This is a genomic window from Achromobacter sp. 1L-A-4-B-C2 (assembly GCF_057291955.1).
Window position 1 is genome coordinate 222,173 of record NZ_JBXAWP010000001.1, and the last position, 56,553, is coordinate 278,725.

Consider the following 56,553-nt stretch of genomic DNA (forward strand, 5'->3'; position numbering starts at 1 on the left):
GACAGCGCCAGCCGATACAGGCTGAATTCGCCGCAAGACCCGGCCACCTTGCCGCCGACCCGGATCGTCACGCCCTGCTGGGTAATGAGGGGTTCCGTCGTGACGACCGGGGGGCCGGGACAGCGGACGTCGCTCCATTGCACGCTGCCTTCAATCTTCAGACCGGGCAAGGGCGGGTCGATCAGCGGCACCCATTTCTGGGCCACGGGGTCGGGCGTGAACAACAGGCGCAGCGCGCCAAAACCCACCATTAGCGCATCGGGGCTGGCGTTGTAGGCGCGGTCCGGGGCGCCGTCGAAAGCGCCCGGGTCCGTGGCGACCTGGCCGAAAATGCTGCGGTCGATGACCAGGTCATTGATTTGCTTGACGCCGCGCAGACGCAGTTCGCGCAGCAGCGCCCACAGGTCCTGCATCAGAAATTGAGGGTCGCCGCCGGCACGCAGGTACAGGGGGCCGGCCAGGACGCCGCGGGCGTCGGGCCGGGCGCCGGGCGCCGTCATGAATTCGGTGCGCCAGACGTAATTCGGGCCCAGCTCGGACAACGCGGCCCACGTCGTGACCAGTTTCATCACCGACGCCGGGTTGCGCGGTTCTTTCGCGTTCAGCGCGATCAGCCGCTGCCCGCCCAGCTCTTGCACCACCAGAGACAGCGAACTGTCGGGCAACTTGCTGGCCTTCCAGGCATTCACGACGTTGGGCGGCAGGCCCTGGACCTGCGCGCAGGCGCTGCCGGCCGACAGGGCCACCAGCGCGCCGGCCAGCCACCGCTTCAGCCCGCCCCACCGCTTCATCGCTTGTCCCGTCATGCCTTGTCCACCGGTTGCTATTGCTCTCAAGACCGAGAGCATACAAAACCTGGGACGGTTGCGGGCGGCGGGCAGATCCGACCCTGATAACCTTCGCCTTTACAATAGCCGGTTGCCCCGAGCTAGCCCGGCCGCCGCCATCAGCGTTTACCGGGCCGCCCCTCCTGACAGACAGATACCCGCAGATACCCGCGTGACCCAGTCCCTGACCGTTTCCGACTTCAATTACGAGCTGCCGCCAGAACTTATCGCGCAGACGCCCGCCGCCCAGCGCACGGGCAGCCGCCTGCTGCATCTGGACGCAGCCAGCCAGCTGCACGACCGCCAGTTCGCCGACCTGGTCGGCCTGTTGCGGCCGAACGACCTGCTGGTGTTCAACGACACCCGCGTCATCAAGGCGCGGCTGGCTGGCCATAAGATCACCGGCGGCAAGATCGAAGTGCTGGTCGAACGCATCACCGAGTCCGACCGCGTGCTGGCCCATGTGCGCGCCAGCAAATCGCCCGGCCCGGGCATGGTGCTGCGCCTGGCCGATGCCTTCGACGCCACCGTGCTGGGCCGCGAAGGCGAGCTTTTCGATATCCGCTTTCCCGGCCCGGTCCTGGACCTGCTGGACGCGCACGGCGCCACGCCGCTGCCGCCCTACATCACGCACGCGGCCGACGCGGGCGACGACGACCGCTATCAAACCGTCTACGCCCGCGAGCCCGGCGCGGTGGCCGCCCCCACGGCCGGCCTGCACTTTGACCAGCCCACGCTGGACCGCCTGGCCGACCTGGGCATCGCGCGCGCTTTTGTCACGCTGCACGTGGGCGCGGGCACCTTCCAGCCGGTGCGGGTCGACAACCTGGCCGACCACATCATGCACGCCGAATGGTTCACGGTGCCGCAGGCCACGGTGGACGCCATCGCCGCCACCCGCGCCAAGGGCGGCCGCGTGATCGCCGTGGGCACCACCAGCGTGCGCGCGCTGGAATCGGCGGCGGCGCAAACCGAAGGGCGCACGGCCCCCGGCCTGCCGCTGGCCGCCGCTCAGGGCGACACCCGCCTTTTCATCACCCCCGGCTACCGGTACCGCGTCGTGGACGCCCTCGTCACCAACTTTCACCTTCCCCAGTCGACCCTGCTGATGCTGGTGTCGGCGCTGGCCGGCGTCGAGCCGATCCGCCGCGCCTACGCCCATGCGGTGGCCCAGCGCTACCGCTTCTTCAGCTATGGCGACGCCATGTTTATCGAGTCCCCCGCCCCATGACCGGTCTGAACTTTGAACTGCTAGCCACCGACGGCGGCGCCCGCCGCGGCCGCATCACGCTGAACCATGGCGTGGTCGAGACGCCCATCTTCATGCCCGTGGGCACCTATGGCAGCGTCAAGGCCATGATGCCGCACGAGCTTAAAGAGATTGGCTCGCAGATCGTGCTGGGCAACACGTTTCACCTGTGGCTGCGTCCGGGCACGGACATCATGGAAAAGCACGGCGGCCTGCACGGCTTCATGCAATGGGACAAGCCCATCCTGACCGACTCGGGCGGCTTCCAGGTGTTCAGCCTGCAAGGCATGCGCAAGATCACCGAGGAAGGCGTGAAGTTTGCGTCGCCCATCGACGGCGCGCGGCTGTTCCTGACGCCCGAAGAATCGATGCGTATCCAGCGTTCGCTCAATTCCGACATCGTGATGGTGTTCGACGAATGCACGCCGTACGAAATCGACGGCCGCCCCGCCACGGTCGAGGAAGCCGCCCGGTCCATGCGCATGTCGTTGCGCTGGGCGCGCCGCTCGCGTGACGAATTCGACCGCCTTGGCAACCCCAACGCGCTGTTCGGCATCGTGCAGGGCGGCATGTACGAATCGCTGCGCGACGAATCGCTGGCCGGCCTGCAAGACATCGGTTTTCACGGCTACGCCATCGGCGGCCTGTCGGTGGGCGAGCCCAAAGAAGACATGATGCGCATCCTGGCGCACGTCACGCCCAAGCTGCCGGCCCAGGCGCCGCGTTACCTGATGGGCGTGGGCACACCGGAAGACCTGGTCGAAGGCGTCAGCCGTGGCGTGGACATGTTCGATTGCGTCATGCCCACCCGCAACGCGCGCAACGGCTGGCTGTTCACGCGCTTTGGCGACGTCAAGATCCGCAACGCCAAGTACCGCGACGACACCCGCCCGCTGGACCCCAGCTGCGGCTGCCACACCTGCGGCAACTTCTCGCGCGCCTACCTGCACCACCTGCAACGGGCCAACGAGATCACCGGCGCGCGCCTGAACACGCTGCACAACCTGCATTTCTACCTGACGATCATGCAGGAAATGCGCGAAGCCATCGGGCAAGGACGCTTTGACGCCTGGCGCGCGCAGTTCGCCGCCGACCGGGCGCGCGGCATCGAATAACCGGGCCTTTTTCCAGGGGGGGTCTTTTTTATCGGGATTCCGTCCCCATAGATTGGGATCCATCCCTAGTGAAAGGCCGGCAATAACATAGATACAATAGTCGGCTTGCCCTATCCATGGCTCGCGCGGGGATGGGCGCATAACAACACAGCTAAGGGGTTTGGCAATGACCCACGGTTACATAGAGAACCCGGGCATGGCTGGCCGTAGCAACAAACAACCCACACAGACTTAAACGCAGGAGAATTCAATGTCCGTTATCGATACCGCAAGCCTCGTCGTGGCACAAGCCGCCGCCCCTGAAGGTAATGCGTTGATGGGCATGTTGCCCATCGTCCTGATGTTCGTGATCCTCTACTTCCTGATGATCCGCCCGCAGATGAAGCGTCAGAAGGAACACCGCAACCTGATCGCCGCCCTGGCCAAGGGCGACGAAGTGGTCACGGCCGGCGGCATGCTGGGCAAGGTCACCAAGGTCAACGACAGCTACGTGACCGTTGAAGTGTCCGAACTGGCCGACAAGCCCGTTGAAGTCATCATGCAGAAGTCGTCGGTTTCGACGGTGCTTCCTAAAGGAACCATCAAGGCCCTTTAAGCGTCTAATAGGAGCCCCGTCGGGCTCTTATTACGTTTGATGGGACCCACCGCCGCCCGCCGCGTTCATCGCCCGGGCGGCCCTTTTATCACCCTGACATGAAGTAGCCGGCAATGAACCGCTATCCCCTCTGGAAGTACATTACGGTCCTGATCGCGGTCATCATTGGCCTCTTGTACACGCTTCCGAATTTCTACGGCGAGTCGCCCGCGGTCCAGGTTTCCAGCGCCAAGGCCACCATCAAGGTGGACGCGGCAATGTTGAACCGGGTCGATCAAATCCTGACCGACGCCAAGATTCCGAACGAAGGCGTCTTCTACGAACAAAACGGCACGCTCGGCACCGTGCGCGCCCGTTTCCCCTCGACCGACCTGCAACTGCAGGCGCGCGACCTGCTCGACAAAACCCTGAACACCGTTGCCGGCGACCCGCACTACACCGTGGCGCTGAACCTGCTGCCCGCCTCGCCCGCCTGGATGCGCGCGATGGGCTGGTTCGCCCCCAAGCCCATGTACCTGGGCCTGGACTTGCGCGGTGGCGTGCACTTCCTGCTGCAAGTGGACATGCAAGGCGCGCTGACCGCCCGCTACGACTCCCTGGCCGCCGATGTGCGTTCCGTGCTGCGTGACCAAAAGGTCAACGTGGCCGGCGTCGAGCGCTCGGGCATGGGCGTTGCCGCCACGTTCGCCAACACCGACGACCGTGACCGCGCCATCGCCACCCTGCGCACCCGCCTGCCCGACCTGGAATTCACGGAACGCGAAGAAGGCGGCAAGCAAGTGCTGCTGGGCGCCCTGAACCCGGCCGCCGTCCAGCGCGTGCAGGATTCCGCGCTGAAGCAGAACATCAACACCCTGCACAACCGCATCAACGAACTGGGCGTGGCCGAACCGGTCATCCAGCAACAAGGCGCGGACCGCATCGTGGTGCAACTGCCCGGCGTGCAGGACGTGGCCAAGGCCAAGGAACTGCTGGGCCGCACCGCCACGCTGGAAATCCGCATGGTCGACGACACCCCCACCGCGCAAGCCGCGCTGCTGGGCGGCACCGTGCCCTTTGGCCTGGAACGCTACAACGACCGCGACGGCCGTCCGATCCTGGTTCGCCGCCAGGTCGTGCTGACGGGTGAAAACCTGCAAGACGCGCAGCCGGGCCGTGATTCGCAAACCCAGCAAGCCGCCGTCCACCTGACGCTGGATTCCAAGGGCGCGCGCATCTTCCGCGACGTCACGCGCGACAACATCGGCAAGCGCATGGCCATCCTGCTGTTTGAAAACGGCAAGGGCGAAGTGGTCACCGCGCCGGTCATCCGCAGCGAAATCGCGGGCGGCCAGGTGCAGATCTCGGGCAGCATGAGCTCCGAAGAAGCCGCCGACACCGCCCTGCTGCTGCGCGCCGGCGCGCTGGCCGCACCGATGTCGATCATCGAAGAACGCACCATCGGCCCGAGCCTGGGCGCCGACAACATCTCGAAGGGCTTCCATTCGACGCTGTACGGTTTCCTGGCCATCGCCGTCTTCATCATCCTGTACTACCACCTGTTCGGTGTGTTCTCCACGGTGGGCCTGACGCTGAACGTGCTGCTGCTTCTGGCGCTGCTGTCCATGCTGCAAGCCACTCTGACCTTGCCGGGTATTGCCGCTATCGCGCTAACGCTGGGTATGGCCATTGACTCGAACGTGCTGATCAACGAGCGGATACGGGAAGAACTGCGCGCCGGGGCAACCCCGCAGCAGGCCATCCACCAAGGTTTCGAACGCGCCTGGGGCACGATTCTAGACTCGAACCTCACGACGCTCATCGTCGGGCTGGCGCTGCTGGCCTTCGGTTCGGGCCCGATCCGGGGTTTCGCGGTGGTGCACTGCCTGGGCATCCTGACGTCGATGTTCTCGTCGGTGGTGGGCGTGCGCGCCCTGGCCAATCTGTACTACGGCCGCAAGAAGAAGCTCTCTTCGATCTCCATCGGCGAGATCTGGAAACCGAAGGCAAACTGACAATAAGGCGGACGGCCCACAGCCGTCCGCCATAAAAAGAACCGAAGGCGAAAAATGGAATTTTTCCGTATTCACCGCACCATCCCGTTCATGCGCCATGCGTTGGTGCTGAACATCATCAGCCTCGTCACGTTCGCGCTGGCGATCTTCTTCATCGTCACGCGCGGCTTTCACCTGTCGATCGAGTTCACCGGCGGCACGGTCATGGAAGTCAACTACGCCCAGACGGCGCAGTTGGAAAACGTGCGCGGCGTGGTGTCCAAGCTGGGCTATTCCGACTTCCAGGTGCAGAACTTCGGCACCTCGCGCGACGTCATGATCCGCCTGCCGCTGCAGGAAGGCCAAACGTCGGCCACGCAAAGCGAAAGCGTGCTGGCCGCGCTGAAGACGGCCGATTCCAGCGTTGAACTGCGCCGCGTGGAATTCGTCGGGCCGCAGGTGGGCCAGGAACTGCTGCACAACGGCCTGATGGCCCTGCTTGTCGTGGTCATCGGCATCATGGTGTACCTGGGCTTTCGCTTCGAATGGAAATTCGCCGTCGCCGGCGTGATCGCCAACCTGCACGACGTGGTGATCATCCTGGGCTTCTTCGCGTTCTTCCAATGGGAGTTCTCGCTGGCGGTGCTGGCGGGGGTGCTGGCAGTGCTGGGTTACTCCGTGAACGAATCGGTCGTCATCATGGACCGTATCCGCGAGAACTTCCGCAAGTACCGCAAGGCAGACGTCACCGAAGTCATCAACAGCGCCATCACCCAGACCATTTCGCGAACCATCATCACCCACGGTTCGACGCAGATGATGGTGCTGGCCATGCTGTTCTTCGGCGGCCCCAGCCTGCACTACTTCGCCATGGCGCTGACCATCGGCATCTGGTTCGGCATCTATTCGTCGGTGTTCGTCGCTGCCGCGCTGGCCATGTGGATGGGCGTCAAGCGCGAAGACCTGATCAAGCCGGTCAAGAAGGAAGGCGAAGAAGGCGAAGTCGCCTGATTCCTGCCCGCTGACCCCCCATCCCGATCCCGGTCCCGGTCGGGCTGCAAACAAAAACCCGTCGCATGCGCGACGGGTTTTTGCTTTTGGGGCGGCGTGCAAGGCACGTCGACCATCCGCGGCCGCTACGACTAGCCGCGTTGGCCCGAAGTGCTTGCCTTCGCCGTTCTCGCCGCGGGGCGTATTGACGGTTATATCCGAACAGATATATTCATGCGGGTACGAATCCGCCGGCATTCGCTACCATAGGTCCCCATGAAACTCACCATTGATCATCTCGTCATCGCCGCGGCGGACCTTGCCAGCGGTACGGAATATGTCGCCGGGCTGCTGGGCATCGCGCCACAAGGCGGCGGCGCGCATCCGCGCATGGGCACCCACAACCGCGTGCTGGGCATGGCGGGCGGCATGTATCTGGAGGTCATCGCCATTGACCCGGACGCGCCCGCACCCGAGCGGCCGCGCTGGTTCGGGCTGGACCAGGGCGACATGCGCGCGCGCTTGCAACAGGGCCCTTTCCTGGCGCATTGGGCCGCGCGCGTTCAAGCGCCGCTGGACCTGACGCGCATGCAGGCCGAACACCCCGAACGTATCGCCCCCGTCATCCCCATGACGCGCGGCGATCTGCGCTGGCGCTTGACGGTGCCGGACGACGGCAGCCTGCCGGCGTGGCGCGAAGCGGGGCACGCGGCCGGCGACGGCTTGCTGCCTACGCTGATCCAATGGGATGTGGACGCCTACCCCGGCGTCAGCCTGCCGCCGCAACCGTTGACGCTGGTGCGCCTGACGGGATGCCACCCGCAGGCCGGCCTGCTGCGCCAGGGGCTGACCTGGATGGGTGCGGACACCCTGATCGACCTGGAACAAACCGACGGGCAGCCGCGCCTGACCGCGCTGATCGACACGCCGCAAGGGCAGAAGACCCTGGCGTAACCGCCCGCACATCGCATTCAAACCGGAGACCCCGCATGACAGCCATCGCCACAGCCACCGCCACCCGCAAACGTTTCGACGACGAACCCTATCTGGACCAATGCCAGGCCACCATCACAGCCGTCAGCCCCGAAGGCGTCGAGCTGGACGAGACCGTTTGCTATGCGCGTAGCGGCGGGCAGGCGGGGGACAGCGGCACGCTGACGCTGACGGACGGACGCGTGCTGACGTTGGCGGACACGGTCTACGCGGACGACCGCCAGCGCATCCTGCACGTGCTGAGCCTGGCCGACGGCGACACGCCCCCGCAAGTGGGCGACCGCGTCACCGTGGCCATCGACTGGCCGCGCCGCCATCGCCTGATGCGGCTGCACACCTGTCTGCACCTGCTGGGCGCGCTGGTGCCCGCCCCCGTGACCGGATGCAGCATCTCGGCCGACTCTGCCCGCATCGATTTCGACCTGCCGGAATCCACCCTGGAAAAGGCCGAGCTGACCGAGCGCCTGAATGCGCTGATCAACCGTGGCCTGGACGTCACCGTCACCGGCATCACCCCGGAAGAACTGGCCGCGCAGCCCGACCTGGTGCGCACGGTGGGCGCGGCGCCCCCGACGGGCACGGCCAAGATCCGAATTGTGGATATCCCCGGGGTGGATCGCCAGCCCTGTGGCGGCACCCACGTGCGCAACACCGGCGAAATCGGCGCGGTGGCCATCGCCAAGATCGAAAAGAAAAGCCGCACGAATCGACGCGTGGTCGTCAACTTTGCATAAGCGATGCGCGATAAAACAAGGGCCGCGATGTTGTCGCGGCCCTTGTTTGACGGGCGCCCGGGTTCAAGCTTTCTTCCACCAACGCCAAGGCGCGCGCAGCGGCCATTGATACTGGCTGCCCAACACGCGGGGCGCCAGCAGATGTCCTACCAGCACCGCGATGCCGGCCGCAGTCATCACGTCGGAAAGGTAGTGGTCCAGGTTGACCAGCCGGCTCATCGCCACCAGCGCGGCCAGCAGCAGAAACACCACGCGCCAGCGCGGCGCCAGGATGCTCAGCACCACGGCCACTGCAAAAGCCGCATAGGTGTGGCTGGACGGAAACGAATTGAACTGCTGCGCGCGTGAAAACGATTCGCCCAGCCCGTAGATGCCCTTTTCGAAGAACAACTCGGGACGCGCGCGCGCCACCGACCGCTTGAGCAACAACACGACCACCCCGCCCACGGCCATGGTCGACAGCATCAGCAAGCTGCCGCGCGCCATGCTGGAATAGCTCATGCGCAGCGGGTTGCGCCAGCCACGCGCCAGGCCGATCAAGCCGACCACGTAGAAAGCCAGCGCCACGCCGATGTACGGGCCGCTTTCGCCCAATTCGCCCACCCATTCAAAAGATTCGTTCACGCCGGCGGACACCGACTGCTTGATCCAGATGGCCAGGGGCAGGTCCACCCAGCGCGCACTCGCGCCGGCCAGCAACGCCAGGGCCGCGGCCAGCAACAGCCAGGTCGTCCAGGAAAATGGGTTGCGGATCTGGTTTTGCACGGCGGGGCCGGGCGCGGCAGGGGGCACGGAGGCGGCGGCCTGGGGCGTCAGGGGGTTCGGTGTCATCGGTGCCGCTTACGGGAAAAGAGGAACGCTTAAGGGGAAACGGGAATATTACTTGCGGCGGGAATCGAGCCGGCTCGCTATCGTAACGGCGACCTACCCGCGGGGCCAAGAAACAATTTTCCGGCAAAGGTTAAAATTCCGCCTTTCCACCCCTTTCAGCCCCCGGGATCTACACCCGTCACGGCGACACTCATGCAAGCTACCTCCCTCAAGCGCGCCAACGCGCCCAGCGCCGGCGATTCCGCCGCCGCCGCCCTTCCGGACACTGCCGCCGCCGACGCGGGCACCGGTTCCCCCCGCAAGCTGTACATCCGCACCTTTGGCTGCCAGATGAACGAGTACGACTCGGACAAGATGGCCGACGTGCTGCGCGGCGACCAGGGCCTGGAGCTGACCGACAACCCGGAAGAAGCCGACGTCATCCTGTTCAACACCTGTTCGGTGCGCGAAAAGGCGCAGGAAAAAGTGTTCTCGGACCTGGGCCGGGTGCAGCACCTGAAAAAGACCAATCCCAACCTGGTGATCGGCGTGGGCGGTTGCGTGGCCAGCCAGGAAGGCGCGGCCATCGTCAAGCGCGCGCCCTATGTCGACGTGGTGTTCGGCCCGCAGACGCTGCACCGCCTGCCCGACCTGATCGCGCGCCGCCGCGCCGAGGGCCGGTCGCAAGTGGACATCAGCTTTCCGGAAATCGAAAAGTTCGACAACATGCCGCCCCCGCGCGTGGACGGCGCCACGGCGTTCGTGTCCATCATGGAAGGCTGTAGCAAATACTGTAGCTTCTGCGTCGTGCCGTACACGCGCGGCGAGGAAGTGTCGCGCCCCTTCGAGGACGTGCTGATCGAAGTGGCCGACCTGGCCGATCAGGGCGTGAAGGAAGTGACCCTGCTGGGCCAGAACGTGAACGCGTACCGCGGCAAGATGGAAGGCTCGGACGAGATCGCCGACTTTGCCATGCTGCTGGAATACGTGCACGAAATCCCGGGCATCGAACGCATCCGCTACACCACGTCGCACCCCAAGGAAATGACCCAGCGCATGGTGGACGCCTACGCCCGCCTGCCCAAGCTGGTGTCGTTCCTGCACCTGCCCGTGCAAGCCGGCAGCGACCGCGTGCTGGCCGGCATGAAGCGCGGCTACACCACGCTGGAATTCAAGTCGGTGGTGCGGCGCCTGCGCGCGGCCCGCCCCGACCTGACGCTGTCGTCCGACTTCATCGTGGGCTTTCCCGGCGAAACGGAAGAAGACTTCGAAAAAACCATGAAGCTGATCGAAGACGTCGGCTTCGACACCTCGTTCTCGTTCGTGTATTCGCGCCGGCCGGGCACGCCCGCCGCCGACCTCACGGACGACACGCCGCAAGACGTCAAGCTGCGCCGCTTGCAGCGCCTGCAAGCGCTGATCAACGAGCAGGCGGCCACCATCGCCCGCAACATGGTCGGCACCCGCCAGCGGCTGCTGGTGGAAGGCCCCTCGCGCCGCGACCCCAACGAACTGATGGGCCGCACCGAGAACAACCGCATTGTGAACTTCGCCGCGCCCGCGCGGCTCATCGGACAAATGGTCGACGTCATCATCACCGAAGCGCACACCAATTCGTTGCGCGCCCGGGTGGCCGATGTAGACCGCGTTCCCCAAGAGGCCGAATGACCACTCCCCGTTCCCGCGCCCGTCGCAGCATGCCCGCCGTCGTCAACCTGGACGGCGACAACACCCACCTGGCCAATCTGTGCGGCCCCCTGGACGAGAACCTGCGCCAGCTGGCCGACGGCATGGGCGTGAACCTGTCGCGTCGCGGCAGCCGCGTCACCATCGAAGGCGAACGCGCCGAATTGGCCGGCCGGGTCTTGCGACGCTTTCACGAACAAGCCGTGCACCGCGCCCTGTCGATCGATGACATCCAGCTGGGCCTGGTGGAAATAGGCGTTGGCCGCCAGGAAGACAAGCCGCAGGAAGCCCAGGTGCGCGAGGCCGATGCCTTGCCGGCCCTGGACGACGACAGCGACAGCATCGCGCTGCGCACCAAGCGCAGTGACCTGCGCCCGCGCACGCCGCGCCAGCGCGACTACCTGAACAACATCCTGAAGCACGACATCACGTTCGGCGTCGGGCCGGCCGGCACGGGCAAGACCTGGCTGGCGGTGGCTTGCGCCATCGACGCCATGGAACGCGATACGGTGCAGCGGCTGGTGCTGACGCGCCCGGCCGTCGAAGCCGGCGAGCGCCTGGGCTTTCTGCCCGGTGATCTGGCCCAGAAAGTAGACCCGTATCTGCGCCCGCTGTACGACGCGCTGTACGACCTGATGGGCTTTGAAAAGGTGCAGCGCCTGTTCGAAAAGCAGACCATCGAAATCGCGCCGCTGGCCTATATGCGCGGCCGCACGCTGAACCACGCGTTCGTTATCCTGGACGAAGCGCAGAACACCACGCCGGAACAGATGAAGATGTTCCTGACACGGATCGGTTTCGGCAGCAAGGCCGTCATCACCGGTGACCCGTCGCAGGTGGACCTGCCGCGCGGTCAGGACAGCGGCCTGGCCCATGCGGTCAAGGTGCTGGAAGACGTTCAGGGCATCGCCACCACCCGCTTCACCAGCCGCGATGTCGTGCGCCACCCGCTGGTGGCCCGCATCGTCGACGCCTACGATCGCGCCTCTGAAAATGAAGCCTGATCTGTCCCTGTCCGTGCAGTACGGGGTCGAGGAAGCCCGCCTGCCCCGCTGGCGCCTGCGCCGGTGGGCCGAGCGTGCGCTGGCGGCGGCGGCCGAAGACGGGCTGGTGGATTTTTCGGCTGCGGAACTCAGCCTGCGCCTGGTCGGCGCGGCCGAGGGCCGGCGCCTGAACCGCGATTTCCGCGAACGCGACTACGCCACCAACGTCCTCACCTTCGAGTACGGCGTGGACCCGTTGGGTGTGGCGCGCGGCGATATCGTGATGTGTGTGCCGGTGCTGGTGCGCGAGGCGCGCGAACAGCGCAAACCGCTGCTGGAGCACGCCGCGCACCTGACCATTCACGGCGTGCTGCATGCGCTGGGCTACGACCACATCAAGGCGCGCGACGCCAAGCGCATGGAAGCCCTGGAAACGGCCACGCTGGCGCAGATGGGCATTGCCGATCCGTACGTGGCGGCCGACTAGGCAAGGTCCGGCAGGCCGTGGCCACCCGAGCGTCGAACGCCGCCGTGCGTTCGGGCATGCCGCTTGCGGCCCCTCGGGTCAACCCCTAGCTTCTGGCGAAAAATGGCGTCAAGCAACGCGCAGATGTCGTCGTTTGCCCGCATTTTCAGGGCCGTCGTTACAAAACCCACGCCAGTTTCGGTTATGCTGGCCCCTCCATAACTTGTCCTCCCGGACGATGTCTGACCCTTACCCTGCTCCTGAAGCGACCTCTGCTCGCTCATCCAAACCCGCCACCAAATCCCTTCTAGACCGCCTGCTTTCCCTTGTGCGCCGAGAGCCCGAGGACCGCGAAGGCATCAAGGCCATTCTGGAAGCTGCCCACGACCGCAACCTGCTGGATGCGGAGTCCTACAAGATGATCAAGGGCGCGCTGGCCGTGTCCGAAGGCACCGTCGGCGACATCATGGTTCCGCGCTCGCGCATGGACCTGCTGGACGTCACGCAGCCCATCCCGTACCTGGTGGCCTCCGTCATTGAAACCGCGCACTCGCGGTTCCCGGTGTACGAGGGTGATCGCGACAACATCATCGGCATCCTGCTGGCCAAAGACTTGCTGCGCTGCATGCTGGAACCCGGCATCGAACTGCGCACCCTGGTCCGCCCCGCCGTGTTCATCCCCGAGTCCAAGCGCTTGAATGTGCTGCTGCACGAATTTCGCGCCAGCCGGAACCACCAGGCCATCGTCATTGACGAGCATGGCGGCATTTCCGGGCTGGTCACGATGGAAGACGTGCTGGAACAGATCGTCGGCGACATCGAAGACGAATTCGACGAAACCGAAGAAGACGAGATCTTCCCCGAAGGCGAAAACCAGTGGCGCGTCATGGCGGCCACCGACATCTCGCACTTCAACGAGGTCTTCGGCTGCCAGTTGCCTGACGACGAATACGACAGCGTGGGCGGCTGGATGGGGGGCCAGCTGGGCCGCATTCCGCGCCGTGGCGACGTAGCCGAATTCGACGGCCTGCGCCTGGAAGTGGCTCGCGGTGACGCCCGCCGCGCCATCTGGTTGCGCGTCAAGCGCAACGTGCCTGCCCAATCCTCCCGCCCCAGCGACGACGCATGAGCCGTACCCCGCGCAGCATCCTCCTGCGCGGCGCCGCCGGCTTGACGCTGGCGGGCGCCGTGCACGCCCTGACCTTCGCACCCGGCCCGCTGCCGGATTGGGCGCTGGCCATCACGCAGATACTGATGCTGGCCATCGCGGCGCGCGTCACGCTGACCGCGCCGTCGGCCACGCAAGCCTGGCTGCGCGCTTGGCTATTCGGCTTTGCCACCTACGCGGTGGGCCTGTATTGGCTGTTCATCAGCATGCATCGCTACGGCGATCTGGCCGCGCCGCTGGCCGTGGCCGGCGTGCTGGCCCTGTCCGCCTTCCTGGCGCTGTTCCCCGCCACCGCCAGTGCGCTGACGCGCCGCTACGTTCCGCTGACGGCGGGCGCCACGCCGCTAGGCAGGCTGTCATCCACGCTGGCCTGGGCCGCCCTGTGGGCCGCCTTCGAATGGCTGCGCGCGGTTTTGCTGACCGGCTTCCCGTGGCTGAACATCGGCTACGCGCAGGTGGACAGCCCGATTGCGGGATGGGCGCCCATCCTTGGCGTGCACGGCATGGCCTTTGTGGCTGCGTTCGCTGCCGCCGCCATCGCCAGCCTGTGGCAGCCGTCCCGCAAAAAGGCCATGGACTCGCGCCAGGCCCTGGCGGCGGGCGTCGCGGTGGCACTGGCCGCCGTGGGTTGGCCGCTGTCGCGCATCGATTGGTCTTCGCCCACCGGCGACCCGCTTAACGTCAGGCTGATCCAGGGCAACATCGAGCAATCGCAAAAGTTCGACCCCGCGCTGCTGGAGCAAAGCCTGGTGCGCCATCTGGAAATGACCGCGTTGCCGCCCGCGCCCGGCGTGCCGGCGCCGCAGCTTGTGATTCTTCCCGAAACCGTGATGCCGGTTTTCCAGGACCAGCTGGATCCGCGCATTTGGGACGCCTGGCGTGGCGTGGCCGCGCGCGGCAACATGACCATTGCGATGGGCGTGCCGCTGCATGATCGCGTCAATGGTCGCGACCGCTACACCAACAGCGTGGTGGGATTCGACGGCAACACGCCGGTCCAGCAACTGCTGACCGGCAGCACGGCCATGCGTTACGACAAGCGCCATCTGGTGCCATGGGGCGAATACGTGCCGCCCGGCTTTCACTGGTTTGTCGACATGCTGAACATCCCGCTGGGCGATTTCGATCGCGGCGCGCCGCGTCAGACGCCCTTCCCGGTGGGCGGCCAGCACATCGCGTTCAACATCTGCTACGAAGACCTGTTCGGCCCCGACCTCTTGCCCGCGCTACAGCCGGGCGCCAATGGCGAGCCGGGCGCAACCATCCTGGTCAACGTCAGCAACCTGGGCTGGTTCGGCAATTCGTGGGCGTTGCGCCAGCACTTGCAGATCGGCCGCCTGCGCACGATGGAAACCGCTCGGCCCATGCTGACGGCCACCAATACCGGCATTACCGCCGCGATCGACGCCAAGGGCCACGTGGCGGCGCAGCTTGCGCCGTTGCAGCCCGGCGTGCTGCCGGTATCGGTGCAAGGCATGACAGGGCTGACCCCGTATGCGCGCTTTGGCGACAAACTGGCTTTGGCCTTGATGGGCCTGATTCTTATCGCGGCCATTGGCGGCCACCGCAAGGCGCGGCCCGCCAACTGACCGCTGGTTTTCCTAGGCGAACAGGTTTTCGGGCAACCTGCCGCTGTCTTGCGGAGGGCGCACAGGCCCCTCGCCCGCCCCCGTCAGCTCAATGGCCTCGGCGATGGCGTCCAAGTCGCCGCTATCCAATTCCAGTTCGGCCGCGCCCAGCAGACCATTGACCTGCGCGGCACTGCGCGCGCCGACGATGGCGCCGGTAACGCCCGGCCATGCCAACGTCCACGCCGCGGCGACCGCGGCCACCGTCGTGCCGTGGTGTTCCGCGATGGGTTTCATCGCATCCGCCAGTGCCAGGTTGCGGGAAAGGTTCGGCGGCGCGAATTCGGCATTGCGCGCGCGCCAATCGTCCGGCGGCAACGCCCTGGCACGTTCCGCAGTAAACGCGCCGGTCAGCAGCCCAGACTGCATGGGGCTGTAGACGATCACGCCCACGTCATGCTGCGCGCACCAGGGAATAAGGTCGGCCGCCGCGCCACGCTGGATCGCCGAAAAAGGCGGTTGCAGGCAATCCACATGGCCCAGCGCCTGGGCATCTTGCAACTGCGCCAGATTGTGGTTCGACAGGCCAATGGCACCAACCTTGCCTTCCTGCTTGAGGTTCAGCAGTTCCTGCCAATAGGTTTCGAGCGGCGTGCCGTCGCCGGCCGGCCAGTGCATTTGATAAAGGTCGATGCGCTCGACGCCAAGCCGGCGCAGCGACCCTTCGATTTCGCGGCGAATGCTGGCCGGTGCGCCGGTACGGCGCGGCATCGCTTGCGGATTATCGGTCGACCACGTCAGCCCGCATTTGGTGAACACATAGGGCCGATCGCCGGGCGCCATCTGCGCCAGCGCGCGACGCACGACGTCTTCGGAGTGACCCAGCCCGTACACCGCCGCCGTATCGATCCAGTTGATGCCCCGGTCCACGGCCAGGCGAATCGCGGCGATGGAATCGGCGTCGTCTTGCGGCCCCCACCCCACCGCCCAGCCGTTGCCGCCGATAGCCCAGGCGCCCAATCCGATACGCGTGATGTGCATGCCGCTGCGGCCCAGGGGCCCGGTGGGAAACGAAGTCTTTGTGCTCATGCCGGAATTCTCAGGTTGTCGCGCGGCTTTTTTTACGCGCAAGCCACAGGATGTCGAAAATTTTTTATCGCCCACGATAGCATCCGCACAAGCCTTTGATTTTTCTGGAATCCACGCGCTGGCACCCGGCCTTGGATGGTCTGATTTCGCTCACAAAATAAGCAGAAAAAGGCATCCCACCCCTATTTTTTTTGTCGTTTTATGGTTTTTGCCCGCGATCGACTTGCACACCCGATTTTGTTCGTGCATAATCTCGTTTCTTCGCCAACGGCACTAAACAAAACCGGCAACGAACTACGAAAAAGCGCACAATAAAACGTGTGTTTTTACCGTAAAACGTAGCAGGAATTGATTAGAGAAACGGGGGTATAGCTCAGCTGGGAGAGCGCTTGCATGGCATGCAAGAGGTCAGCGGTTCGATCCCGCTTACCTCCACCAGTCAACAGCGAAGAATGTAGTTGCAGTACCAGTTATGCAGTACAGCAAGTCCAAGTCCCCTTCGTCTAGAGGCCTAGGACATCACCCTTTCACGGTGAGTACAGGGGTTCGAATCCCCTAGGGGACGCCAGTTCACTGGCAGCAGTAAAGAAGTAGATAAGTGCAGTTGAAGTGACAAAGTAGTTGAGTAAGCCGCTGCGGAGCGGTAGTTCAGTTGGTTAGAATACCGGCCTGTCACGCCGGGGGTCGCGGGTTCGAGCCCCGTCCGCTCCGCCAAAAGCTCTCGCTCTGAGTCTTTCAAGAGCTCCGTCTTCGGGGCTTTTTGCTTTTATAGAGTGTGAGACCTTGTTGTTTGAAGTTTGGAACATCAGGGCGCCCTGGGGGGTATAGCTCAGCTGGGAGAGCGCTTGCATGGCATGCAAGAGGTCAGCGGTTCGATCCCGCTTACCTCCACCAGCACGCAGTACCGCAGTACCGCAGTACCGCAGTACCGCAGTACCGCAGTACCGTAGTAAAGTTGTTTGCAGTTCTGTTAGTTCAGGTCCCCTTCGTCTAGAGGCCTAGGACATCACCCTTTCACGGTGAGTACAGGGGTTCGAATCCCCTAGGGGACGCCAGATTTCTGGCACGTAGTACAAGCTGCCTTGACACCGCAGTGTAGTGATGAAGTTTGAAGTTGTTGAGTAAGCCGCTGCGGAGCGGTAGTTCAGTTGGTTAGAATACCGGCCTGTCACGCCGGGGGTCGCGGGTTCGAGCCCCGTCCGCTCCGCCAAGCACTTTGGTGTTTGCCAGCATGCAGCTTGAAAGATCGCACGACAGATCCTCGCAATACCCACTATCGCAATACGCATCGTCGCAGTACACATTGAAGCTCCGGATTCCGGGGCTTTTTGCATTTCAGCGCCCGCATTGTCCGCGCGTTATTTTGTGCGTTCTCCCCTCCTTTTACCCCGCCGCTAAGACTCGTCCGTTTTGCTGTCTGGACAGCTTTGCCGCGCCCCTGCATCCTGTGGGCTCACGCCACGCGAACCGAAGAGGCCTACGTGACCGCAAACGCCGCCGCGCCACACGCGCATCGCCAACACCTGCAAGCCATCATCGCGGGTTTGAATGAAGGCATCATCCTGCTTGAACCCGACGGCTCAATTGCATGGGCCAATAACAGCGCACTTGAATTACACGGCGTCGACAATCTTGAAGCGTTGGGCGGCACGCCCGCCGGCTACCGCAAGCGCTACACGCTGACCTACCGCAACCATCACCGCGTACCCGCGCGCCAATATCCGCTGGACCGCCTGGCCGCTGAAGAAACGTTTGACGATCTGCTGCTGGACCTGAGCCGCAAGGATGACGAAGAGTTCCTGCGCAACGTGCGCGCACGCGGCTTGAACCTGGAAGGCGACAAAGGCGCTGACTATCGCGTGCTGATCCTGCACGACCAGACCGAGCAGATCAACGCCGAAGAACGCTTCGAACGCACCTTCGGCGCGAATCCGGCGCCCGCCCTCATTTGCCGGCTTTCCGACCTGCGCTACGTCAAGGTCAACCAGGGCTTTCTGGAAATGACGGGCTACACGCGTGAGACCGTGCTGGGCAAGTCCGCGTACGAGTTGGATGTGCTGGACGGCGGCGACGACAAAGAACAGGCCGTGGCCAATCTGAACGAAGGCAAGACCATTACACAGCGCGAAGGCGTCGTGAAGCTGGCGGACGGCGGCGCCAAATTCGTGATGGTCGCCGGCCAACCGATCGACATGCAGGACGAACCCTGCATGCTGTTCACCTTCATCGACCTGGAAGCGCGCAAACGCACCGAGATGGCGCTGCGCGAAAGCGAAGAGCGCTTTTCCAAGGCGTTCAAGCTGGCGCCCGTGCCGATGGCCGTATGCGAAGGCGATACGCTGCGCGTGCTGGATATCAACGACGCCTTTGCAGCGGTAACCGGCGCGTCGCCCGAAGACAGCGTGGGCGCGGCCTTGACCGACGTAGGCCTGCAACCCTACGAAGGCATGGCCGCCAGCCTGAAGCGCGGCGAAAGCGCGCGCAACCGCGAAGCCACGTTGGCCACGCAGGATGGCGGCGCGCTTGATTGCCTGGTGTCGGCAGAGCCCGTGATGATCGGTGGGCAGCGCCGACTGCTGATCGTGATGCAGGACATCACTGAACGCAAACGCTCCGAGATCGAGCTGCTGGCCGCCATCGAAGCGGTGATGCAGGACACGTCGTGGTTCAGCCGGGGCATCATCGAAAAGCTGGCGCAGTTGCGCCAGCCCGCGCCGGCCTCGCGCGATGTGGCGGAACTGGCGCAACTGACCACGCGCGAACGCGAAGTGCTGGGCCTGCTCTGCCAGGGCCACGACGACGACGGCATCGCCAAGGCGTTGAAGCTGTCGCGCAATACGGTGCGCAATCATGTGGCCACGATCTACAGCAAGATCGGCGTGCACCGTCGTAGCGCGGCGATTGTCTGGGCGCGCGATCGAGGGATCACGGGCCACGAGTCCGCGCGGGTGCGTGACAAGCCGGCTAAGGAGTGATCGCGACGGGGTGATCGCGCGACGGGACGATCGCAACGGGTTGATCGCAACGGGGTCATCGCAACGGGGTGATCCGACAAAGTGACCGCCGTGCAATGGTGCCGTCCCGGCGCCGCCGGCCACGCCCCGAACTTACAATTAGAATCAAAATATTGAGGGGGTCGGCGTCGACGAAGATGCCATCGCGTTAGACCGCGCTGCACGGTTAAATCTTCTATTCACGGCGAACATGCATCGAAGTGGCCCGCATTTTCGTGCAGTGGGCCTGCATTGCGCAAACCCTGCGCAGGTTCTTACGATCCGCCGATCCCGCCCTTGCCTCGCCAGGCAAGCGGCGTGGTTTTCGATAGATCGATTGGAGCCCGCCCTTGCAGACCGCCTACATCCCCGTCCCGCAAACGACCCGCAACCGAGCCGCCCCGGCCTGGACCCCCGACGACATCCTGGCGCTGTACGCGATGCCGTTCATCGACTTGATGCACCGCGCCCAGCAGGTCCATCGTGCGCACTTCGACCCGAATGCCGTGCAGCTGTCCAGCCTGCTGTCGATCAAAACCGGTGGCTGTCCGGAGGATTGCGCGTACTGCCCGCAGTCGTCGCACTACGACACCGGGCTTGATGCCGACAAGCTGATGCCGCTGGATGAAGTGGTGGCCGCCGCGAAGGCCGCGCAGGCAGGCGGGGCGCAACGGTTTTGCATGGGCGCGGCCTGGCGCAGCCCGAAGCCGCACCATCTGGAAGCCGTGGCGCGGATGGTCAGCGCGGTGAAGTCCTTGGGGCTGGAAACCTGCGTCACGCTGGGCATGCTGCGCGACGGCCAGGCCGAGCAGCTCAAGGACGCCGGCCTGGACTACTACAACCACAACCTGGACACGTCGCCGGAGTTCTACGGCAAGATCATTTCCACCCGTACCTACCAGGACCGCCTGGATACGCTGGCGCGCGTGCGCGAGGCCGGCATCAGCGTGTGCTGCGGCGGTATTGTGGGCATGGGGGAATCGCGGCGGGAACGCGCCGGTTTGATCGCGCAACTGGCCAACATGGAGCCCTATCCGGAGTCGGTGCCAATCAACAACCTGGTCCAGGTGGAAGGCACGCCGCTGGCCAAGGTCGAGCCGCTGGACCCGTTCGAGTTCGTGCGCACGATTGCCGTGGCGCGCATCACGATGCCGCGCGCGGCCGTACGCTTGTCGGCCGGACGCGAAACCATGGACGACGCCATGCACGCGCTGTGCTTCATGGCGGGCGCCAATTCGATGTTCTATGGCGACGCGCTGCTGACCACCGCCAACCCGCAGATGCAGGCCGACCAGCGCCTGCTGCAACGGCTGGGCATGCACGTGGAGCCGGCGCCGCACCATGCCGCGCCGGAGTTCTCGGGCGCGGGGCATTCCGCCCAACCTCAAGCCGGTTCCGGCCAACCCTGCGCAGAAGGCGGCACGACATGCCGTTGACCCCTGGCGTTCTTTACCTGTTGGCAAGCGTGACGTGCAGCGTCACGGTAGCCGTGCTGCTTAAGCTGGCGCGCCGCTACGACGTGGACGTGCGGCAGGCGATTGCCATGAACTACGCCGTGGCCGCCCTGCTTTGCTGGGCCGTGCTGAAACCGGACCCTGCCGCGCTGTACACGCCGAGCACGCCGTGGGCCGTTCTGGCCGCGCTTGGGGTGCTGTTGCCCAGCGTGTTCCTGGCAATGGCGGCGGCGGTGCGCCACGCCGGCATCGTGCGCAGCGACGCGGCGCAGCGCCTGTCGCTGTTCATCCCGCTGCTGGCCGCGTTCCTGTTGTTTGGCGAACCCGTCAATGGCCGCAAGCTGGCGGCGGTCCTGCTGGCGTTTGCCGCGCTGGCATGCTTGCTTCTGCGGCCGGCGCGCTGGGCGTCGGCAGGCGGCGCTGCGCGCACCGCCGCGACCGCCGCGACTGCCGCCACGACTGCCGCTACGAACGCCGCCACAACCGCCGCCGCCGCCGCCGCCGCCACCACGACCGCCACCACGATCGCCGCCACAACCAACGCCACCGACGCCGCCGCCTCTAACCGTGGCATCTGGCTGTGGCCGCTGGCGGTGTGGGCGGGATACGGGGTGATCGATATCCTGTTCAAGCAGGTGGCGCGCGCCGGCACCGCGTTTGCCGGCGGGCTGCTGTTGGCCTTCGTGCTGGCGGGCGTGTTGATGTTGGCGTATCTGCTGGCGCGCCGGGTGCGTTGGCAGCCACGCCATCTGCTGGCGGGCGTGGCGCTTGGCGTGGCCAATTTTGGCAACATCCTGACCTACATCCGCGCGCACCAGTCCTTGCCTGAACATCCGGCGCTGGTGTTTGCGTCGATGAACATGGGCGTGATCACGCTGGGGACGCTGGTGGGCGCGTTAGTGTTTCGTGAGCTGCTGACCCGGATCAACGCGCTGGGTATCGCGCTGGCGCTGGGCGCGATCGTCGTGATGGCGCCCTGGTAATCCCCGCCGCGCGATCGTCAGGTGCCCGTGCGGCGGCGGCGCTGGGTGTCGGATTCGGTTTCCGAGGGCGAGGCATCCTTCTCGCCTGCCCCGGATTCAACATCAGCAGCACGAGCGCCAGCTGGCGCGCCGGTACCGGCTGCCGTGGCATCGGATGCCGCGGGATCGCCCGCCGCGGGATCGCCTGCCGCAGGATCGCCTGCCGCAGGATCGCCTGCCGCAACATCGCCTGCCGCACGATCGCCTGCCGCATCGTCAACTGCCGCAGCATCGCCCGCCGCAGCATCGCCCGCCGCAGCATCGCCCGCCGCAGCATCGCCTGCCGCAACATCGCCCGCCGCAGCATCGGCTGCCGCAGCATCGGCTGCCGCAGCGTCCGCCGGCCATTCCTGCTTGAGTGCCGGCTCTTCGACGACCGGGTCCTCGGTGGCGGCGACCGGCGCGGCGGCGGGGTCCGGCTGCACCATTTCCATCGCGATGTCGTTTTCCGGATCCACGCGCGGGTCCAGCACTGCCGCCGCCGGCGAGCTTTGCAGCGTGTCGGGCATCGGCACGAAGTGCGTCGGCGCTTCGTCCACCTGGTGCGCGCCGGTGACGCGCGTGGGGCGCACCTGCCATACCAGGATCAAGGCGCAAGCCGAGATGAAGACGTAGTACATGCTGGGCCCGCCCAGCGACATCATCAGCCCCGCCACCATCGGGCCGATACACGCGCCCACGCCATAGGTCATCAGCAAGACGGCCGACAGGCTGACCCGGCGTTCGGATTCCACGTGGTCGTTGGCGAATGCCGCACCCAGCGGGTACAGCGTGAATTGCAAAATGCCGAACACGCACGACAAAGCCACCAGCGCCCAATATGGCAAGGTCAGCCAGCCCCACATCACGGTGGGCAGCAGCACCAGCAGCAAGGCGTTGAAACGGATCAGGCCCGCGCGGTTGATGCGGTCGGACAGCCAGCCCATCGGCCATTGCGACAGCAGCCCCGCCGTGACGGCGGCGGCCACAAAGACGGCGGCCTGCGACGTCGTCAGCCCGTGCTTGGCGCCGTAGACGGCGGCCAGCCCGTAGAACGCGCCCGACAGGTTGCCCGCCACGAACAGCACCGTCATGGACAACGGCACGCGCCGCATGAAGAAGCGGATGTCCAGCGGCGCGGGCAGCGGCGTGGGCGGGTGGGAACGCGCAGTGACGGCAATGGGCACCAGGCACAACACCAGGCACATGGCCACCAGCGTCAGGGGCCGCAGGTCCAGCGTGGCGTAGGCGGTCAGCGCCAACTGGCCCAGCACGGTGCCCAGCCCGGACACCACCATGTAGACCGAGAACACCCGGCCGCGCTGGTGGTTTTCGGTTTGTTCGTTCAGCCAGCTTTCGATGACCATGAACTCGGTCACCATAACCACGCCGGAAATCAGGCGAAAGACCAGCCACAACGGCATGGAATCAACCAGCGTCTGGGCCAGGATCATGCTGGTGGCAATCGCCGCGCACGCGACGAACGCGCGGATATGACCCACGCGAATGATGAGCTTGTGCCCCAATCGGGCTCCGCACACCAGGCCCAGGTAGTAGCCGGCGATCAGGACGCCGATCCACACTTCGCTGACGGACTGCGCGGTCAGGCGAAGGCCCATGTAGGTGTTGAACAGACCCGTGCCGATCAGCATCAGCAAGGTCGCGAAGTACAGGGACGAGAATGAGGAGAGGGTGGCGAGCATGGCGTTGGCAACCGCTGCTGGCATTAGCACGGCGGGCTGCAAAGGCAACCCGCCGCGTTGAGCGGTAAAACTGGAAGCTACGTTAGGTCAGATTTGCGACAGCAGCGTGGCGGCGTCGCTGACTTCGAACTTGCCAGGACCTTCCACGTTCAGCTGCTTGACCACGCCGTCGACGATCAGCGCCGAGTAGCGTTGCGAACGCACGCCCATGCCGCGCGCGATCAGGTCCAGTTCCAGACCCAGTTCCTTGGTCCACAGCGCCGAGCCATCGGCCAGCATGCGGACACGGCCTTCGGTCTTTTGTTCGCGGCCCCAGGCGCCCATGACGAACGCGTCGTTGACGGCCACGCACCAGATTTCGTCCACGCCCTTGGCCTTGAGGGCGTCGGCTTGTTCCACGTAGCCAGGCAGGTGCTTGGCCGAGCAGGTGGGGGTGAACGCGCCCGGCAGGGCGAACAGCGCGATGGTCTTGCCGCGGGTCAGGTCGGAAACCTGGAACGCGTTGGGGCCCAGCGAGCAGCCGGCGGTTTCGGTTTCGATGAATTCGGTCAGGGTGCCTTCCGGCACGCGGTCGCCGACTTTGATCGTCATGGTATCTCCAGGGAAAGTGGGGCAATGCATTGAGGCAGGATCGCCTCACACCCTCCATCATAGTGCGTGCGCGCCCTGCCCGCTGCGCCAGAGCGACACGAAAAGAACACGCACAGTCTGAAACGACTCCACACCTGGACCTCATCGCGTGGATACGGCTGCTTGTCATAATGCGCGAGTGTCCCACGCCCGCGCGGCGCCTACATCGCCCATCGCCCGCCGGGCATCCAGCGGAGATCCACAGATGCACAAGTTTCTGACAGCCCTGGCCTGGGTCCTGGCCACCGCCGCCGCCCCGGCCTGGGCGGCACCGGACGCCAGCGAGCAAGCGCAATACGATTCCTTCGTGGTGGCCGCCGGCGCATCGAACGGCGCGGCGCGCGCGTGCGGCGCCTCGGAGCCCGACCTGGCGCAGCATCAGGCAACGGCCCACAAGAACCTGGCGCGCTACGCCAAGGAATATGGATTTTCAGCCGCGTCCTACGACGCGTTGTTCCAGAAGGGCCTGGCCGAAGGCAAGACGATGATGGACGACATGAAGCGTTCCGGCGTGGACGGTTGCCGGGGCGTGCTGGGCAGTTTTCAGAACGAACGCGCGATCAGCTACGACGATATGAAAAGCGCGCTGGCTGAAGTCAGCGACGGCCTGCCGGGCGAAGAAGCCCAGTAGACCGCCGCGCTAGCCGACGGGCTACAGCCCGTTCTGCTTGAACCAATCCAGCATCCGCGTCCAGGCCTGCTCGGCTTCCGGCTTGCGGTACGACGGCCGGTAGTCCGCATGGAACGCGTGCGGTGCTTCCGGGTAGACGTCGATGCGCGACGCCTTTGCCGGGGCCGGGCCCTTGGCCAGTTCGATGCGCATCTTGTCCACGTCCGTCAGCGGAATACCGGCGTCCTTGCCGCCGTAAGCGCCCAGCACGGGCGCTTTCAATTCGTTCACCAGGCTCAGCACCGATTTGGGTTTGAGCTCGCTGGGTTCGCCCGCCAACTGCCCGTAGAACGCCGCGCCCGCGCGCAGCTTGGGGTTGTGGGCCGCGTACAGCCACACCTGGCGGCCACCCCAGCAAAAGCCCACGATGCCCAGCCGGTCGGGGTTGCCGCCGTTGGCGGCCGCCCACTTCGCGGTGGCATCCAGATCGCCCTGCACCTGGATGTCGGGCACCTTGCCGATGATCTCGGCTTGCAGCTTGGGGATTTCGGTGTACTTGGACGGGTCGCCCTGGCGCGCGAACAGTTCCGGCGCGATCGCCAGATAGCCCAGGTGCGCCAGGCGTCGGCACACGTCCTGGATATATTCGTGCACGCCGAAGATCTCGGACACGACGATGACGGTGGGCAGGTTCTTCTTGCCTTCGGGCGCCGCGCGGTAGGCCGGCATCTTGCCGTCGGCGGTTGGAATGTCGATCTTGCCCGCCGTCAGCCCCTTGGCGTCGGTGGCGATGGCGGTCTGCGCCACGGCTTGCCCGGCAGCCAGGGAAAAGCCCGCCGCGACGGTCGTGGCAATGAAGCCCCGCCGATCCAGCCGCAGGGGCGGCAGCAGGCTGTCGAAGTGCGCGTCCTGATCTTTCATCGAGAATCTCCTGGCAAAAAAAGCCCGACCCCGGGGCGCCGCGCGCACCGTGGGCCAAGCCGGGTTCACTTCAGGGAGAAGTCCACGCGCGAGGGTTGCCCCTCGTCCTTGATGCCGTCCGCGTCCAGCTGCGGCGCGACGATGAAGACACGGTCCGCGAGTCCTTCCTGGGCTAGCAACTTCTCATATACCGCCTGCGCGCGGGCATCGGCCAATTGGCGTAACTGCTCGTCGCCCACCTTCGCCACGCCGCGCAGCATGGCTTCCATTTGCGCGGCCGGCACCGACTTGGACATGCCGATGAAATTGCGCGGCTTGTCCTTGATGTCGGCGTCGTCGTAGACCTCTTCCAGATACTTCTGGCGTTCGGCGGCCGACACCTTCACGCCGGCCGGGTCGGGCTTCTTGCCGCGCGGCGTCGTGTCGGCGGCCTTGGCGGCGCGGATCTGGGCGTCGACCCAGGCTTGGCGCAGCCCGTCCAGGTCGGTCTTGGGATCGGCGCGGCCGCTGATGTCCATCTTCAGCGCGGGGCGGTCCGTCAACGCCTTGATCAGCGTGTCGATGCGCTGCACCGAGTCTTCGGTCAGCACCGCGCTGCCCGGCGCGAACTCCACATACGACAACTCTTCGCCGCCGCCGAAGGCCGAGGCCAGCAAGCTGAACGGCGATGTCACCGCCTTGACGACCAGGTTCATCATCACGCGCACCACGATGCCGCCCACCGAAAATTCCGGGTCGTCCAGCGAGCCGGACACGGGCAGGTTGATGTCGATATTGCCGCGCGAATCCTTCAACAGCGCCACGGCCAGCAGCACCGGCAGCTTGGTGGCGTCGGGGCTGTTGGTCTTGTCGCCGAAGGTCAGCTGGTTCAGCACGACGTGGTTGGACGCCTGCAATGCGCGGTCCTTGATCTTGTATTCCAGGTCCACCGACAGCTTGCCGCGCTTGATCGGGTAGCCCACGTACTTGGCCGAATAGGTGTTGAAGCGCGGCAGGTCCACGCCCTTGGCCGACGCCTTCAGGTCCAGCGTCAGGTATTTGGCGAAAGGCTGCACGATGCCGCTGATGGACAGCGGCGCCGTGGTGTAGACGCGCCCCGTGACCTTGACCTTGGCGGGCTGCGGGTTGGTGGACGACACGGCCGAGATCGCACCTTCGATGGCCGACAGCTCGGCCACATAGTTGGGTTTGACGAAGCGGTCGGTAAACGTCATGCGGCCACGCGACAGCGTGACGCTGTTGACGGCGATGTCAGGCATGGCCGCGCCGTCGCCGCCTTTGGAGGCTGCCGGGGATGCCGCCTTGGATGCCGCCGACGATGCCGGCGCGGCGGGCGACTGGCGGCCCGGCGTTTGCGTGTCCTGCGTGATGGAGCCGCCCGCCTGGCCCGGCGCCGCCACCAGGTCCATCACGTTCAGCCGGCCCTGGGCATTCAACAGAATGCGGCCGTAGAAGTCTTCCAGCGCGATGTCGCCCAGCTTGGCGCCCACCTTGTCGCCCGCCACGGACACGTCCATGCCGGCAAAGGCCAGCCGCTTCCAGTTCAGGAAGTCGTCGTTGTTGACGCGGTCTTGCAAGTCAACGCCGGTGATCTCGACGCCGCCTTTCCAGTTGACCCGCATGGGCGCGTTGCCGGCGGCGGCGGCATAGGCCACGTCGCCCTTGGCCCCCAGCGTAATGGCGCGCACGGTAGCGTTCAGGCTGCCGGCGGCGTAGGCCGCGAACGGCGCGACGTTCAGGTCGGACAGGTCGACGGACGACGCGAAGGTCAGCGGCTGCGGCGTGAACGTGCCCGCCAGGTTCAGCTTGCCGTTGCCCTGGATGCCCGCCGCCGCCAGCGTGAAGCGGCTTTGGCCCGGGCCCATGGCAAGGCGGTCGGCCGTGACGTGCAGCGATTGCAGCGCGATGTCCAGCGGAGGTTTTTGCGCTTCGTCGCGTGCCTTGAACTGGGTCAGGTCGGCCTGGACAGCGGTGGCCGAGGCGTCGATGGCGCCGCCTTTTTCGCGCACGTGGATCTGCGCGTTGGCGGCCAGCCGGCCGTCTTGCAGCAGGATGGGGGCCACGCTGCGCACGGCCGGTGCCAACGGAGCCAGGGCAATGTTGCCCAAGCGCACGCCCAGTTCCAGCGACAGCGGCGACAACTCCAGCGGGCCTTTCGCGCGTATCCAGCCGCCGTCAGTGCTGTTGTCCACCGTCAGCCACAGGTCGATGGGCTGGTTCTTGACCTCGGGCACCACCACGCCTTCCACGGTGGCGCCGATCCCGGTCATGACGTAATCCAGCTTGCTGACCGCATCGGTCAGGTAAAGCTCGCCTTCATGCAGGTTGAAGGCGTCCAGCGTCACCTTCCATTCGGACGGCGCGGGCGCGGCGAGCGGCGTCGCGGGCGGAGCCGTTGGGGCGGGTGCGGGATCGGTCGTGGGTGCGGTGCCGGTGGCGGGTGCGGTGCCGGTGGCCGGTGCGGTGCCGGTGGCGGGTGCGGTGCCGGTGGCCGGTGCCGTGCCGGTGCCAGTGGCAGGCGCAGCACCGGTGCCCGCGCCGGGCGCGGCGCCCTCCTGCGCCTTCGGCGCGACCTTCAGCCCCAGGTCGCGCTTGAGCTTGTCCGCCACGGGCGTGTCGGTCGCGGCCACGCCGCCCAGCGCCTTCAACTTGACCACCACGTCCTGCCAGTTCAGGTGTTCATTGGCGTAGCGCCGCACATGCACCTGCGGCGCCCACAGGCCCACTTCGCCCACATACATCTGGCGCGCGATGGGTTCCAGTTCCAGACGCGTGACGGTCAACGCGCTCCAGGCGGCCAGCGTGTCGCCGTCGGTATCGCGTAGATCGAAGCGGCGCAGCGCCAGATCGCCCACCACACGTATCTTGGGCGGCGCGTCCTTGGGCTGTTCAAACACCACTTGCAGGTTCGAATCCAGCAGCGCGCTGTCCAGCTTGAACGGCAGCGGCATGGGCCACACGTCGGCCCACTTTTCCAGTTGCAGGCCGTTGAACGCAACGCGCAAGGTGGACGACGGCACCTTGTCGAACGGCCGCGCCACGCCCGTAAGGTCAAACGGGCTGCCGTTGATGCGCAGGTGCACGCGCGGCTGCACGTCGATATCCGTGGCATAGCCGAAGGTGGAAATGAACGGCACGCCCAGGCCCAGTTCGTCCACCACCTGTTTGCGCCCGGTGACCTTGTCGTCCAGCGTGATGGCGCCGCCCTCGATCACCATGTTGTTCAGCGAAAACCGGGGCAGGCCGGTATCGGGCTTGGGCGGTTCTTCGGGCTGGGCGGCGGTTAATTGCGCGACGCGTTGCTGTATGTCAGAGAAATTGAATCGCGTGACGTCTTCGCGCACGATGGCGATGGTAGGCTGGCGCAGCGTCAGCCGATCCACGACGGGAGCGAACCAGAACAAGGAGCTCCACGCGGCGCTGACATCCATTTCAGCCAGCGCCAGAAGCGGCGTCTGCGAACCCGGTTGCGCCACGGCAAGGTCGCGTGCGCGGATGGTCAACGTGAACGGATTGAAGGTGATCTTGCCGACCGAAACGTCGCGCCCGATCATCTTGGCCACGTCGTCCGTCAGCACGTTGTGCAGCACCTTCGGGACTTGCCAGGCGGCAATTGCGCAAAGGATCAGCACAACCGCCACTATGCCCAACAAGATTTTGCCGGCGCGCCGGGTGAACCGAAGCTTGGGGCGCCGCAAGGGCATCGCGAGTCTCCTGAGACGAGTTGATGGCGATTATCGCGCCCCGATTAGGGCTCGTCTATCATAGGCGGAACAGCGGCCTGCCCGGCCTGCCGGGACCGCCCTTTTCAAACATTAACAATTCTCGATCCCGATTCCCAATGTCATCTGCCACCCCCACCCTGAGCCACCTGGACGAAGCCGGCCAGGTCCGCATGGTCGACGTCATCGCCAAGACGGACACCGAACGCGTGGCCATTGCCGTGGCCAGCGTGCGCATGAATGCCGTGGCCTATGGCCTGTTGACGCAGCCGGGCAAGGGCAAGGGCGAAGTGCTCAACACCGCCCGCGTGGCCGCCGTGCTGGCCGCCAAGCGCTGCGCGGAACTGATCCCGCTTTGCCACAGCCTGCCGCTGGCGTTCGTGGGCGTGGACTTCTCGCTGGACGACGCCGCGCACCGCATCGACATCCAGGCCACCTGCCGCACCAGCTACAAGACCGGCGTGGAAATGGAAGCCATGATGGCGTGCAGCGTGGCCGCGCTGACCATCTACGACATGTGCAAGGCCGCCGACAAGGGCATCGTGGTTGAACAAGTTCGCCTTAAGTACAAGGCCGGAGGAAAAAGCGGTGAATGGCGCAACGATTAATCTTCTGTACTTCGCCCGCGTGGCGGAATTGGTCGGCAAGCGCGGTGAAGACTGGCCGCTGGACAGCGAGTCCACCGGCGCGCAATTGCTGGCCGCGCTGGGGGAACGCTACCCGCAGCTGGCGCCCGCTGCGCGCCTGAAACTGGCCATCAACCAAACCCATTCCAAACCCACGGCAACGATCCGGCCCGGCGACGAAGTGGCTGTGTTCGAACCCGTCACCGGAGGCTGAGAACGCCATGATCAGCGTCCAGGAAGCCGATTTCGACGCCGCCGCGCTGACGGCGGCGCTACGCGATAACGCCGGGTCCGGCGTGGGCGGCATTGTCACCTTCGTGGGCTATGTGCGCGACTACGCGCCCGACTCGCCCACCGACACGCTCTACCTGGAACACTACCCCGGCATGTGCGAGCGCGAGCTGGAAGCCATTGCCGACACCGCGCGCCAGCGCTGGAAGCTGGACGGCACCGTCATCGTGCACCGCGTGGGCGCGCTGTCGCGCAATGCGCAGATCGTGTTCGTGGCGGCGGCCAGCGCCCACCGGGGCGATGCCTTTCGCGGCTGCGAATACATCATCGACGCGCTCAAGACGCGCGCGCCGTTCTGGAAGCGCGAGACGCTGGCCGGTGGCAACAGCTTCTGGGTAGAACAACGCCAGGCCGACCAGGACCGCACCGACGCCTGGGATGAAGACACCGCCCCACCGAAGGAAAGCAAATGAGCGAAGAAATTCCCGTCTCGCTGGCCTGCGCCGTGCTGACGGTCAGCGACACCCGCAGCGCGGGCGACGACACCTCCGGCAATCTGCTTGCCCACAACCTGGCGCATGCGGGCCACCAGTGCGTGCGCCGCGACATCGTGCGCGACGACATCTACCAGATCCGCCGCGTCATCAGCGACTGGATTGCCGACCCCGAAGTGCAGGTCATCCTGACCTCCGGCGGCACGGGCTTTTCGCATCGCGATCACACGCCGGCTGCCATCCTGCCGCTGCTGGACCGCGAGATTCCCGGCTTTGGCGAACTGTTCCGGCAACTCTCGTACACCGAGATCGGCAGTTCAACGATCCAGTCGCGCGCGTTCGCGGGCTCGGCCAACCAGACGCTGATCTTCTGCTTGCCCGGTTCAAACAACGCCTGCGAAACGGCCTGGGCGCAGATACTGCGTGAACAGTTCGACAGCGCCCACCGCCCGTGCAATTTCGCCTCGCACTTCAAGCCTCAGAAAGAAGACCACTGACCCATGCTGGATTTTGATCACGCCCAGACCCTGCTGGCCAATGCGGCCGGGCCGCTGCAACGCCGCGAAGACATCGCCTTGACCGAGGCCGCCGGCCGCGTGCTGGCCACCGACCTGCAAGCCACGGTGGACATCCCCCCCGCCGACAACAGCGCCATGGACGGCTACGCCTTGCGCGTGGCCGATTGGCAAGCCGGCGCGCGCCTGCCGATCCAGCAACGCTGCTATGCCGGCGACGTGCCCGAACCGCTCAAGCCCGGCCACGCCATCCGCCTGTTCACCGGCAGCCTGATTCCCGACGGCGCCGATACCGTCGTCATGCAGGAAGACACGGTGGAAGCCGACAACCACGTGGAAATCTCGCGTGAGCCCGCGCCCGGCCAGCATATCCGCCGCCGGGGTGAAGACACGATGGCTGGCGCACCCTTGCTTGCGGCCGGCGCCATGCTGCAAGCCGCGCACGTGGCCTTGCTGGCCTCGCAGGGGCTTGCCACCGTGCCGGTGGTCGGCCAGCTGCGCGTGGGCATCCTGACCACGGGCGATGAACTCGTCCCGCCCGGCTCGCCCCGCGCCCCCGAACAGATCTACAACTCCAACGGCCCGATGCTGGCCGCGTTGGCCCGCGGCCTGGGCGCCGTGCCCGTGCACGTGCTGCACGCGCGCGACACCGAAGAAGACCTGCTGGCCGCGTTCAAGACGCTGCTGGCCGACTGCGATCTGGTGTTGAGCGTGGGCGGCGTGTCGGTGGGCGAACGCGATCTGGTCAAGCCCGCGCTGGCCACCTTGGGCGGCGAGTTGTCGCTATGGAAAGTGCGCATGAAACCGGGCAAGCCGGTGGCCTTGGCACAGATCAACGGCAAGCCCGTCGTCAGCCTGCCGGGCAACCCCGTGTCGGCCTACGCCGTGTTCGCCATGCTGGTGTCGCCGCTGGTGCGCCGGATGCAAGGCCGCGAAGAGATCTTCCCGCCCGTCAGCCTGCTGCCGCTGCGCACCGAGAGTCCGCGCAAGGACGGACGCGAGGAATTCCTGCGGGTGCAGCGCCGTGTCGCCACCGAAGGCACCGCCGAATTGGTGCCCTACGGCCATCAAGGCTCGGGCGTGATCAGTTCGATGCCGTGGGCCACGGGCCTGGCGCGCCTGCCGGCCGACGTGCTGGTCAACGATGGCGACCGCGTGCCGTATTACGACTTGCGGCACTGGCTGGCGTAGCGCTGGGCCTCGGCCAATTCTTCGGGCGTATTCACGTTCATGAAGGCATGCGGCGCGTCGTCAAAGCGCGCCGCCACGGCGCCTACGCGCGCCTGCCATAGACCGACTTTTCGATCGCCGCCGTGCAGGTAGGCGCGCAAGCCCGGCAGTAGCGATGGGCGCAGCGCCATGCAGGCCGAATGGCGCTGTTCGCCTGCCATGGCATAGGCCATGGGCGCCTGCGCGGATTGCGCGGCGTCGACCAGGCGCGCGGCCAGATCGCCGGGAAGAAACGGTGTGTCGCACGGCACCACCACGACCCAGTCCACATCCGCCACTGCGGCCACAGCGGCCAACCCCGCCGCGATGCCCAGCAGCGGACCCTGGTATTTTTCCAAGCCCGGTTCGTTATCCGCCACCACCGTGCCGTAGCGCGCATAGTGGTCGGCATGGCGGTTGGCGCTGATGATCAGCCGCGCCACTTGCGGCGCCAGCCGGCGCGCGACATGCGCCACCATGGGCTCACCGTTCAACAGCACCAGGCCCTTGTCCTGATGGGCCATGCGCGAGCCCTGCCCGCCCGCCAGAATCAAGCCGGCGATGCGAGGGGCCAGCAACGACGCGTCACCCACCGATGTAGCTCATTTCGACTTTGCGGCCCGGGTCCGGCGTTGGGTCCGCCATGTTGCGGCCGCGCAGTTCGGAATAATTGTCGGCGCGCCCGCCCCAGATGCCGGCCAGCATCGCGGCCAGTTCGGCGTCGGTGGCGCCATCGCGCAGCGGCGCGCGCAGGTCAAAGCCTTCGTGTGCGAACAGGCACAGAAACAGCTTGCCTTCCGGCGACAGGCGCGCGCGCGTACAGCCGCCGCAGAATGCGTGGGTGACGCTGGAAATGACGCCGATTTCGCCACCGCCGTCCAGATAGCGCCAGCGCTCGGCCACGCGCCCCATGTCGGCGGACTGCACCGGTTCCAGCGGGTAGGCCGCGCCGATGCGGTCCAGCACTTCCTGGCTGGGCACCACTTCAGACAGGTTCCAGCCGTTGGTGTTGCCCACGTCCATGTATTCGATAAAGCGCAGGATGTGCCCGCTGTGCCGGAAGCGTTCGGCCATGGGCAGGATCTGTCCGTCGTTCAGGCCGCGCCGCACCACCATGTTGACCTTGACCGGCGCCAAGCCCGCGTCCGCGGCGGCGTCAATGCCGCGCAGCACGTCGTCGGGCGTGAAGCCGCTGTCGCTCATATCCTGGAACATCGACGCGTCCAGCGCGTCCAGGCTGACGGTGACGCGGGTCAGCCCGGCGGCTTTCAGCGCGGCCGCCTTGCGCGCCAGCACGCTGCCGTTGGTGGTCAGCGTCAGGTCCAGCGGCTGGCCCGCCGGCGTGCGCAGCGCCGCCAATTGGCCGACCAGGTTTTCGATATGTTTTCGCAGCAGCGGTTCGCCGCCCGTCAGGCGGATCTTTTCCACGCCCAGTTGCGTAAAGATGCCGGCCAGGCGGCTGATTTCTTCAAACGACAACAGCGCCGAATGCGGCATGAAGGTATAGCTGGCGTCGAACACTTCGCGCGGCATGCAGTAGGTGCAGCGGAAGTTGCAGCGGTCCGTCACGGAAATGCGCAGGTCGCGCAGCGGACGCGCGCGCCGGTCCAGCGCGGGCTGGCCGTCGGCCGGAAGTTCGCCGGGCGCGGGCCAGGCCGAACGGTCGGACCGGCGGTCGGCAAGGAAAATCACTTTGCTCATGGGGCGATCATATATCGGCAAGCGGCGTCCCGGGCGGCGGCCCTAGGCGAAGGCCTCTTCCAGGGTTTGCAGGCGGCCGGTGTCCTTGGCGTCGTAACCCACCAGCTGCCCCACGTAGCCGACATAGTCGGCGCTGCGCATGATCGACAGCAGGTCTTGCATGGCGGGCGTTTCCAGTGCCGACTTGCGGATGGCAAAGAAGTAGCGTTCGCGCACCAGCGGGATGAAGTCCAGCCCGAAACGGCAGGCGGCGGTTTCCACGCCCACGCCCGTGTCCGCCATGCCGCTGGCGATATGCGCGGCAATCGCCATATGGGTGAATTCGTTGGTTTCGTAGCCTTGGACTTCGCCAATCGACACGCCTGCGCGCTGAAGCATCAAGCTGACCAGGTAACGCGTGCTGGACCCGATCTGGCGGTTGACGAAGCGCACATCCGGGCGCGCCAGGTCGGCCATGCCGCGTATCTGCTTGGGGTTGCCCGCCGTGACGAACAAGCCGGTGTTGCGCACGGCCAGATGGATCAGAAGGTATTCATCGGCGTGCAGCCACTGCGCGTAGCGTTCCATGATGGGCGCTTCAAAGTCGCCCAGCGGCACCTGGAAACCGGCCAGATCGCATTCGTGGCGCTCTAGCGAAGCCAGCGCCTCGATGGCGGTGCGATAGCGCAGTTCCAGCCCGGGCTTTCTGCCGCCCATGTGCTGCATCAGCGATTCCACCGCGAAGCCGTGGCTGGCGTGCAGCCGCAGATGCGGGCCGCTTTCGGGCAGCAGCTTTTCCAGTTCTTCCTGCAATTCCGACGCCATGCTGTCCAGCGTGGGCATCAGCCGCGCTTCGATGCGGCGGTTGGCCCACAGCAGGCGCTGCGCGAACGGCGCCAACTGCGTGCCCTGGCGCCGGTTCGTCACCAGCAGCTGCGTGCCAAATAGCGTTTCAAAGCGCCGCAGCACGCCCCAGGCATGGCGGTAAGACAGCCCGCATGCGCGGCACGCGCCGGTGATGTTGCCCGTGGCGTCGATGGCGGCCAACAGCGCCAGCATGTCCTGCAAGGGCAAAGGAGCCGTGTCCTCGCCCCCGCCCAAGGTCCATTGCGGCCGCAGCCCGATTCGGAACTTATATGTCATTTTTATATGTCATTTATTTCTTATTGAAGGCGTTCAAGTACGTGGTTAGAGTACACAAATAACGCGGCGGACTGGTTTTTATTATGTTTTTAAAAGCATATTAATTGCCTGGGAATACCCGAACCCGACCGTCACAACAGACCCCGTCAAGGGGCCCAGCAACACTGGAGGAGACCACCGTGCATCAGCGCGAGGCAACATCCGACTTGGCGTCCAGCGGCGGCGCCCGGGGCGGCCAATTGGCTCTGGACGCCGCCCAGGCGTCCACCACCCCCGCCATTGCCACCACCGCCCGCATCGTTGCGCGGCTGAAAGATCTGCCCGGCCCCTTGTTGCCGGTGCTGCATCAGGTGCAGCATGAACTGGGCTGTATCCCGGCCGAAGCGGTGCAAACCATCGCCGAGGCCCTGAACCTGTCCCGCGCCGAAGTCCACGGCGTCATCACGTTCTACCCGCACTTTCGCAGCCAGCCGGCCGCGCGCCACACGCTGGAAGTGTGCCGCGCCGAGTCCTGTCAGGCGATGGGCGGCGAACAGCTGGCCGCCCATGCCCGCGCGCATCTGGGCTGCGATTTTCATGCCCACACCGCCGACGGCAATTTCACGCTGGAACCCGTTTACTGCCTGGGGCTATGCGCGCAGTCGCCCGCCATCATGATCGATGGCCGGCCGCATGCCCGCGTCACGCCCGAGAAGCTGGACCGCTTGTTGGCGCGCGCGTTGGCCCAACCGCAGGAGACCACCCCATGAGCGCCCCCGTCGTCATCTACGTGCCGCGCGACGCGGCCGCGCTGGCCATGGACGCGGACGCGGTGGCGCGCGAGGTCGAACGCATCGCCGATGCGCGCGGCCTGGCCGTGCAGGTCGTGCGCAATGGATCGCGTGGCTTGTTGTGGCTGGAACCGCTGGTGGAAGTGGCCACGCCCAACGGCCGCGTCGCCTACGGCCCCGTGGCGGTCGAAGACGTGGCCGGCTTGTTCGATGCCGGCTGGCTGACGCACCACGACAACGCCGCCGGCGCCGCCCCGGTACACCCGCTGTGCCTGGGCCTGACCGAAGACATCCCCTACCTGAAACAGCAAGAACGCCTGACCTTCGCCCGCGTCGGGGTGATTGACCCCCTGTCCTTGCAGGACTACGCCGCGCACGGCGGCCTGGCGGGCCTGAAGCGGGCGCTGGCAATGGACCCGGCCGCCATCATCGACGAGATGGTCACCTCCGGCCTGCGTGGACGCGGCGGCGCGGCGTTTCCCACCGGCATCAAATGGAAAACGGTGGCGGGCACGCCCAGCGACCAGAAGTACATCGTGTGCAACGCCGACGAAGGCGACTCGGGCACCTTCGCCGACCGCCTGCTGATGGAGGGCGACCCCTATGTGCTGATCGAAGGCATGACGATTGCCGGGCTGGCCGTGGGCGCCACCTACGGCTACATCTACGTGCGCTCGGAATACCCGCACGCCATCGATACCCTGCAAGCCGCTATCGCCCGCGCGCGCAGCGTCGGCTGGCTGGGCGCCGACGTGCACGGCAGCGGACGCCGCTTCGACCTGGAAGTGCGCAAGGGCGCGGGCGCCTACATCTGCGGCGAAGAAACCTCGCTGCTGGAAAGCCTGGAAGGCAAGCGCGGCGTGGTGCGCGCCAAGCCGCCGCTGCCCGCGATCTCGGGCCTGTTCGGCAAGCCCACCGTCATCAACAACGTGATATCGCTGGCCACCGTGCCCATCATCCTGGCCAAGGGCGCCGCCTACTACCGCGATTACGGCGTGGGCCGCTCGCATGGCACCTTGCCGTTCCAACTGGCCGGCAACGTCAGGCAAGGCGGCCTGGTGGAAAAGGCGTTCGGCCTTAGCCTGCGTGACCTGCTCTACACCTTCGGCGGCGGCAGCGCCAGCGGCCGGCCGTTGCGCGCCGTGCAAGTGGGCGGCCCGCTGGGCGCCTATCTGCCCGAATCGCAATGGGACGTGCCGCTGGATTACGAAGCCTACATACAGATCTCGGCCATGATCGGCCACGGCGGGCTCGTCGCGTTTGACGACACCGTGGACATGGCGCGCATGGCTCGCTACGCCATGGAGTTCTGCGCGATTGAATCCTGCGGCAAGTGCACACCGTGCCGCATCGGTTCCACACGCGGCGTTGAGACCATCGACAAGATCGCGGCCGGCGGCGTCAGCCCCGCGCAGCGCGAACAACAGGTGCACCTGCTGCGTGACTTGTGCGACACGATGATGGGCGGTTCGCTGTGCGCGCTGGGGGGCATGGCGCCCTACCCCGTGCTGTCCGCGCTGAACCATTTTCCGCAGGACTTCGGCATCGAGTCCTCGCAGTCTGCCGCGCACGCGGCCTGAACCCGAGAGACGACCATGCTAGAGACCGTCATCAAGCGCGACCGCGACCTGGGCACCCCGGCGCGCGAGTCCGCCAACACCATTACCCTGACCATCGACGGCCAGGAAATCTGCGTGCCCGAGGGTACGTCGGTGATGCGCGCGGCCGCCGAGGCCGGCATCAACATCCCCAAGCTGTGCGCGACCGACAGCCTTGAACCCTTTGGGTCGTGCCGCCTTTGCCTGGTGCAGATCGAGGGCCGGCGCGGCTATCCCGCGTCTTGCACCACGCCAGCCGAAAACGGCATGGTGGTGGTCACCGAAACCCCCAAGCTGCACGAACTGCGGCGCGGCGTGATGGAGCTGTACATCTCGGACCACCCGCTGGACTGCCTGACCTGCCCCGCCAACGGCGACTGCGAATTGCAGGACATGGCCGGCGTGGTGGGCCTGCGCAACGTGCGCTACGGCTATGACGGCGCCAACCACCTGGACGCCAAGGTCGACGATTCCAATCCCTACTTCAGCTACGACGCGTCCAAGTGCATCGTCTGCAACCGCTGCGTGCGCGCCTGCGAAGAAACGCAAGGCACGTTTGCGTTGACGATCTCGGGCAAGGGGTTTGAATCGCGCGTGTCGCCCGGGCAGGACCAGCCGTTCCTGGATAGCGAATGCGTGTCCTGCGGCGCCTGCGTGCAGGCCTGTCCGACCTCTACGTTGCAGGAAAAGACCGTCATCATGATGGGTCAGGCCGAACACTCGGTCATCACCACCTGCGCGTACTGCGGCGTGGGCTGCGGTTTCAAGGCCGAGATGAAGGGGCAGGAAGTGGTGCGCATGGTGCCCTGGAAAGACGGGCAGGCCAACCGCGGCCACTCGTGCGTGAAGGGCCGCTTTGCATGGGGCTACGCCACGCACAAGGAACGCGTGCTCAAGCCCATGATCCGCAAGCACATCACCGATTCCTGGAAGGAAGTGTCCTGGGACGAGGCCATCAACTACGCGGCGTCGGAATTTCGCCGCATCCAAAGCCAGTACGGCCGCGACGCGGTCGGCGGCATCACGTCGTCGCGCTGCACCAACGAAGAAACCTGGCTGGTGCAAAAGCTGGTGCGCGCGGCCTTCGGCACCAACAACGTGGACACCTGCGCACGCGTCTGCCATTCGCCCACCGGCTACGGCCTGAAGCAGACCCTGGGTGAATCGGCCGGCACGCAGACCTTTGATTCGGTCATGCACACCGACGTGGTCATCGTGATGGGCGCCAACCCCAGCAGCGGGCACCCGGTGTTTGCCTCGCGCTTGAAGCGCCGCCTGCGCCAGGGCGCGCGCCTGATCGTGATTGATCCGCGCCGCATCGAACTGGTCAGCTCGCCGCACATCAAGGCCGACTATCACTTGCAGGTACGGCCGGGCACCAACACGGCGCTGCTGTCGTCGCTGGCCCACGTGATCGCCACCGACGGGCTGATCGACGAGGCCTTCGTGGCCGAACGCTGCGAAGCCAAGGCCTTTAACGAATGGCGCGACTTTGTATCGCTGCCCGAGAACTCGCCCGAGGCCATGGCCGAAATCACCGGCGTGCCGGCGCAAGCCGTGCGCGGCGCGGCGCGGCTGTTCGCCACCGGCGGCAACGGGTCCATCTACTACGGCCTGGGCGTGACCGAACACAGCCAAGGGTCCACCACCGTGATGGCCATTGCCAACCTGGCCATGGCCACCGGCAACATCGGCCGCGAGGGCGTGGGCGTGAACCCCTTGCGCGGCCAGAACAACGTGCAAGGCTCGTGCGACATGGGCTCGTTCCCGCACGAGTTGCCCGGCTATCGCCACATTTCCGACAACACCGTGCGCGCGCAATTCGAACGCGACTGGGGCGTGACCCTGCAACCGGAACCCGGCCTGCGCATTCCCAACATGTTCGAAGCGGCATTGGGCGGCTCGTTCAAGGGCCTGTACTGCCAGGGCGAAGACATCGTGCAGTCCGACCCCAACACGCAGCACGTGGCGGCCTCGCTGGCGGCCATGGAGTGCATCGTGGTGCAGGACCTGTTCCTGAACGAGACCGCCAAGTACGCGCACGTGTTCCTGCCGGGCTCGTCGTTCCTGGAAAAAGACGGCACCTTCACCAACGCCGAACGCCGCATCTCGCGCGTGCGCAAGGTGATGGAACCCAAGAACGGCAAGTCGGATTGGGAAGTGACGGTAGCCTTGTCCAACGCGTTGGGCTACCCCATGAACTACACGCACCCGCGCGAAATCATGGAGGAAATCGCGCGGCTGACGCCCACGTTCGCAGGCGTCAGCTACGACAAGCTGGACAAGCTGGGCAGCCTGCAATGGCCGTGCAATGACGATGCGCCGGACGGCACGCCCATCATGCACATCGACACGTTCGTGCGCGGCAAGGGCAAGTTCATGATCACCAAGTACGTGCCCACCGACGAACGCAGCACGCGCCGTTTCCCGCTGCTCTTGACCACGGGCCGCATCCTGTCGCAATACAACGTGGGCGCGCAGACGCGGCGTACGCCCAACGTGATGTGGCATGGCGAGGACGTGCTGGAACTGCATCCGCAAGACGCCGAGGATCGGGGCGTGGCCGAAGGCGATTGGGTCGGCATCCAGAGCCGCGCCGGCGAAACGGTGCTGCGCGCCACGCTGACCGACCGGGTGCAGCCGGGCGTGGTATACACCACGTTCCACTTTCCCGAGTCAGGCGCCAACGTCGTCACGACGGACAGCTCGGACTGGGCGACCAACTGCCCCGAATACAAGGTCACGGCCGTGCAGGTGACGCGCGTGTCCCAGCCTTCGGAATGGCAACGCCAATGGTCGCGCTTTGCCGACATCCAGCAAAAGCTGCTGCGCGAGCGATCGCGCGAGAACGAAGCGGCGCTGACCGGGAAATGACCGCCTGCCAGCCACTGCCCCGGATGCCATGACTTCCCAGACAACGCCCCAGCCGCCCCGCCCCGACTGCACGCCGACCCAGGTCACGCGCGTGCGGGGCGGGGCCATCGCCCCCGCCGCCGAATCGGATTTCGTTGCCGAGGAAACGCCGGTGGCGCTGGAATTCAACGGCATCAGCCACGCCACCATGCTGGCCACGCCGGCCGACCTGGAAGACTTTGCCGTGGGCTTCTCGCTGTCGGAAGGCATCATCGACAGCGTCAGCGATGTGCGCGGCATTGATGTGCTGCCGCAATGCGATGGCATCGTGGTGCAGGTGGAAATTTCCAGCGCTTGCGAAGTGCGCTTGAAAACGCGGCGGCGCGCCATGGCCGGACGCACCGGCTGCGGCCTGTGCGGCGTGGAAACGCTGCCGGAAGTGCTGCGGCCGGTGGCGCCCGTGACGAACGGGTCGGCCGTGCGCATCCGCGCGGTGCTGGCCGCCATGCGCGACATGCGCGCGCGCCAGGCGCTGCACGACATCACGGGCGCCACGCACGCGGCCGGCTGGGCGGGCGGCGACGGCGCCGTGGCGCTGCTGCGCGAAGACGTGGGCCGCCACAACGCGCTGGACAAGCTGATCGGTGCGTTGGCACGACAGGCGATGCACGGCGGTAACGGCATCGTGCTGGTGTCCAGCCGCGCCAGTTTTGAAATGGTGCAGAAGACGGCGGCGGCCGGGGTGGCCGTGCTGGCCGCGGTGTCCGCCCCCACGGCGCTGGCCATCCGTCTGGCGCAAGACGCCAACGTCAGCCTGGTGGGCTTTTTACGCGGCGACGACGCCACGCTGTATTCGCACCCCGAACGATTCATCGCCTGAAGCGCGGGTTGAAGCGCACCTTGAATCGCACCTTGAATCGCATCCTGAATCGCACTTGAACCGGACCCTGACTCGCAATGGAAATCGGCAACCTGATCCGCATGGCCAACCGCATCGGCCAGTTCTTTGACGCCATGCCGGACCGCCACGAAGCGCTGGAAGGCGTGGCCAACCATATCCACAAGTTCTGGGAACCGCGCATGCGCAACGAGCTGCTGGGCTTCCTGGCGGCCACCCCAAACGGCGATGCCGGCGACGAACAATTGCATCCGCTGGTGCTGGACGCGGTCACGCAGAACCGCCAGCGCCTGACGCCCGCGCCCCGCGTGAACTAGCCGGGCGCCACCGCTTTACCCGCAGTCAAAACAAAACATAGCGGCGATAAAGCCGCACCCATCGAGGAGACTACATGGAAAGCACCGCCACCTTGGACCTGCCCGGCGCTAAGCCGGGCTTTTTTGATAAAGAACGCACCATCGCCGGGCCGGGTTTCTCGCGCTGGCTGGTGCCGCCGGCCGCCCTGGCCATCCACCTGTGCATCGGCATGGCCTATGGCTTTTCGGTGTTCTGGCTGCCGCTGTCCAAAGTGGTGGGCGGCGCCAAGCCGCTGGCCTGCCCGGCCGACATGAGCCTGGTGGCCGAGTTGTTCACCACCAGCTGCGACTGGAAAATTTCAACCATGGGGTGGATGTACACCCTGTTCTTCGTGTTGCTGGGGTGCTCGGCGGCGCTGTGGGGCGGCTGGCTGGAACGCGCCGGCCCGCGCAAGGCGGGCGTGGTGTCGGCTGTGTGCTGGTGCGGCGGCCTGGTCATTTCCGCCATCGGCGTGTACCTGCATCAGATGTGGATGCTGTGGTTGGGCTCGGGGGTCATCGGCGGCATCGGGCTTGGGCTGGGGTATATCTCGCCCGTCAGCACGCTGATCAAATGGTTTCCCGACCGGCGCGGCATGGCCACCGGCATGGCCATCATGGGCTTTGGCGGCGGCGCGATGATCGGCGCCCCGCTGGCCGACTTGCTGATGCGCCACTTCGCCACGCCGACCTCGCCGGGCGTGTGGCAAACGTTTCTGACCATGGCCGTGGTGTATTTCGTGTTCATGATGTCGGGTGCGCTGGGTTACCGCGTGCCGCCCACGGGCTGGAAGCCGCAAGGGTGGACCGCCCCGGCCAAGCATGCCAACAACGCCATGATCACCAAGGGCCACGTGCACGTGAAGCGCGTCTGGGGCGTGCCGCAGTTCTGGCTGGTGTGGCTGGTGCTGTGCCTGAACGTCACGGCCGGCATCGGCATTCTGGGCATGGCGTCGCCGCTGTTGCAGGAGGTGTTCGGCGGCGGGCTGATCAACAAGCCGGAACTGGGCTTTGGCCAGCTGGACAAGGATCAACTGGCCGCCATCGCCGCCATTGCGGCCGGTTTCACGGGCCTGCTCAGCCTGTTCAACATCGGCGGCCGCTTCTTCTGGGCCAGCCTGTCGGACAAGCTGGGCCGCAAGATGACGTATCTGATCTTCTTCGTGCTGGGCTTCGTGTTGTACGCCGCCATTCCCTGGACGGCCCACATCGGCGCGCTGGCGCTGTTCGTGGCCGCGTTCTGCGTGATTCTGTCCATGTACGGCGGCGGCTTCGCCACCGTACCCGCGTATCTGGCGGACCTGTTCGGCACGCAGATGGTGGGCGCCATTCACGGTCGCCTGCTGACGGCGTGGTCGGCGGCCGGTATCTTCGGCCCGGTGCTGGTGAACTATATCCGCGAATACCAGCTGTCGATCGGCGTGCCGCGCGCGCAGGTGTACGACATCACGATGTACATCCTGGCGGGCATGCTGGTGCTGGGCTTCCTGTGCAACCTGGCGATACGCCCGGTCAATCCGAAGTACTTCATGTCGGATGACGAGCTGGCGCATGAAAAAGCGCTGGCGCACGAGCGCGCGGCCGCCGCCGAAACGCACGGCGTGGGCGCGTCCACGTTCCGCACACCCGCCGTGCTGGTGCTGTTTGCCTGGGCCTGCGTGGGCATCCCGCTGGCCTGGGGCATCTGGATCACGCTGCAAAAGGCAGTGGTCCTTTTCCACTGATGCGTGTTGCGCGCGGCGGCCGGCGTGCCGCGCGCCCGCCCCGGGGCGCGAAGCTGCTACATTGGCAGCCCGCGCCCTATCTTTTTTTATTGGTCCCCATGATCCTTACCCCTTCCCCCGTCCTTGCTGGAGCGACACATTGAGCGCCCCCGAATTGCACTGGGTTGAAAACGATGTCCCCCATTCCGCCCGCTGGCGCTCTGAAACCGGCGCAACGCCGCCCAAGCGCGTGGTGGTGGTAGACGACAAACTGACCGCCGACATGGCGTACCGCCAAGCGTGCGAAGGCGTGGGCCTGCTGTGGCGCGGAGATTTCCAGAACGCCCGCCAGCTGCTGCTGGCCATGACGCGGCGCGTGGACAAGCGCCCGCGCAAGCCGGTCGAGACCATGCTGGAAGCGTTCAACCAGCATCGCCAGATCCAATCGCAGCGCGCCCGCATCCTGGGCATGCTGCTGATTCCGTTTGACGCCGGCCACGGCATTTCGCTGCGCCGCGCGCCCGATGCGCGCCAGGCCTGCGAAGAAGCGCACGGCCCGGCCGACGAGCCTTATGTGGCGTCGCTGCGCGAGCTGCTGGGCCTGATCGGCGCGTTTGAATGGCGCAAGAAGGGCGTTGAGATCCCCGCATTGAACAACCGCATCCATCCGCACTACGGCGTGTTCTCGCCGCTGCGCGGCGAGTATGTGGATCTGGTGGCGAATACGCCGATGCCGCGCGGTAGCGTGGCGTTCGATATCGGTACGGGCACCGGCGTGCTGGCGGCCGTGATTGCACGCCGAGGCGGCAAGCGCGTCATCGCCACCGACCAGGACCCGCGCGCGTTGGCGTGCGCCCGCGAAAACCTGGAACGACTGGGCCTGGACAAACAGGTCGACGTGGTTGACGCCGACCTGTTCCCCGAAGGCCGGGTGTCGCTGGTGGTCTGCAACCCGCCGTGGTTGCCCGCGCGCCCCAGCTCGCCGGTGGAGCAAGCCGTGTACGACCCCGACAGCCGCATGCTGCGCGGCTTTTTGAACGGGCTGCCGGCGCACCTGACGCCCAACGGCGAAGGCTGGCTGATCCTGTCTGACCTGGCCGAGCACCTGGGCCTGCGCACGCGCGAACAGCTGCTTGAAATGATCGACACGGCCGGCCTGCGCGTCATCGAACGCCTGGACACCCGCCCCACGCACGCCCGCGCCAAAGACCCCAGCGACCCGCTGTACGCCGCGCGCTCAAAGGAAGTCACCTCGCTGTGGAGATTGGGCGCCGCCGCCTGATCGCGAAGGCCCCGACGCCTGCGGCGCGGGCCGCCCCAAGGCGGGAGGCGCCCCCTCGGGGGCCAGCAAGCGCGCCTAGCGTGCGCCGCGTGGGGGCATTCCCTCTCCGCTCTCGCTATGCTTTTCCCGCCGCCACGTTCACGCTGATTGCGATGATGAACACGTTGAAGAAGAACGCGATCACGCTGTGCATCAACGCCATGCGGCGCACGCGGCGGTTGACGATCTGCACGTCCGACACCTGGAACGTCATGCCCAGCACCAACGCAAAATACGCAAAGTCCCAGTAGTCCGGTTCCTGCGTGCCGGGAAAATCCAGGCCCTTGTGCGCGCCGGTCCGATGGCCGTAGTAGCCATGCGCATAGTGCAGCGCAAAAATCATGTTCATGTAGAGCCACGACAGCACGATGGTCGCGCCCGCCGCCAGGATATCCAGTGCGCCGCCCGAGCTGCTTTCGCCGTGCAGTTCGACCCACAGCGCCATCAACACCATGCAGGACAAGGCCACGCTGCTCCAGAGCACGCCGAAACGGCCCACGTCCTGCTGCCGGGCCTGCACGCGCATTGAAGCGGGGCTGGCCTTGCCGAACACCCGCGCCGTCAGCACCAGGAACACCAGCGCGGCGGCATCGAAGCCCAGCAATAGCGCCAGGCTGACTGAACGCCCCCACGCGTACGCGCCGCCGCCCACCGCGAGGAACAGCATGCCGCACAACATCAGGCGTCGATGCGCGTGAAAAAAGGGCAGGCGGTCAACTGAGGCGCCGTGGCCGTCGTTCGGCTTGGCGTGATCGGGCTTGGCGTGGTCGGGCTCGGCTTCGCCCGGCTCTGCGTCGACCGGCTCACCGTTGTCCCGATCGGTATCGCCCCGATCCGCTTCGTCGGGCTGCGCCGTCCGAACCTTTTGTTCGCCGTCCTTTGGTTCTTCAATCCGAGGTTTGGTCGTACTCGGTTGGGTCATGGGGGCTCCTGCGCTAGGCAAGCGCCTACGCTAACCGATCGCCAACAAACCCACCAGCGCGCCGCCAAACAACAGCCATAGCGGGTGAATGCGCGTGGTGCTGCCCAGTACCGCCACGACGGTGGTGATCGCGGCCAGCAGCCACGAGTGCACGGACGCCTCGGTGATCAACGCCGCACTGGCCGCGACCAACCCCACCGTCATCGGAAAAATACCCGCCTGGATCACGCCCCGCCATGGGCGGTCCTTGAAGCGTTCCCACAAGCCCAGCGCCACGATGGTGATCAGCGACGACGGGCCGAACTTGGCGATGGTGGTGACCAACATGCCCCACCAACCGGCCACATGCCAGCCCACCAGCGTGACCACCATCAGGTTCGGCCCCGGCGCGGCCTGCCCCAGCGCGAACAGCGCCGAAAAGTCGGCCGCCGTCATCCAGCCGTGCACGTCCACGACCTGGCGCTGCATCTCGGGCAGGATCGTGTTGCCGCCGCCAAACGCCAGCACCGATAGCTGGGAAAAGATCAGGGCCAGGGCAATCAGTGTGTGGATCATCGACGTTGCCTCCAGACCAGCAGGATGCTCAACGGCGTCAGCACCGCCATGGTGGGCAACAGCGGAATGCGCAGCACCGCCACGGCCACGAAGCACAGCGTTGCCACCACGCCCGCCAGCCAGTCGCGGCGCTTGATGACCGGCACGCCGATCTTGACCGCCATCGAAATCAGCAGCCCCGCCGCCGCCGCAGCCAGGCCGGCGAACAGGTGCTGGATATGCGGATCGTTCTGAAAGCGGTCGTACACCATGCCCAACAAAATGACGATGGCCGACGGTGCAAGAATCAGCCCCATCAAGGCGGCGAACGCGCCACGCGGCCCGCGAAACTTCATGCCCAGCGCCACCGACAGGTTGATGATGTTGCCGCCGGGCAGAAACTGGCACAGCCCCAGCAGGTCGGTGAATTCGGGGCCGCTCAACCAGCCGTGCTTTTCAACGACCATGCGGCGCGCCAGGGGCAACGCGCCGCCGAAAGCGGTCAGGCCAAGCATCAGGAAACCGGTGAACAATTGCCCGCAAGTGGGCGGCGGCCGCGTGGCGGCGTCGGGGGTCAAGGGTGCTGCATTCATAGGGTCGTAAGCCGGGGCAAGGCCGGCGGGGCAAGGGCTGGCGCGTCGTTCACACCACGCGAAACGCGCGCGGCGACAGCGGAAAATCAAGGCTCGCAGCCTACTCTTCGGCTTGGATAATGTCTAATATATGACCACGCAAACAATCATATTCCCTGCATATGGCATCTGTAGACCTGCGCCTGCTGCGCTACTTCCTGGCCGTCGCCGAGGAAGCTCACCTGACCAAGGCCGCGGCGCGGCTGGGCATCCGCCAGCCCCCGCTGAGCCAACAGATACGCGTGTTGGAACAGGAGCTTGGCGTGACCCTGTTTCATCGCCTGCCGCGCGGCATGGAGCTCACCGAAAGCGGCCGTGCCTTGAAGGAAGACGCGCGCAGCATTCTTGCGCTGGTCGATCAGGCGGTGGACGGCGTGCGCCGGGTCTCGCAGGGCGAAGCCGGCCGGCTGACGGTGGGGTTTACCGGGTCGGCGGCGTTCCATCCCTTCGTGCCGTCGGTCATCCGCCGTTTTCGGGAAAGCGCGCCCAATGTGCGGCTGGTGCTGGAAGAAAGCAGCTCGGGCGAACTGCGCGATGCGGTCAGTGAAGGCCGGGTCGACGTGGCTTTCATTCGCGGCGCGTATGCCAGCACGCCGGGCGTGGCCGAGGAGACGGTGCTGGAAGAAACCATGCTGGCCGCTTTTCCCGCCGACCATCCCGCCGTCAAGGGGCGCGCGCGACAGCAGATCGCGCTGTCCGAGCTGGCCGAGGAATCCCTGATTCTGTATCGGCGGCACAGCGGCCCGGGCCTGTACGACGCCATCATCACGGCATGCAGCGCGTCGGGCTTCAGCCCGCGCGTGGTGCAGGAAGCGCCGCGCATGCTGTCCACCTTGAGCCTGGTGGCGGCGGGGCTGGGCGTGTCGCTTGTGCCCGCGTCATTGCGGCGCGTGAACATCGAAGGCGTGGTGTACGTCAACGTGACCGGCCCGGTGGCGCTGCGCGCCGCGCTGAAGCTGATCTGGCGCGATGCGCCGCTGTCGGGCGCGACCCGCAAGCTGATCGACGAAGTGCGCCGGCATCGCGCGGAAGGCGTCGGCGCGGGCGAAGGCGGGTTCGAAGGCGCGGAGTCGGGTTCGGGTTCAGCGCCAGCTCCGGGTTCGGGTTCGGGTTCAGCTCCGGGTTCGGGCTCGGGTTCGGGCTCGGGTTCGGGTTCGGGTTCGGGTTCGGGCTCGGGCTCGGGCACAGGATCAGCTTCAGGTCTGGGATCGGGTACAGGTCCAGGATCGGACTCGGACTAGGGGCCGGACGACGGGCCGGACCACGGCCCGGACGCCCTGCTCGCAGCGCTACACTGCGCGGCACGTGTCTTTCCTTTTTGCGTTGCCACCATGTCTTGTGATTCCCTCATCGGCGTATACGATTCCGGCGTTGGCGGCCTGAGCGTGTTGCGCGCCATTCGTGACGCCCTGCCCGATGAATCCTTGCTGTACGTGGCCGACTCGGCCCACGTGCCGTATGGCGACAAAACTCAGGACTTCGTGTTGCAGCGCGCCTACGCCATGGCGGACTATTTTGTCTCGCGGCAGGCCAAGGCCATGGTCGTGGCATGCAACACCGCCACCGCCGCCGCCATCGCGCCGCTGCGCGCGCGATACCCCGACCTGATCATCATCGGCGTAGAGCCCGCCATCAAGCCGGCCGCGCATCTGACGCATAGCGGCGTGGTCGGCGTGTTCGCCACGACCGGCACGTTGGCCAGCCCCAAGTTCGCCACGCTGGTCCAGCGCGAGGCGCCCGAGGTGCGCATCGTATTGCGGCCCTGCCCCGAATGGGTGGCGCTGGTGGAACAAGGCAAATTGTCAGGCCCCGAGGTGGAGGCGGCGGTGCGCGCGCCCGTCGAGGAACTGCGCGCGGCCGGGGCCGACGTGCTGGTGCTGGGCTGCACCCACTTTCCCTTTTTGCGCGACGCGATCCAGGCGGCGGCCGGCCCTGGCGTGCCGTTGCTGGAAACGGGCGCGCCCGTCGCCCGCTGGCTCAAGCACCAGTTGCAGCAACGCCGGCTGTTGCGCTCTGGCGCCGCTGGCACAGCCGACCCGGGCAAGACCGTCCCGGACCAAGGCACCTCGGACCAAAGCCGCTCGGACCGTGGCGACCCCGCCACCGACCACCACCCCCACGCCATCTGCCAACTGGAGACGACCGGCCACGCGCCGGCCGTGGCCGCCCTGGCGGACCGGCTTTGGGCGCCGGGCGTGGCAGTCGCTCAAACTCCCGCGCGCTGGCGGTAGCGGCGGCCCTCGGTCGACATTGCAGGCGAAAAATCGGGGTGAAAAAACCCCAAGCATCCCGCACCGCGGCAAACTCCCTGTCTGCGCCCCGCTTGATCCAGCGCATCTTCTTTGGCCCGAAACCGGCGAATAATTCGAATACAGTAGAAAAATCCGCCTGCCCAGGCTCGCACCCAAGGAGACGCGCATGAAACGCATCCTGATACCCGTCGACGGCTCGCCGCCCGCGCTGCACGCCGTCCAAGCCTTGCTGGCGGCACGTGCTTACGATCCCGTCGCGCACGTCGAGCTGCTGACGGTGCAGATTCCGCTCAAGTCGGGCAAGATCGGACGCGGTCTGGCGCAAGCCGACATTGATGCGTACCACCAGGACGAAGCCCGCGCCGCGCTTCGGGCCAGCAGCGAACTTCTCACCAAAGCCGGCGTGCCGTTCGACGTGCGCATCGAAGTCGGCGAACCCGCCGACACCATCATCCGCGTGGCGGCGGAATCCGATGCGGACGAAATCTACATGGGCTCGCGCGGCCTGGGCTCGGTATCGTCTTTGTTCATGGGGTCCATCGCCACGCGCGTTGTGCACCTGACAGACCTGCCCGTCACGTTGGTCAAGTAACGCACACAGGAGCAACCATGTTGAACATCCTTGTCCCGGTCGACGGCTCCGACAATGCCAACCGCGCAGTGCTCTATGCCCGTCAATTGGCCGAAGGCGCGGCGTCCGCGCGCATCCACCTTGTCAACGTCCAGACACCCACGCATGGCCGCGCCGGCGTGTCGCGCCTGATCACGCAAGACATGATCGACCAGTTCTACGCCCGCGAGGGCCAGGAGGCCACGCACGATGCGCGGCAACTGCTGGACGCGACGGGCACCGACCACACCAGCCAGGTACTGTTTGGCCACCTTGCCACCGAGATCGCCGGATACGCCCGCGACCAGCACTGCGCCCGCATCGTGATGGGCACTCGCGGTCACGGTACGCTGGTCAACATCCTGATGGGGTCCGTCGCCAACCAGGTGCTGCAACTTGCCGAGGTACCGGTCACGCTGGTGAAGTGAATGGCTACGCGGGCCCGGCCGCGATCCCTCGTGGCAGCGGCAATCCGAGGCCCCGCCCGGGCCGAACCGATGCCCGGCGCACCCGGCTAGGTATGATGATGCGAATCCACAGCCTGGAGTCGCATCATGCCCACCCCGCGTACCGCGCGCCCCCTGGCGAAGGCCGGCCTGACGATCGGCGCGATGGCCGCCCTGGCCACGCTTGCCGCCTGCGGTGAAATCGCCACCCTGCCCGTGGAATCCGGCATGGGTCCGAACCCGACGCTGCCTGCGCCCAACTCCACGCTGATCCCCACCGTCAACACCGCAAAGGCCGTCGGCTGGTCCGACGGCGCACAGCCCGTGGCCGCCGCCGGCCTGGCCGTTAACGCGTACGCCAGCGGCCTGGACCATCCGCGCTGGCTTTACGTACTGCCCAACGGCGATGTGCTGGTCGCGGAAACCAACGCGCCGCCCAAGCCCGAAGGCGCGGGCGGCGGCATCAAGGAATGGGCGGCGGGCATCGTCATGAAGCGCGCCGGCGCCAAGACGCCCAGCGCCAATCGCATCACCCTGCTGCGCGATGCCGACCACGACGGCGTGGCGGAAACGCGCAGCGTGCTGCTGCAAAACCTGAACTCGCCTTTCGGCATGGCGCTGGTCGGCAACCAGCTTTACGTGGCCAATGCCGACGCCGTGCTGCGCTTTCCGTACCAGCCCGGCCAGACGCAGATTCAAGCCCCTGGCGTGCACGTCACCGACCTGCCCGCCGGCATCAACCACCACTGGACCAAGAACCTGATCGCCAACGCGGACGGCAGCAAGCTGTACGTGTCGGTCGGGTCCAACAGCAATGTGGCGGAAAACGGCATGGACATCGAAGAGGGGCGCGCCGCCATCTGGGAAATCGATGTGGCCACCGGCAACAAGCGGCTCTACGCCACGGGCCTGCGCAACCCGGTCGGCATGGCTTGGGCGCCCGATGGCAAGACGCTGTGGACGGCCGTGAACGAGCGTGACGAGCTGGGCAGCGACCTGGTTCCCGATTACATGACGTCGGTAAAAGACGGCGGCTTCTACGGATGGCCCTACAGCTATTACGGGCAGCACGTGGACACCCGGGTCACGCCGCCGCGCCCGGACCTGGTGGCGCGCGCCATCGTGCCCGACTATGCGTTGGGTCCGCACACCGCCTCGCTGGGGCTGGCCTGGTCCGGCGCCGCGCGGCTGCCCGCCCCCTACGCCGGCGGCATGTTTGTCGGCCAGCACGGTTCCTGGAATCGCGACCCACGCAGTGGCTACAAAGTCATCTTCGTACCCTTTGAAAATAACGCGCCCAATGGCCCGGCACGCGATGTGCTGACCGGGTTTCTGAACAAGGACGGCCAGGCGCAGGGGCGCCCGGTAGGGGTCGCCGTCGATGGCCAAGGCGACTTGCTGGTGGCCGATGACGTCGGCAACGTAATCTGGCGCGTCAGCCCCAAGCCCTGACCGGCCACGCTTTCACGCAACTCAATCGTCTTGGCTTGCGCTGCATCAAGCCCGCTTGCGCGGGTGTTGGCATTCTGGCCGGTAGCGGAGTCAGAATGTCGTGAAACCGGTCGCGGCGCGCAAGCGCGGGCCGGAAATCCGCTTGTAGTGAAACGTTGGAGGCAAGAAATGATGTTCAAGAAACTTTGCGTGGCCGCGATCCTGGCTGCCGCATCCGCCCCGGTCCTGGCTGCCGAATGCTCGGTGGATATCGCCGGCAATGACCAGATGCAGTTCGACAAGAAGGAAATCACGGTCAGCAAAAGCTGCAAGCAGTTCACCGTGAACCTCAAGCACCCGGGCAACCTGGCCAAGAACGTCATGGGCCACAACTGGGTGCTGACCACCTCCGCCGACATGCAGGGCGCCGTCAACGACGGCATGGCCGCCGGCCTGGACAATGACTACGTCAAAAAGGGCGACGCGCGCGTCATCGCGCACACCAAGGTGATCGGCGGCGGGCAGTCCGACTCCGTCACCTTCGATGTCAGCAAGCTGGCCGCCGGCACCGACTACACCTACTTCTGCTCGTTCCCCGGCCACTTCGCGCTGATGAAAGGCAGCCTGAAGCTGGTCGACTGACCCGCCTGACGCCGCGGCCGACACGGGCTGTCGCCCCCGATTCTTTCGGGGCGACAGCCCGTTTCCATTGGGTGCGTTCCCCCTACAATGGCCGCTTTCTCGTACACACCGACAGGGAGCAGGCATGAGCACGGAAAAAGTAGCGATCGTGACGGCGGGCGGCAGTGGCATGGGCGCTGCGGCGGCGCGCAAATTGGCGGCCGACGGCTACCGCGTCGCGATCTTGTCGTCGTCCGGCAAGGGCGAATCCCTGGCGGGTGAATTGGGCGGGCTGGGCGTGACCGGCTCGAACCGCTCGCCCGAAGACCTGGCCCGGCTGGTGGAAACCACGTTGCAAAAGTGGGGCCGAGTCGATGCGGTGGTCAACAGCGCGGGCCACGGTCCCAAGGGCCCGCTTCTGTCCATCAGCGACGAAGACTGGCACCTGGGCATGGAGTACTACCTGCTGAACGTCGTGCGCATCGCGCGCCTGGTGGCGCCAGTGATGAAGCAGCAACAGTCCGGCGCCATCGTCAATATCTCCACGTACGCCACCTTTGAACCTGAAGCGCTGTTCCCCACCTCCGGCGTGTTCCGCGCCGGCTTGGCCGCCTTCACCAAAGTGTTTTCCGACGAATACGCCGAACACAATGTGCGCATGAACAACGTGCTGCCCGGCTTTATCGACAGCCTGCCCGAAAAGGAAGACCGCCGCGCGCGCATCCCCATGGGCCGCTACGGCACCGCCGAAGAAGTGGCGGACCTGATCGCCTTCCTGGCGTCCGACGCGTCGTCCTACATCACCGGCCAGAACATCCGTATCGACGGCGGCATCACGCGCTCGGTCTGAGCCCCGGCCCGGGCCTCATGCTTAAGGATTAATCCTCTCGTCCGAATGACGGTATTGAAGCGCGCCGCGCGGTTCAGTACCGTAGTTTTTCGCATTCGACGAGAGGCTTGCGATGACAGTTACCCCCGGCCAGGCCTCGCGCTTTCTGGCGCAGGCCACGTTCGGGCCCACCCCCGCCCTGATCGACGCCGTGGTGCGCGACGGCTACGCTGCGTGGCTGGACGCGCAGCTGGCGATGCCGCCATCCCAAACGCATTTCGACTGGCTGCTACAGCAGAAGAAAAACACCGAGGCATTCAAGGGCAACGGCATCAACGCGCCGCTGGAATCCACGCTGTGGCGCAAGTTCATCAGCGCCGAAGACCAGGTGCGCACGCGCATGGCCTTCGCGCTATCGGAGATATTCGTGGTGGGCGTGCAGTCCATCACCGCCTCGTGGCCGCTGTTCGGCGCGGCCGGCTTCATGGACCTGCTGGCCGAGCACGCGCTGGGCAGCTACCAGGCGCTGCTGACCGCCGTGACCAAGAACCTGTCGATGGGCTGCATGCTGACCTATCGCGGCAACCGCAAGGAAGACCCCAAGACCGGCCGCCATCCCGACGAGAACTACGCGCGCGAGGTCATGCAGCTGTTCAGCATCGGGCTGCTGGAGCTGGAGCCCGATGGCACCGTCAGGAAGGTCAACGGCGCGCCGGTCGAAACCTATACCAACGCCGACGTGCAGGGGCTGGCGCGCGTGTTCACCGGCTGGGACATCAACGGCCCCGAGACCGACGTGCAATTTCATCGCCGCCCCATGGCGCTGAACAACGCGCAGCACTCCATGGCGGAAAAGCGCTTCCTGGGCACGGTGATTCCCGCGGGCACCGATGGGAACCTGTCGCTCAAGCGCGCCATGGACGTCATTTGTGCGCATCCGAACGTGGGCCCTTTCATCGGCATGCAACTGATACAGCGGCTGGTCACCAGCAACCCCAGCCCGGCGTATGTGCGGCGCGTATCGGCCGTGTTTGACGACGACGGCAGCGGCGCGCGCGGCAACCTCAAGGCGGTGCTGCGCGCCATCTTGCTGGACCCGGAGGCGCGCAACCCCGATCTGGCGAACCCCGGCTGGGGCAAGGTGCGCGAACCCATCCTGCGCTTTTCGGGATGGGCGCGCGCGTTCGGCGCCACGTCGACCAATGGCGCGTGGGCGATGCCGGACACCACCGACAACACGATACGGCTGGCGCAAAGCCCGATGCGGTCGGCCACCGTGTTCAACTTTTTTCGGCCGCGCTATACGCCACCCGTCACCGAGTTGGCCCGTCGGCATCTGGTCGCGCCCGAACTACAGATCACGGATGAGACCAGCATCGCCGGCTACCTGAATTTTCTGGCGGTCTACGCCGATCGCGGCTGGGAGGATTTGCAGACATCGTATGCGCCCGAAATTGCCTTGGCGCGCGACCCCGACGCGCTGGTGGCGCGCGTCGTGCTGCTGCTGGCGGGCGATGCCTTCAGCGCAACAACCGCCAGCGCCATCGCACAAGCGGTGGCTACCCTGCCCGCCCACCGGCCGCGCGACCGCGTGCGCGCCGCGATCATGCTGGTGGCCGCCAGCCCCGAATACCTGGTGCAAAAATGAAACGAAGCCACGACGCCGACCGCCGCGCCTTCCTGCTTCGCGCCTGCGCGCTGGGGGCGACGGGTGCGGCCGCGCCGCTGGCGCTGAATCTGGCGGCCCTGGGTGCCGCGGCCGCGCAATCCTTGCCGGAGCCATCGGCATCGGGATCGGGGTCGGGGTCTGGATCGCCATCTTCCTACAAGGCGCTGGTCTGCGTCTTCCTGTATGGCGGCAACGACCCCTACAACACGATCGTTCCCTTTGACTCGCCCGCCTATCGCGCCTACGCCGCCGCGCGCGGCGACATCGCCCTGCCACGCGACGCGTTGCAAGCCACCGTCTTGCGCGGCAAGGTACCCGCCGCAGGCGGTGCGCAATTTGCGCTGGCGCCCGCGCTGGCCCCCTTGGCCCCGCTGTACGAAAGCGGACGCCTGGCCGTGTTACTGAACGTGGGGCCGCTGGTGGCGCCCACGACCAAGGCCGAATACATCAGCGCGCGCGTGCCCTTGCCGCCCAAGCTGTTTTCGCATAACGACCAGCAGGCCTACTGGCAGGCCCTCGCGCCCGAGGGGGCATCGTCGGGCTGGGGCGGCCGGCTGACCGACCTGTTTGCTAGCGCCAACGCCCAGCGCACGTTCACCGGCATCACGGCGGGCGGCAGCACGGTGCTGTTGGCCGGGCGCAAGGTCGCGGGCTATCGGGTCGGCATCAACGGGTCCACGTCCATTGATCTGCTGCACCGCGATATGTACGGGTCCAGCGCGTGCACGGCGCTGCTGCGCCAACTGATCACGCAGCCGCGCGAGCATCTGATGGAACGCGAGCTATCGCGCATCGCCGCGCAGTCCATCGATGCCGACACGCAGCTGCGCGCGGCGTTGGCCGACGTCGCGGTGCCGGGTGATTTCGCGTCGCCGCTGGCGCAGCAATTGAAGATCGTGGCGCGCATCATCGGCGCGAGGCAGGCGCTGGGCGCGCGGCGCCAGGTGTTCTTTGTGTCGCAGAACGGCTATGACAATCACACCGGCTTGAATGACACCCACCCCGCGCTGTTGCGCGAGCTGGGCCAGGCCATGGCCACGTTCCAGCAGGCCTTGGCGTCGATGGGCGTGGCCGAAAGCGTCACCACTTTCACGGCGTCGGAGTTTGGCCGCACACTGGGGTCCAACGGCAATGGTTCCGACCACGGCTGGGGCGCGCATCATCTGGTCATGGGCGGGGCGGTCAATGGCGGGCGCTTTTACGGTACGCACCCCGAGATCGCCCTGGACGGCCCCGGCTTTGTGGACAACGGCCGCTTGCTGCCCACGTTGGCGGTGGACCAGCTGGGCGCCTCGCTGGGCGCATGGTTTGGCGCCGGCCGCGACGACTTGGGTCTGGTGTTCCCGAACTTGAAGAACTTCGACGCGGACCGGCTGATGCTGATGCAGGCGTAACGGCCGTCAGCCTGAAGCCAGCTTGCGCTTGCCCAGCAACTGCTTCCAACGCAGTGCCTCGCTCTCCACGAACGCCCCCAATTCGGCCGGCGTACTCTGGCGCACCTCGGCCCCTTGCTCCGCGATTTTCTGCGCCACCGCCGGGTCCGCCAAGGCCTGGTTCAGCGCCTTGTTCAGCGTCACCACCACCGACGGCGCCGCCTTGGCGGGCGCAAAGATGGCGTACCACTGCGGCACGTCCACGCCCTTGACGCCCGCTTCGGCCAGCGTGGGCAAGTCCGGCAACGCCGCCGAGCGCGTCGACCCGGCCACCGCCAGGGCCTGGATCATGCCCGACTTCAGGTGCGGGTACACGCTGAACAGGCTGGGAAACATGACCTGCGTCACGCCCCCCAAGGTGTCGGTCAGTGCCGGCGCCGAGCCTTTGTACGGCACGTCCAGCATGGTGGTGCCGGTGGCTTGATTGAACAGTTCGCCGGCCACCGACGGCGCGGTGCCCGGGCCCGCCGATGCATAGTTCAAGCCATCCGGATGCTCATGGCCGTACTTCACCAGCG

General features: G+C 66.1%; 50 protein-coding genes, 6 tRNA genes and 2 pseudogenes (2 of these 58 only partly in view). 43 read left to right on the forward strand and 15 right to left on the reverse strand.

Annotated features, from left to right (window positions below):
- Positions 1-806 carry the 5' portion of a D-alanyl-D-alanine carboxypeptidase/D-alanyl-D-alanine endopeptidase gene (dacB, locus tag AC0Z35_RS01075; RefSeq protein ID WP_370638726.1) on the reverse strand. 643 nt of this gene lie to the left of the window's left edge, so 806 of the gene's 1,449 nt are visible here — the first part of the coding sequence; its start codon is at positions 804-806; the stop codon falls past the left edge of the window.
- A 193-nt stretch (positions 807-999) separates the two neighbouring features.
- On the opposite strand from dacB, the gene queA reads away from it, so the two are divergent.
- The 7 genes from queA to AC0Z35_RS01110 all read left to right on the forward strand — a co-directional run bounded on the left by queA (position 1,000) and on the right by AC0Z35_RS01110 (position 8,476).
- Positions 1,000-2,058, forward strand: coding sequence for a tRNA preQ1(34) S-adenosylmethionine ribosyltransferase-isomerase QueA (queA, locus tag AC0Z35_RS01080; RefSeq protein ID WP_120156744.1), 1,059 nt, complete (start codon positions 1,000-1,002; stop codon positions 2,056-2,058).
- Positions 2,055-3,191: a tRNA guanosine(34) transglycosylase Tgt gene (gene tgt, locus AC0Z35_RS01085; RefSeq protein WP_046804352.1), complete on the forward strand. Its 1,137-nt coding sequence runs from the start codon at positions 2,055-2,057 to the stop codon at positions 3,189-3,191. Before queA ends, tgt begins: the two co-directional genes overlap by 4 nt.
- A 250-nt stretch (positions 3,192-3,441) precedes the next feature.
- Positions 3,442-3,786: a preprotein translocase subunit YajC gene (gene yajC, locus AC0Z35_RS01090; protein WP_006221220.1), complete on the forward strand. Its 345-nt coding sequence runs from the start codon at positions 3,442-3,444 to the stop codon at positions 3,784-3,786.
- A gap of 113 nt (positions 3,787-3,899) precedes the next feature.
- Entirely contained in the window at positions 3,900-5,780 is a 1,881-nt protein-coding gene (secD, locus tag AC0Z35_RS01095) for a protein translocase subunit SecD (protein WP_046804351.1), read from the forward strand.
- Positions 5,781-5,834: 54 nt separating this feature from the next.
- Positions 5,835-6,770 (forward strand): protein translocase subunit SecF, encoded by a 936-nt coding sequence (gene secF, locus AC0Z35_RS01100; protein WP_046804350.1) that lies wholly within the window; start codon positions 5,835-5,837, stop codon positions 6,768-6,770.
- 255 nt (positions 6,771-7,025) lie between these two features.
- On the forward strand, positions 7,026-7,703 hold the full coding sequence (locus tag AC0Z35_RS01105; protein WP_104145556.1) for a VOC family protein: 678 nt from the start codon (positions 7,026-7,028) through the stop codon (positions 7,701-7,703).
- Positions 7,704-7,738: 35 nt separating this feature from the next.
- Positions 7,739-8,476, forward strand: coding sequence for an alanyl-tRNA editing protein (locus AC0Z35_RS01110; RefSeq protein ID WP_485131564.1), 738 nt, complete (start codon positions 7,739-7,741; stop codon positions 8,474-8,476).
- A gap of 63 nt (positions 8,477-8,539) precedes the next feature.
- On the opposite strand, the gene AC0Z35_RS01115 is transcribed toward AC0Z35_RS01110, so the two are convergent.
- Positions 8,540-9,307: a phosphatase PAP2 family protein gene (locus AC0Z35_RS01115; protein WP_485131563.1), complete on the reverse strand. Its 768-nt coding sequence runs from the start codon at positions 9,305-9,307 to the stop codon at positions 8,540-8,542.
- A gap of 192 nt (positions 9,308-9,499) precedes the next feature.
- Between AC0Z35_RS01115 and miaB the strand changes: the two genes are divergently transcribed.
- The 5 genes from miaB (at position 9,500) to lnt (ending at position 15,178) form a co-directional block, all read left to right on the forward strand.
- A complete protein-coding gene (miaB, locus tag AC0Z35_RS01120) occupies positions 9,500-10,954 on the forward strand; it encodes a tRNA (N6-isopentenyl adenosine(37)-C2)-methylthiotransferase MiaB (protein WP_046805238.1) in 1,455 nt (484 codons plus the stop codon).
- Positions 10,951-11,976, forward strand: coding sequence for a PhoH family protein (locus AC0Z35_RS01125; protein WP_120156750.1), 1,026 nt, complete (start codon positions 10,951-10,953; stop codon positions 11,974-11,976). The genes miaB and AC0Z35_RS01125 overlap by 4 nt, the downstream gene beginning before the upstream one ends.
- The gene (ybeY, locus tag AC0Z35_RS01130; protein WP_046805236.1) at positions 11,966-12,442 is read left to right on the forward strand and encodes an rRNA maturation RNase YbeY; all 477 of its coding nucleotides are present in this window, start codon (positions 11,966-11,968) and stop codon (positions 12,440-12,442) included. The genes AC0Z35_RS01125 and ybeY overlap by 11 nt, the downstream gene beginning before the upstream one ends.
- Before the next feature lie 217 nt (positions 12,443-12,659).
- Entirely contained in the window at positions 12,660-13,550 is an 891-nt protein-coding gene (locus tag AC0Z35_RS01135) for an HlyC/CorC family transporter (RefSeq protein ID WP_485131562.1), read from the forward strand.
- The gene (lnt, locus tag AC0Z35_RS01140) at positions 13,547-15,178 is read left to right on the forward strand and encodes an apolipoprotein N-acyltransferase (RefSeq protein WP_046805234.1); all 1,632 of its coding nucleotides are present in this window, start codon (positions 13,547-13,549) and stop codon (positions 15,176-15,178) included. Before AC0Z35_RS01135 ends, lnt begins: the two co-directional genes overlap by 4 nt.
- Positions 15,179-15,190: 12 nt before the next feature.
- Here the strand turns inward: lnt and AC0Z35_RS01145 are convergent, their stop codons facing one another.
- Positions 15,191-16,246: an aldo/keto reductase gene (locus AC0Z35_RS01145; RefSeq protein ID WP_485131561.1), complete on the reverse strand. Its 1,056-nt coding sequence runs from the start codon at positions 16,244-16,246 to the stop codon at positions 15,191-15,193.
- Between the two features lie 362 nt (positions 16,247-16,608).
- Here AC0Z35_RS01145 and AC0Z35_RS01150 point away from each other — a divergent pair.
- The 9 genes from AC0Z35_RS01150 (at position 16,609) to AC0Z35_RS01190 (ending at position 21,676) form a co-directional block, all read left to right on the forward strand.
- A tRNA-Ala gene (locus tag AC0Z35_RS01150) sits at positions 16,609-16,684 on the forward strand.
- 54 nt (positions 16,685-16,738) lie between these two features.
- Positions 16,739-16,814: transfer RNA gene (locus tag AC0Z35_RS01155), tRNA-Glu, on the forward strand.
- 69 nt (positions 16,815-16,883) lie between these two features.
- A tRNA-Asp gene (locus tag AC0Z35_RS01160) sits at positions 16,884-16,960 on the forward strand.
- Positions 16,961-17,064: 104 nt separating this feature from the next.
- Positions 17,065-17,140, forward strand: a tRNA-Ala gene (locus tag AC0Z35_RS01165).
- Positions 17,141-17,225: 85 nt separating this feature from the next.
- Positions 17,226-17,301 (forward strand) — tRNA-Glu (locus AC0Z35_RS01170).
- A 78-nt stretch (positions 17,302-17,379) separates the two neighbouring features.
- Positions 17,380-17,456 (forward strand) — tRNA-Asp (locus AC0Z35_RS01175).
- Positions 17,457-17,727: 271 nt separating this feature from the next.
- Positions 17,728-19,221 carry a helix-turn-helix transcriptional regulator gene (locus AC0Z35_RS01180; RefSeq protein WP_120157598.1) on the forward strand — a complete coding sequence of 498 codons (1,494 nt, stop codon included), beginning with the start codon at positions 17,728-17,730 and terminating at the stop codon, positions 19,219-19,221.
- Between the two features lie 368 nt (positions 19,222-19,589).
- The gene (bioB, locus tag AC0Z35_RS01185; RefSeq protein WP_485131560.1) at positions 19,590-20,675 is read left to right on the forward strand and encodes a biotin synthase BioB; all 1,086 of its coding nucleotides are present in this window, start codon (positions 19,590-19,592) and stop codon (positions 20,673-20,675) included.
- The gene (locus tag AC0Z35_RS01190) at positions 20,672-21,676 is read left to right on the forward strand and encodes an EamA family transporter (protein ID WP_485131663.1); all 1,005 of its coding nucleotides are present in this window, start codon (positions 20,672-20,674) and stop codon (positions 21,674-21,676) included. The genes bioB and AC0Z35_RS01190 overlap by 4 nt, the downstream gene beginning before the upstream one ends.
- Here the strand turns inward: AC0Z35_RS01190 and AC0Z35_RS01195 are convergent.
- The 3 genes and pseudogenes from AC0Z35_RS01195 to AC0Z35_RS01205 form a co-directional block, all read right to left on the reverse strand.
- The gene (locus AC0Z35_RS01195) at positions 21,618-22,037 is read right to left on the reverse strand and encodes a pentapeptide repeat-containing protein (RefSeq protein ID WP_485133305.1); all 420 of its coding nucleotides are present in this window, start codon (positions 22,035-22,037) and stop codon (positions 21,618-21,620) included. The two genes, AC0Z35_RS01190 and AC0Z35_RS01195, sit on opposite strands and share 59 nt — an antisense overlap.
- Positions 21,982-23,397: pseudogene (locus tag AC0Z35_RS01200) on the reverse strand (MFS transporter); the annotation flags it as partial. The gene AC0Z35_RS01195 and the pseudogene AC0Z35_RS01200, both read right to left, overlap by 56 nt.
- An 87-nt stretch (positions 23,398-23,484) precedes the next feature.
- Positions 23,485-23,988 carry a peroxiredoxin gene (locus AC0Z35_RS01205; RefSeq protein WP_046805231.1) on the reverse strand — a complete coding sequence of 168 codons (504 nt, stop codon included), beginning with the start codon at positions 23,986-23,988 and terminating at the stop codon, positions 23,485-23,487.
- Between the two features lie 244 nt (positions 23,989-24,232).
- Between AC0Z35_RS01205 and AC0Z35_RS01210 the strand changes: the two genes are divergently transcribed.
- On the forward strand, positions 24,233-24,658 hold the full coding sequence (locus AC0Z35_RS01210) for a hypothetical protein (RefSeq protein ID WP_104145563.1): 426 nt from the start codon (positions 24,233-24,235) through the stop codon (positions 24,656-24,658).
- Between the two features lie 21 nt (positions 24,659-24,679).
- Here the strand turns inward: AC0Z35_RS01210 and AC0Z35_RS01215 are convergent, their stop codons facing one another.
- Both AC0Z35_RS01215 and AC0Z35_RS01220 read right to left on the reverse strand, forming a co-directional pair.
- Positions 24,680-25,558: a dienelactone hydrolase family protein gene (locus tag AC0Z35_RS01215; protein WP_046805229.1), complete on the reverse strand. Its 879-nt coding sequence runs from the start codon at positions 25,556-25,558 to the stop codon at positions 24,680-24,682.
- A 65-nt stretch (positions 25,559-25,623) separates the two neighbouring features.
- Positions 25,624-29,262 (reverse strand): DUF748 domain-containing protein, encoded by a 3,639-nt coding sequence (locus tag AC0Z35_RS01220; RefSeq protein WP_485131559.1) that lies wholly within the window; start codon positions 29,260-29,262, stop codon positions 25,624-25,626.
- A 137-nt stretch (positions 29,263-29,399) separates the two neighbouring features.
- On the opposite strand from AC0Z35_RS01220, the gene moaC reads away from it, so the two are divergent.
- From moaC to AC0Z35_RS01245, 5 genes are read left to right on the forward strand one after another with little or no spacing between them, the layout of a single operon-like run.
- Positions 29,400-29,888: a cyclic pyranopterin monophosphate synthase MoaC gene (gene moaC, locus AC0Z35_RS01225; protein ID WP_046805227.1), complete on the forward strand. Its 489-nt coding sequence runs from the start codon at positions 29,400-29,402 to the stop codon at positions 29,886-29,888.
- Entirely contained in the window at positions 29,869-30,120 is a 252-nt protein-coding gene (locus AC0Z35_RS01230; protein ID WP_104145566.1) for a MoaD/ThiS family protein, read from the forward strand. The genes moaC and AC0Z35_RS01230 overlap by 20 nt, the downstream gene beginning before the upstream one ends.
- A gap of 7 nt (positions 30,121-30,127) precedes the next feature.
- Positions 30,128-30,610: a molybdenum cofactor biosynthesis protein MoaE gene (locus AC0Z35_RS01235; RefSeq protein WP_314365055.1), complete on the forward strand. Its 483-nt coding sequence runs from the start codon at positions 30,128-30,130 to the stop codon at positions 30,608-30,610.
- On the forward strand, positions 30,607-31,128 hold the full coding sequence (moaB, locus tag AC0Z35_RS01240) for a molybdenum cofactor biosynthesis protein B (RefSeq protein ID WP_120156757.1): 522 nt from the start codon (positions 30,607-30,609) through the stop codon (positions 31,126-31,128). Before AC0Z35_RS01235 ends, moaB begins: the two co-directional genes overlap by 4 nt.
- A gap of 3 nt (positions 31,129-31,131) precedes the next feature.
- Entirely contained in the window at positions 31,132-32,337 is a 1,206-nt protein-coding gene (locus AC0Z35_RS01245; RefSeq protein ID WP_485131558.1) for a molybdopterin molybdotransferase MoeA, read from the forward strand.
- Here AC0Z35_RS01245 and mobA read toward each other — a convergent pair.
- The 3 genes from mobA to AC0Z35_RS01260 are packed head-to-tail and all read right to left on the reverse strand — an operon-like array spanning position 32,310 to position 35,178.
- A complete protein-coding gene (gene mobA, locus AC0Z35_RS01250) occupies positions 32,310-32,948 on the reverse strand; it encodes a molybdenum cofactor guanylyltransferase MobA (RefSeq protein WP_485131557.1) in 639 nt (212 codons plus the stop codon). The genes AC0Z35_RS01245 and mobA overlap by 28 nt on opposite strands.
- Entirely contained in the window at positions 32,941-34,056 is a 1,116-nt protein-coding gene (moaA, locus tag AC0Z35_RS01255) for a GTP 3',8-cyclase MoaA (RefSeq protein ID WP_046805222.1), read from the reverse strand. Before moaA ends, mobA begins: the two co-directional genes overlap by 8 nt.
- Before the next feature lie 42 nt (positions 34,057-34,098).
- A complete protein-coding gene (locus AC0Z35_RS01260; RefSeq protein ID WP_485131556.1) occupies positions 34,099-35,178 on the reverse strand; it encodes a substrate-binding domain-containing protein in 1,080 nt (359 codons plus the stop codon).
- A gap of 179 nt (positions 35,179-35,357) precedes the next feature.
- On the opposite strand from AC0Z35_RS01260, the gene AC0Z35_RS01265 reads away from it, so the two are divergent.
- From AC0Z35_RS01265 to AC0Z35_RS01295, 7 genes are all read left to right on the forward strand, one after another.
- Positions 35,358-35,927, forward strand: a complete 570-nt coding sequence (locus tag AC0Z35_RS01265; RefSeq protein ID WP_485131555.1) for a formate dehydrogenase subunit gamma — start codon at positions 35,358-35,360, stop codon at positions 35,925-35,927.
- On the forward strand, positions 35,924-37,528 hold the full coding sequence (locus AC0Z35_RS01270) for a formate dehydrogenase beta subunit (protein ID WP_485131554.1): 1,605 nt from the start codon (positions 35,924-35,926) through the stop codon (positions 37,526-37,528). Before AC0Z35_RS01265 ends, AC0Z35_RS01270 begins: the two co-directional genes overlap by 4 nt.
- A gap of 15 nt (positions 37,529-37,543) precedes the next feature.
- Positions 37,544-40,420, forward strand: coding sequence for a formate dehydrogenase subunit alpha (gene fdhF, locus AC0Z35_RS01275; RefSeq protein ID WP_485131553.1), 2,877 nt, complete (start codon positions 37,544-37,546; stop codon positions 40,418-40,420).
- Positions 40,421-40,448: 28 nt separating this feature from the next.
- Entirely contained in the window at positions 40,449-41,279 is an 831-nt protein-coding gene (gene fdhD / locus AC0Z35_RS01280; protein ID WP_485131552.1) for a formate dehydrogenase accessory sulfurtransferase FdhD, read from the forward strand.
- 77 nt (positions 41,280-41,356) lie between these two features.
- Complete coding sequence (locus tag AC0Z35_RS01285) at positions 41,357-41,614, forward strand: formate dehydrogenase subunit delta (protein ID WP_120156762.1); 258 nt, start codon at positions 41,357-41,359, stop codon at positions 41,612-41,614.
- A gap of 74 nt (positions 41,615-41,688) precedes the next feature.
- Entirely contained in the window at positions 41,689-43,356 is a 1,668-nt protein-coding gene (locus AC0Z35_RS01290; protein WP_046805216.1) for an OFA family MFS transporter, read from the forward strand.
- A 139-nt stretch (positions 43,357-43,495) separates the two neighbouring features.
- Entirely contained in the window at positions 43,496-44,617 is a 1,122-nt protein-coding gene (locus AC0Z35_RS01295; protein ID WP_046805215.1) for a methyltransferase, read from the forward strand.
- Positions 44,618-44,732: 115 nt separating this feature from the next.
- Here the strand turns inward: AC0Z35_RS01295 and AC0Z35_RS01300 are convergent, their stop codons facing one another.
- The 3 genes from AC0Z35_RS01300 to AC0Z35_RS01310 are packed head-to-tail and all read right to left on the reverse strand — an operon-like array spanning position 44,733 to position 46,705.
- Positions 44,733-45,578, reverse strand: a complete 846-nt coding sequence (locus AC0Z35_RS01300; RefSeq protein ID WP_485131551.1) for a DUF1345 domain-containing protein — start codon at positions 45,576-45,578, stop codon at positions 44,733-44,735.
- Positions 45,579-45,608: 30 nt separating this feature from the next.
- Positions 45,609-46,133, reverse strand: a complete 525-nt coding sequence (locus AC0Z35_RS01305; RefSeq protein WP_046805214.1) for a chromate transporter — start codon at positions 46,131-46,133, stop codon at positions 45,609-45,611.
- On the reverse strand, positions 46,130-46,705 hold the full coding sequence (locus AC0Z35_RS01310) for a chromate transporter (RefSeq protein ID WP_219990934.1): 576 nt from the start codon (positions 46,703-46,705) through the stop codon (positions 46,130-46,132). The genes AC0Z35_RS01305 and AC0Z35_RS01310 overlap by 4 nt, the downstream gene beginning before the upstream one ends.
- A 161-nt stretch (positions 46,706-46,866) precedes the next feature.
- Between AC0Z35_RS01310 and AC0Z35_RS01315 the strand changes: the two are divergent.
- The 9 genes and pseudogenes from AC0Z35_RS01315 to AC0Z35_RS01355 form a co-directional block, all read left to right on the forward strand.
- Positions 46,867-47,781 (forward strand): annotated as a pseudogene (locus AC0Z35_RS01315) (LysR family transcriptional regulator); the annotation flags it as partial.
- A gap of 294 nt (positions 47,782-48,075) precedes the next feature.
- Complete coding sequence (murI, locus tag AC0Z35_RS01320; protein ID WP_485131550.1) at positions 48,076-48,975, forward strand: glutamate racemase; 900 nt, start codon at positions 48,076-48,078, stop codon at positions 48,973-48,975.
- A gap of 187 nt (positions 48,976-49,162) precedes the next feature.
- Positions 49,163-49,588 carry a universal stress protein gene (locus AC0Z35_RS01325; protein ID WP_104145576.1) on the forward strand — a complete coding sequence of 142 codons (426 nt, stop codon included), beginning with the start codon at positions 49,163-49,165 and terminating at the stop codon, positions 49,586-49,588.
- 17 nt (positions 49,589-49,605) lie between these two features.
- A complete protein-coding gene (locus AC0Z35_RS01330; protein WP_485131549.1) occupies positions 49,606-50,034 on the forward strand; it encodes a universal stress protein in 429 nt (142 codons plus the stop codon).
- Between the two features lie 126 nt (positions 50,035-50,160).
- Positions 50,161-51,504 (forward strand): PQQ-dependent sugar dehydrogenase, encoded by a 1,344-nt coding sequence (locus AC0Z35_RS01335; protein ID WP_485131548.1) that lies wholly within the window; start codon positions 50,161-50,163, stop codon positions 51,502-51,504.
- 171 nt (positions 51,505-51,675) lie between these two features.
- Entirely contained in the window at positions 51,676-52,125 is a 450-nt protein-coding gene (gene azu / locus AC0Z35_RS01340) for an azurin (RefSeq protein ID WP_046805249.1), read from the forward strand.
- 124 nt (positions 52,126-52,249) lie between these two features.
- On the forward strand, positions 52,250-52,954 hold the full coding sequence (locus AC0Z35_RS01345; protein WP_104145578.1) for an SDR family oxidoreductase: 705 nt from the start codon (positions 52,250-52,252) through the stop codon (positions 52,952-52,954).
- A 112-nt stretch (positions 52,955-53,066) separates the two neighbouring features.
- Complete coding sequence (locus AC0Z35_RS01350; RefSeq protein ID WP_485131547.1) at positions 53,067-54,581, forward strand: DUF1800 domain-containing protein; 1,515 nt, start codon at positions 53,067-53,069, stop codon at positions 54,579-54,581.
- The gene (locus tag AC0Z35_RS01355; RefSeq protein ID WP_485131546.1) at positions 54,578-55,996 is read left to right on the forward strand and encodes a DUF1501 domain-containing protein; all 1,419 of its coding nucleotides are present in this window, start codon (positions 54,578-54,580) and stop codon (positions 55,994-55,996) included. Before AC0Z35_RS01350 ends, AC0Z35_RS01355 begins: the two co-directional genes overlap by 4 nt.
- A gap of 6 nt (positions 55,997-56,002) precedes the next feature.
- Here AC0Z35_RS01355 and AC0Z35_RS01360 read toward each other — a convergent pair whose 3' ends face one another.
- A protein-coding gene (locus AC0Z35_RS01360; RefSeq protein WP_104145581.1) for a Bug family tripartite tricarboxylate transporter substrate binding protein crosses the window boundary here: on the reverse strand, positions 56,003-56,553 show its 3' portion. Its footprint extends 418 nt past the window's final position; 551 of the gene's 969 nt are visible here — the last part of the coding sequence; its start codon lies off the right edge, out of view — the gene reads right to left on this strand; it ends in the stop codon at positions 56,003-56,005.

Bases quoted from the DNA above. Each gene is read 5' to 3' on its own strand.
- tgt (WP_046804352.1), top strand. From the start codon at position 2,055: ATGACCGGTCTGAACTTTGAACTGCTAGCCACCGACGGCGGCGCCCGC.
- yajC (WP_006221220.1), top strand. From the start codon at position 3,442: ATGTCCGTTATCGATACCGCAAGCCTCGTCGTGGCACAAGCCGCCGCC.
- secD (WP_046804351.1), top strand. From the start codon at position 3,900: ATGAACCGCTATCCCCTCTGGAAGTACATTACGGTCCTGATCGCGGTC.
- secF (WP_046804350.1), top strand. From the start codon at position 5,835: ATGGAATTTTTCCGTATTCACCGCACCATCCCGTTCATGCGCCATGCG.
- AC0Z35_RS01105 (WP_104145556.1), top strand. From the start codon at position 7,026: ATGAAACTCACCATTGATCATCTCGTCATCGCCGCGGCGGACCTTGCC.
- AC0Z35_RS01110 (WP_485131564.1), top strand. From the start codon at position 7,739: ATGACAGCCATCGCCACAGCCACCGCCACCCGCAAACGTTTCGACGAC.
- AC0Z35_RS01115 (WP_485131563.1), bottom strand. From the start codon at position 9,307: ATGACACCGAACCCCCTGACGCCCCAGGCCGCCGCCTCCGTGCCCCCT.
- miaB (WP_046805238.1), top strand. From the start codon at position 9,500: ATGCAAGCTACCTCCCTCAAGCGCGCCAACGCGCCCAGCGCCGGCGAT.
- AC0Z35_RS01125 (WP_120156750.1), top strand. From the start codon at position 10,951: ATGACCACTCCCCGTTCCCGCGCCCGTCGCAGCATGCCCGCCGTCGTC.
- ybeY (WP_046805236.1), top strand. From the start codon at position 11,966: ATGAAGCCTGATCTGTCCCTGTCCGTGCAGTACGGGGTCGAGGAAGCC.
- AC0Z35_RS01135 (WP_485131562.1), top strand. From the start codon at position 12,660: ATGTCTGACCCTTACCCTGCTCCTGAAGCGACCTCTGCTCGCTCATCC.
- lnt (WP_046805234.1), top strand. From the start codon at position 13,547: ATGAGCCGTACCCCGCGCAGCATCCTCCTGCGCGGCGCCGCCGGCTTG.
- AC0Z35_RS01145 (WP_485131561.1), bottom strand. From the start codon at position 16,246: ATGAGCACAAAGACTTCGTTTCCCACCGGGCCCCTGGGCCGCAGCGGC.
- AC0Z35_RS01195 (WP_485133305.1), bottom strand. From the start codon at position 22,037: ATGCTGCGGCAGCCGATGCTGCGGCGGGCGATGTTGCGGCAGGCGATG.
- AC0Z35_RS01205 (WP_046805231.1), bottom strand. From the start codon at position 23,988: ATGACGATCAAAGTCGGCGACCGCGTGCCGGAAGGCACCCTGACCGAA.
- AC0Z35_RS01210 (WP_104145563.1), top strand. From the start codon at position 24,233: ATGCACAAGTTTCTGACAGCCCTGGCCTGGGTCCTGGCCACCGCCGCC.
- AC0Z35_RS01215 (WP_046805229.1), bottom strand. From the start codon at position 25,558: ATGAAAGATCAGGACGCGCACTTCGACAGCCTGCTGCCGCCCCTGCGG.
- AC0Z35_RS01220 (WP_485131559.1), bottom strand. From the start codon at position 29,262: ATGCCCTTGCGGCGCCCCAAGCTTCGGTTCACCCGGCGCGCCGGCAAA.
- moaC (WP_046805227.1), top strand. From the start codon at position 29,400: ATGTCATCTGCCACCCCCACCCTGAGCCACCTGGACGAAGCCGGCCAG.
- AC0Z35_RS01235 (WP_314365055.1), top strand. From the start codon at position 30,128: ATGATCAGCGTCCAGGAAGCCGATTTCGACGCCGCCGCGCTGACGGCG.
- moaB (WP_120156757.1), top strand. From the start codon at position 30,607: ATGAGCGAAGAAATTCCCGTCTCGCTGGCCTGCGCCGTGCTGACGGTC.
- AC0Z35_RS01245 (WP_485131558.1), top strand. From the start codon at position 31,132: ATGCTGGATTTTGATCACGCCCAGACCCTGCTGGCCAATGCGGCCGGG.
- moaA (WP_046805222.1), bottom strand. From the start codon at position 34,056: ATGAGCAAAGTGATTTTCCTTGCCGACCGCCGGTCCGACCGTTCGGCC.
- AC0Z35_RS01260 (WP_485131556.1), bottom strand. From the start codon at position 35,178: ATGACATATAAGTTCCGAATCGGGCTGCGGCCGCAATGGACCTTGGGC.
- AC0Z35_RS01270 (WP_485131554.1), top strand. From the start codon at position 35,924: ATGAGCGCCCCCGTCGTCATCTACGTGCCGCGCGACGCGGCCGCGCTG.
- fdhF (WP_485131553.1), top strand. From the start codon at position 37,544: ATGCTAGAGACCGTCATCAAGCGCGACCGCGACCTGGGCACCCCGGCG.
- fdhD (WP_485131552.1), top strand. From the start codon at position 40,449: ATGACTTCCCAGACAACGCCCCAGCCGCCCCGCCCCGACTGCACGCCG.
- AC0Z35_RS01285 (WP_120156762.1), top strand. From the start codon at position 41,357: ATGGAAATCGGCAACCTGATCCGCATGGCCAACCGCATCGGCCAGTTC.
- AC0Z35_RS01290 (WP_046805216.1), top strand. From the start codon at position 41,689: ATGGAAAGCACCGCCACCTTGGACCTGCCCGGCGCTAAGCCGGGCTTT.
- AC0Z35_RS01300 (WP_485131551.1), bottom strand. From the start codon at position 45,578: ATGACCCAACCGAGTACGACCAAACCTCGGATTGAAGAACCAAAGGAC.
- AC0Z35_RS01305 (WP_046805214.1), bottom strand. From the start codon at position 46,133: ATGATCCACACACTGATTGCCCTGGCCCTGATCTTTTCCCAGCTATCG.
- AC0Z35_RS01310 (WP_219990934.1), bottom strand. From the start codon at position 46,705: ATGAATGCAGCACCCTTGACCCCCGACGCCGCCACGCGGCCGCCGCCC.
- murI (WP_485131550.1), top strand. From the start codon at position 48,076: ATGTCTTGTGATTCCCTCATCGGCGTATACGATTCCGGCGTTGGCGGC.
- AC0Z35_RS01325 (WP_104145576.1), top strand. From the start codon at position 49,163: ATGAAACGCATCCTGATACCCGTCGACGGCTCGCCGCCCGCGCTGCAC.
- AC0Z35_RS01330 (WP_485131549.1), top strand. From the start codon at position 49,606: ATGTTGAACATCCTTGTCCCGGTCGACGGCTCCGACAATGCCAACCGC.
- AC0Z35_RS01335 (WP_485131548.1), top strand. From the start codon at position 50,161: ATGCCCACCCCGCGTACCGCGCGCCCCCTGGCGAAGGCCGGCCTGACG.
- azu (WP_046805249.1), top strand. From the start codon at position 51,676: ATGTTCAAGAAACTTTGCGTGGCCGCGATCCTGGCTGCCGCATCCGCC.
- AC0Z35_RS01345 (WP_104145578.1), top strand. From the start codon at position 52,250: ATGAGCACGGAAAAAGTAGCGATCGTGACGGCGGGCGGCAGTGGCATG.
- AC0Z35_RS01350 (WP_485131547.1), top strand. From the start codon at position 53,067: ATGACAGTTACCCCCGGCCAGGCCTCGCGCTTTCTGGCGCAGGCCACG.
- AC0Z35_RS01355 (WP_485131546.1), top strand. From the start codon at position 54,578: ATGAAACGAAGCCACGACGCCGACCGCCGCGCCTTCCTGCTTCGCGCC.